The organism is Mesorhizobium sp. WSM1497 (assembly GCF_001672455.2).
GTDB classification, from domain to species: Bacteria; Pseudomonadota; Alphaproteobacteria; order Rhizobiales; family Rhizobiaceae; genus Mesorhizobium; species Mesorhizobium ciceri.
The window spans coordinates 4,985,722-5,040,687 of sequence record NZ_CP021070.1 but is presented as its reverse complement, the minus strand read 5'-3'; the positions used below and the strand labels follow the sequence as shown (position 1 = coordinate 5,040,687).

58 protein-coding genes and 1 tRNA gene (1 of these 59 only partly in view) are annotated in these 54,966 nt (G+C 63.1%); 37 read left to right on the top strand and 22 right to left on the bottom strand.

The genetic code is table 11. The annotated features are described in order from the left end of the window. Positions 1 to 50: 50 nt before the first annotated feature. From A9K65_RS24765 to A9K65_RS24755, 3 genes are all read right to left on the bottom strand, one after another. Positions 51 to 698, bottom strand: coding sequence for a dihydrofolate reductase family protein (locus A9K65_RS24765; protein ID WP_064995450.1), 648 nt, complete (start codon positions 696 to 698; stop codon positions 51 to 53). Between the two features lie 217 nt (positions 699 to 915). Next, the gene (gene hemB, locus A9K65_RS24760) at positions 916 to 1,947 is read right to left on the bottom strand and encodes a porphobilinogen synthase (protein WP_064995449.1); all 1,032 of its coding nucleotides are present in this window, start codon (positions 1,945 to 1,947) and stop codon (positions 916 to 918) included. Positions 1,948 to 2,035: 88 nt separating this feature from the next. Continuing rightward, complete coding sequence (locus A9K65_RS24755; protein ID WP_064995448.1) at positions 2,036 to 2,863, bottom strand: DUF2066 domain-containing protein; 828 nt, start codon at positions 2,861 to 2,863, stop codon at positions 2,036 to 2,038. Between the two features lie 194 nt (positions 2,864 to 3,057). Between A9K65_RS24755 and A9K65_RS24750 the strand changes: the two genes are divergently transcribed. From A9K65_RS24750 to A9K65_RS24680, 15 genes are all read left to right on the top strand, one after another. Next, entirely contained in the window at positions 3,058 to 4,101 is a 1,044-nt protein-coding gene (locus A9K65_RS24750; protein ID WP_013532256.1) for an enoyl-CoA hydratase/isomerase family protein, read from the top strand. Beyond that, positions 4,098 to 4,520 carry a DUF6163 family protein gene (locus tag A9K65_RS24745; protein WP_013532255.1) on the top strand — a complete coding sequence of 141 codons (423 nt, stop codon included), beginning with the start codon at positions 4,098 to 4,100 and terminating at the stop codon, positions 4,518 to 4,520. The genes A9K65_RS24750 and A9K65_RS24745 overlap by 4 nt, the downstream gene beginning before the upstream one ends. 237 nt (positions 4,521 to 4,757) lie before the next feature. Further along, positions 4,758 to 5,273, top strand: a complete 516-nt coding sequence (locus A9K65_RS24740; protein ID WP_008875359.1) for a winged helix DNA-binding protein — start codon at positions 4,758 to 4,760, stop codon at positions 5,271 to 5,273. Between the two features lie 421 nt (positions 5,274 to 5,694). Then, positions 5,695 to 6,948 (top strand): L,D-transpeptidase family protein, encoded by a 1,254-nt coding sequence (locus tag A9K65_RS24735; RefSeq protein WP_013532254.1) that lies wholly within the window; start codon positions 5,695 to 5,697, stop codon positions 6,946 to 6,948. A gap of 142 nt (positions 6,949 to 7,090) precedes the next feature. Further along, on the top strand, positions 7,091 to 8,737 hold the full coding sequence (locus A9K65_RS24730; RefSeq protein ID WP_064995495.1) for a Na+/H+ antiporter: 1,647 nt from the start codon (positions 7,091 to 7,093) through the stop codon (positions 8,735 to 8,737). Positions 8,738 to 8,910: 173 nt separating this feature from the next. Next, positions 8,911 to 10,224, top strand: a complete 1,314-nt coding sequence (gene glyA, locus A9K65_RS24725) for a serine hydroxymethyltransferase (RefSeq protein WP_013532252.1) — start codon at positions 8,911 to 8,913, stop codon at positions 10,222 to 10,224. Positions 10,225 to 10,300: 76 nt separating this feature from the next. Next, entirely contained in the window at positions 10,301 to 10,963 is a 663-nt protein-coding gene (locus tag A9K65_RS24720; protein ID WP_064995447.1) for a hypothetical protein, read from the top strand. Between the two features lie 157 nt (positions 10,964 to 11,120). Further along, positions 11,121 to 11,600 carry a transcriptional regulator NrdR gene (gene nrdR / locus A9K65_RS24715; protein WP_013532250.1) on the top strand — a complete coding sequence of 160 codons (480 nt, stop codon included), beginning with the start codon at positions 11,121 to 11,123 and terminating at the stop codon, positions 11,598 to 11,600. Positions 11,601 to 11,602: 2 nt separating this feature from the next. Then, entirely contained in the window at positions 11,603 to 12,718 is a 1,116-nt protein-coding gene (ribD, locus tag A9K65_RS24710) for a bifunctional diaminohydroxyphosphoribosylaminopyrimidine deaminase/5-amino-6-(5-phosphoribosylamino)uracil reductase RibD (RefSeq protein WP_063167764.1), read from the top strand. 12 nt (positions 12,719 to 12,730) lie between these two features. Next, positions 12,731 to 13,348 (top strand): riboflavin synthase, encoded by a 618-nt coding sequence (locus A9K65_RS24705; RefSeq protein WP_064995446.1) that lies wholly within the window; start codon positions 12,731 to 12,733, stop codon positions 13,346 to 13,348. A gap of 63 nt (positions 13,349 to 13,411) precedes the next feature. Then, positions 13,412 to 13,672 carry a ribbon-helix-helix domain-containing protein gene (locus A9K65_RS24700; protein ID WP_013532247.1) on the top strand — a complete coding sequence of 87 codons (261 nt, stop codon included), beginning with the start codon at positions 13,412 to 13,414 and terminating at the stop codon, positions 13,670 to 13,672. After that, positions 13,672 to 13,947: a type II toxin-antitoxin system RelE/ParE family toxin gene (locus A9K65_RS24695; RefSeq protein ID WP_063171900.1), complete on the top strand. Its 276-nt coding sequence runs from the start codon at positions 13,672 to 13,674 to the stop codon at positions 13,945 to 13,947. Before A9K65_RS24700 ends, A9K65_RS24695 begins: the two co-directional genes overlap by 1 nt. Positions 13,948 to 14,028: 81 nt before the next feature. After that, on the top strand, positions 14,029 to 14,523 hold the full coding sequence (gene ribH / locus A9K65_RS24690) for a 6,7-dimethyl-8-ribityllumazine synthase (protein ID WP_013532245.1): 495 nt from the start codon (positions 14,029 to 14,031) through the stop codon (positions 14,521 to 14,523). Then, positions 14,520 to 15,020 carry a transcription antitermination factor NusB gene (gene nusB / locus A9K65_RS24685; protein ID WP_013532244.1) on the top strand — a complete coding sequence of 167 codons (501 nt, stop codon included), beginning with the start codon at positions 14,520 to 14,522 and terminating at the stop codon, positions 15,018 to 15,020. Before ribH ends, nusB begins: the two co-directional genes overlap by 4 nt. Further along, positions 15,017 to 16,228: an MFS transporter gene (locus A9K65_RS24680; RefSeq protein WP_064995445.1), complete on the top strand. Its 1,212-nt coding sequence runs from the start codon at positions 15,017 to 15,019 to the stop codon at positions 16,226 to 16,228. The genes nusB and A9K65_RS24680 overlap by 4 nt, the downstream gene beginning before the upstream one ends. Before the next feature lie 8 nt (positions 16,229 to 16,236). Here A9K65_RS24680 and A9K65_RS24675 read toward each other — a convergent pair whose 3' ends face one another. After that, entirely contained in the window at positions 16,237 to 16,809 is a 573-nt protein-coding gene (locus tag A9K65_RS24675; protein WP_013532242.1) for an NADPH-dependent FMN reductase, read from the bottom strand. 203 nt (positions 16,810 to 17,012) lie between these two features. Here A9K65_RS24675 and A9K65_RS24670 point away from each other — a divergent pair, with 203 nt between their 5' ends. From A9K65_RS24670 to A9K65_RS24650, 5 genes are all read left to right on the top strand, one after another. Continuing rightward, positions 17,013 to 17,924 carry an ABC transporter substrate-binding protein gene (locus A9K65_RS24670; RefSeq protein WP_013532241.1) on the top strand — a complete coding sequence of 304 codons (912 nt, stop codon included), beginning with the start codon at positions 17,013 to 17,015 and terminating at the stop codon, positions 17,922 to 17,924. A gap of 55 nt (positions 17,925 to 17,979) precedes the next feature. Beyond that, positions 17,980 to 19,143, top strand: a complete 1,164-nt coding sequence (locus tag A9K65_RS24665; protein WP_064995444.1) for an ABC transporter permease — start codon at positions 17,980 to 17,982, stop codon at positions 19,141 to 19,143. Beyond that, positions 19,140 to 20,078, top strand: coding sequence for an ABC transporter ATP-binding protein (locus A9K65_RS24660; protein WP_013532239.1), 939 nt, complete (start codon positions 19,140 to 19,142; stop codon positions 20,076 to 20,078). Before A9K65_RS24665 ends, A9K65_RS24660 begins: the two co-directional genes overlap by 4 nt. Further along, entirely contained in the window at positions 20,075 to 20,824 is a 750-nt protein-coding gene (locus A9K65_RS24655) for an ABC transporter permease (protein ID WP_013532238.1), read from the top strand. The genes A9K65_RS24660 and A9K65_RS24655 overlap by 4 nt, the downstream gene beginning before the upstream one ends. 239 nt (positions 20,825 to 21,063) lie before the next feature. Continuing rightward, positions 21,064 to 23,205, top strand: coding sequence for a sodium-translocating pyrophosphatase (locus A9K65_RS24650; protein ID WP_013532237.1), 2,142 nt, complete (start codon positions 21,064 to 21,066; stop codon positions 23,203 to 23,205). Positions 23,206 to 23,477: 272 nt separating this feature from the next. On the opposite strand, the gene A9K65_RS24645 is transcribed toward A9K65_RS24650, so the two are convergent. Next, positions 23,478 to 23,990 (bottom strand): outer membrane protein assembly factor BamE, encoded by a 513-nt coding sequence (locus tag A9K65_RS24645; RefSeq protein WP_013532236.1) that lies wholly within the window; start codon positions 23,988 to 23,990, stop codon positions 23,478 to 23,480. A 114-nt stretch (positions 23,991 to 24,104) separates the two neighbouring features. Here A9K65_RS24645 and A9K65_RS24640 point away from each other — a divergent pair, with 114 nt between their 5' ends. The 7 genes from A9K65_RS24640 (at position 24,105) to A9K65_RS24610 (ending at position 28,842) form a co-directional block, all read left to right on the top strand. Beyond that, entirely contained in the window at positions 24,105 to 24,653 is a 549-nt protein-coding gene (locus A9K65_RS24640; RefSeq protein ID WP_063167769.1) for a ubiquinol-cytochrome C chaperone family protein, read from the top strand. Continuing rightward, positions 24,650 to 25,198 (top strand): DUF177 domain-containing protein, encoded by a 549-nt coding sequence (locus tag A9K65_RS24635; protein ID WP_064995443.1) that lies wholly within the window; start codon positions 24,650 to 24,652, stop codon positions 25,196 to 25,198. Before A9K65_RS24640 ends, A9K65_RS24635 begins: the two co-directional genes overlap by 4 nt. A gap of 112 nt (positions 25,199 to 25,310) precedes the next feature. Beyond that, positions 25,311 to 26,381, top strand: coding sequence for a phosphate acyltransferase PlsX (gene plsX, locus A9K65_RS24630; protein ID WP_024504675.1), 1,071 nt, complete (start codon positions 25,311 to 25,313; stop codon positions 26,379 to 26,381). 9 nt (positions 26,382 to 26,390) lie between these two features. After that, the gene (locus tag A9K65_RS24625) at positions 26,391 to 27,362 is read left to right on the top strand and encodes a beta-ketoacyl-ACP synthase III (protein ID WP_024504674.1); all 972 of its coding nucleotides are present in this window, start codon (positions 26,391 to 26,393) and stop codon (positions 27,360 to 27,362) included. A gap of 103 nt (positions 27,363 to 27,465) precedes the next feature. After that, complete coding sequence (locus tag A9K65_RS24620; RefSeq protein ID WP_013532231.1) at positions 27,466 to 27,789, top strand: integration host factor subunit alpha; 324 nt, start codon at positions 27,466 to 27,468, stop codon at positions 27,787 to 27,789. Positions 27,790 to 27,914: 125 nt separating this feature from the next. Further along, entirely contained in the window at positions 27,915 to 28,454 is a 540-nt protein-coding gene (locus A9K65_RS24615; protein WP_063167770.1) for a MerR family transcriptional regulator, read from the top strand. Between the two features lie 85 nt (positions 28,455 to 28,539). Further along, entirely contained in the window at positions 28,540 to 28,842 is a 303-nt protein-coding gene (locus tag A9K65_RS24610) for a hypothetical protein (protein WP_064995442.1), read from the top strand. A 530-nt stretch (positions 28,843 to 29,372) separates the two neighbouring features. Here the strand turns inward: A9K65_RS24610 and A9K65_RS24605 are convergent. Beyond that, entirely contained in the window at positions 29,373 to 29,987 is a 615-nt protein-coding gene (locus A9K65_RS24605; protein WP_064995441.1) for a hypothetical protein, read from the bottom strand. Between A9K65_RS24605 and A9K65_RS36100 the strand changes: the two genes are divergently transcribed. Then, on the top strand, positions 29,968 to 30,552 hold the full coding sequence (locus A9K65_RS36100; protein ID WP_245321893.1) for a helix-turn-helix transcriptional regulator: 585 nt from the start codon (positions 29,968 to 29,970) through the stop codon (positions 30,550 to 30,552). The genes A9K65_RS24605 and A9K65_RS36100 overlap by 20 nt on opposite strands. A 187-nt stretch (positions 30,553 to 30,739) precedes the next feature. Further along, on the top strand, positions 30,740 to 31,201 hold the full coding sequence (locus A9K65_RS24595; protein WP_064995494.1) for a YbaK/EbsC family protein: 462 nt from the start codon (positions 30,740 to 30,742) through the stop codon (positions 31,199 to 31,201). 129 nt (positions 31,202 to 31,330) lie between these two features. On the opposite strand, the gene A9K65_RS24590 is transcribed toward A9K65_RS24595, so the two are convergent. The 6 genes from A9K65_RS24590 to A9K65_RS24565 form a co-directional block, all read right to left on the bottom strand. Then, a tRNA-Pro gene (locus tag A9K65_RS24590) sits at positions 31,331 to 31,407 on the bottom strand. 355 nt (positions 31,408 to 31,762) lie between these two features. Beyond that, positions 31,763 to 32,530: an outer membrane beta-barrel protein gene (locus tag A9K65_RS24585; RefSeq protein WP_064995440.1), complete on the bottom strand. Its 768-nt coding sequence runs from the start codon at positions 32,528 to 32,530 to the stop codon at positions 31,763 to 31,765. A gap of 306 nt (positions 32,531 to 32,836) precedes the next feature. Continuing rightward, the gene (locus tag A9K65_RS24580; RefSeq protein WP_064995439.1) at positions 32,837 to 34,093 is read right to left on the bottom strand and encodes an O-antigen ligase family protein; all 1,257 of its coding nucleotides are present in this window, start codon (positions 34,091 to 34,093) and stop codon (positions 32,837 to 32,839) included. Continuing rightward, positions 34,090 to 35,625, bottom strand: a complete 1,536-nt coding sequence (locus A9K65_RS24575) for an undecaprenyl-phosphate glucose phosphotransferase (RefSeq protein ID WP_013532222.1) — start codon at positions 35,623 to 35,625, stop codon at positions 34,090 to 34,092. The genes A9K65_RS24580 and A9K65_RS24575 overlap by 4 nt, the downstream gene beginning before the upstream one ends. 94 nt (positions 35,626 to 35,719) lie before the next feature. Next, positions 35,720 to 36,850: a glycosyltransferase family 4 protein gene (locus tag A9K65_RS24570; RefSeq protein ID WP_013532221.1), complete on the bottom strand. Its 1,131-nt coding sequence runs from the start codon at positions 36,848 to 36,850 to the stop codon at positions 35,720 to 35,722. A gap of 10 nt (positions 36,851 to 36,860) precedes the next feature. After that, entirely contained in the window at positions 36,861 to 37,424 is a 564-nt protein-coding gene (locus A9K65_RS24565; protein ID WP_013532220.1) for a polysaccharide biosynthesis/export family protein, read from the bottom strand. A 260-nt stretch (positions 37,425 to 37,684) separates the two neighbouring features. On the opposite strand from A9K65_RS24565, the gene A9K65_RS24560 reads away from it, so the two are divergent. Continuing rightward, complete coding sequence (locus A9K65_RS24560) at positions 37,685 to 39,955, top strand: exopolysaccharide transport family protein (RefSeq protein WP_064995438.1); 2,271 nt, start codon at positions 37,685 to 37,687, stop codon at positions 39,953 to 39,955. A 46-nt stretch (positions 39,956 to 40,001) separates the two neighbouring features. Here the strand turns inward: A9K65_RS24560 and A9K65_RS24555 are convergent, their stop codons facing one another. Both A9K65_RS24555 and A9K65_RS24550 read right to left on the bottom strand, forming a co-directional pair. Beyond that, entirely contained in the window at positions 40,002 to 40,838 is an 837-nt protein-coding gene (locus A9K65_RS24555; RefSeq protein ID WP_064995437.1) for a GNAT family N-acetyltransferase, read from the bottom strand. Between the two features lie 4 nt (positions 40,839 to 40,842). Next, a complete protein-coding gene (locus A9K65_RS24550) occupies positions 40,843 to 42,066 on the bottom strand; it encodes a GNAT family N-acetyltransferase (RefSeq protein ID WP_064995436.1) in 1,224 nt (407 codons plus the stop codon). Between the two features lie 91 nt (positions 42,067 to 42,157). Between A9K65_RS24550 and A9K65_RS24545 the strand changes: the two genes are divergently transcribed. Beyond that, positions 42,158 to 43,216, top strand: coding sequence for a polysaccharide deacetylase family protein (locus A9K65_RS24545; protein WP_064995435.1), 1,059 nt, complete (start codon positions 42,158 to 42,160; stop codon positions 43,214 to 43,216). Between the two features lie 15 nt (positions 43,217 to 43,231). Here the strand turns inward: A9K65_RS24545 and A9K65_RS24540 are convergent, their stop codons facing one another. Further along, the gene (locus tag A9K65_RS24540; protein WP_013532215.1) at positions 43,232 to 43,447 is read right to left on the bottom strand and encodes a DUF2842 domain-containing protein; all 216 of its coding nucleotides are present in this window, start codon (positions 43,445 to 43,447) and stop codon (positions 43,232 to 43,234) included. Between the two features lie 198 nt (positions 43,448 to 43,645). On the opposite strand from A9K65_RS24540, the gene A9K65_RS24535 reads away from it, so the two are divergent. After that, positions 43,646 to 44,737, top strand: a complete 1,092-nt coding sequence (locus tag A9K65_RS24535; RefSeq protein WP_082826667.1) for a COX15/CtaA family protein — start codon at positions 43,646 to 43,648, stop codon at positions 44,735 to 44,737. Positions 44,738 to 44,762: 25 nt separating this feature from the next. On the opposite strand, the gene A9K65_RS24530 is transcribed toward A9K65_RS24535, so the two are convergent. The 3 genes from A9K65_RS24530 to speB are packed head-to-tail and all read right to left on the bottom strand — an operon-like array spanning position 44,763 to position 47,566. Then, positions 44,763 to 45,605, bottom strand: a complete 843-nt coding sequence (locus tag A9K65_RS24530; protein WP_198327658.1) for an aminoglycoside phosphotransferase family protein — start codon at positions 45,603 to 45,605, stop codon at positions 44,763 to 44,765. Beyond that, positions 45,602 to 46,528, bottom strand: a complete 927-nt coding sequence (argC, locus tag A9K65_RS24525; RefSeq protein ID WP_013532212.1) for an N-acetyl-gamma-glutamyl-phosphate reductase — start codon at positions 46,526 to 46,528, stop codon at positions 45,602 to 45,604. The genes A9K65_RS24530 and argC overlap by 4 nt, the downstream gene beginning before the upstream one ends. 24 nt (positions 46,529 to 46,552) lie before the next feature. Then, positions 46,553 to 47,566, bottom strand: coding sequence for an agmatinase (speB, locus tag A9K65_RS24520; protein ID WP_064995433.1), 1,014 nt, complete (start codon positions 47,564 to 47,566; stop codon positions 46,553 to 46,555). 123 nt (positions 47,567 to 47,689) lie between these two features. Between speB and A9K65_RS24515 the strand changes: the two genes are divergently transcribed. Both A9K65_RS24515 and A9K65_RS24510 read left to right on the top strand, forming a co-directional pair. Next, complete coding sequence (locus A9K65_RS24515) at positions 47,690 to 48,898, top strand: acyltransferase (RefSeq protein ID WP_064995432.1); 1,209 nt, start codon at positions 47,690 to 47,692, stop codon at positions 48,896 to 48,898. 96 nt (positions 48,899 to 48,994) lie between these two features. Then, positions 48,995 to 50,053, top strand: coding sequence for a glycerophosphodiester phosphodiesterase family protein (locus A9K65_RS24510; RefSeq protein WP_064995431.1), 1,059 nt, complete (start codon positions 48,995 to 48,997; stop codon positions 50,051 to 50,053). A gap of 51 nt (positions 50,054 to 50,104) precedes the next feature. Here the strand turns inward: A9K65_RS24510 and A9K65_RS24505 are convergent, their stop codons facing one another. Then, positions 50,105 to 50,992, bottom strand: coding sequence for an aldo/keto reductase family oxidoreductase (locus A9K65_RS24505; RefSeq protein ID WP_064995430.1), 888 nt, complete (start codon positions 50,990 to 50,992; stop codon positions 50,105 to 50,107). Between the two features lie 91 nt (positions 50,993 to 51,083). Here A9K65_RS24505 and A9K65_RS24500 point away from each other — a divergent pair, with 91 nt between their 5' ends. Next, positions 51,084 to 51,983, top strand: coding sequence for a LysR family transcriptional regulator (locus A9K65_RS24500; RefSeq protein WP_013532207.1), 900 nt, complete (start codon positions 51,084 to 51,086; stop codon positions 51,981 to 51,983). 192 nt (positions 51,984 to 52,175) lie between these two features. Here the strand turns inward: A9K65_RS24500 and rpsI are convergent, their stop codons facing one another. The 3 genes from rpsI to A9K65_RS24485 form a co-directional block, all read right to left on the bottom strand. Then, the gene (rpsI, locus tag A9K65_RS24495) at positions 52,176 to 52,658 is read right to left on the bottom strand and encodes a 30S ribosomal protein S9 (protein ID WP_023810272.1); all 483 of its coding nucleotides are present in this window, start codon (positions 52,656 to 52,658) and stop codon (positions 52,176 to 52,178) included. Between the two features lies 1 nt (position 52,659). Beyond that, entirely contained in the window at positions 52,660 to 53,124 is a 465-nt protein-coding gene (rplM, locus tag A9K65_RS24490; RefSeq protein WP_013532205.1) for a 50S ribosomal protein L13, read from the bottom strand. 215 nt (positions 53,125 to 53,339) lie between these two features. Beyond that, positions 53,340 to 53,804, bottom strand: coding sequence for a PaaI family thioesterase (locus A9K65_RS24485; RefSeq protein WP_024504604.1), 465 nt, complete (start codon positions 53,802 to 53,804; stop codon positions 53,340 to 53,342). 154 nt (positions 53,805 to 53,958) lie between these two features. On the opposite strand from A9K65_RS24485, the gene A9K65_RS24480 reads away from it, so the two are divergent. Together A9K65_RS24480 and A9K65_RS24475 are read left to right on the top strand one after the other, a co-directional pair. After that, on the top strand, positions 53,959 to 54,780 hold the full coding sequence (locus A9K65_RS24480; RefSeq protein WP_064995429.1) for an enoyl-CoA hydratase: 822 nt from the start codon (positions 53,959 to 53,961) through the stop codon (positions 54,778 to 54,780). Positions 54,781 to 54,790: 10 nt separating this feature from the next. Beyond that, positions 54,791 to 54,966 carry the start of a VOC family protein gene (locus tag A9K65_RS24475; protein ID WP_027162400.1) on the top strand. Its footprint extends 247 nt past the window's final position, so the window shows 176 of its 423 coding nt (coding positions 1-176); the start codon lies at positions 54,791 to 54,793; its stop codon lies beyond the right edge, outside the window.

Genomic DNA, 54,966 nt, shown 5'->3' with positions numbered 1-54,966 from the left:
GCAGACGAAGCTGCGATCTCCCCCACGAGGGGGGAGATTGGCTCTCCACCTTACGCCCGCTTGATGGTGACGTGCGTTGCGAGCGGGGTCGCCACCTGCTCGCTGCAGACATAGCCGAGCTTGAGCATGTCCAGGCCGGCAAAAAGGTTCTCGCCCGTGCCCAGCAGCACCGGCGCGATCGCCAGATGCATCTCGTCGATCAGTTTTTCCTGCAGATATTGCCGTATGGTGGCGACGCCGCCGCCGACCCGCACATCCTTGCCGCCAGCGGCAGCCTTGGCCCGTTCAAGAGCTGAATGGATGCCGTCGACGACGAAGTGGAAAGTGGTGCCGCCCTCCATCGTGATCGGTTCCCGCTTGTGATGGGTCAGCACGAAAACCGGCACATGATAGGGCGGGTTGTCGCCCCACCAGCCTTTCCAGCTGTCGTCAGGCCATTCGCCGCGGATCGGTCCGAACATGTTGCGGCCGAGGATCCAGGCGCCGACATTTTCGAAGCTGCGCGCCGCGAACGCCTCGTTGACGTCGGTGGTGCCGCCATCTTGTCCGAGCACCATCTCGCGGAAGGTGCGGGTGTCGACAAACCACTTGTGCAAGGATTCCCCACCGACGCCGAGCGGATTTTGCAGATCCTGATCGGGACCGGCGCCATAGCCGTCGAGCGATAGGGTGAAAGCGTTGACGCGAAGTTTGGACATGCGAGCCTCCTCGATAACCGATTGTGTTTTGCAAGCAGTTTTTTGTAACAAACCGATTGTGAATTGCAAGCGGTATTTTCAAGCTCAAACGAAGCCCACGCAACGGTCAAGTGGCCCTCGCTATGGATTCCCCGGCCAAGAGCCGGAAATTGGTATGGATGTCGAAGCGGATTGGCCGACATTGCTCGCCGCGACCGGCCGTCGTCGCGAAGAGAAATTACCCCTTCAGCATCTCCGCCACTTCGGGTGCGAAATAGGTCAGGATGCCGTCGCAGCCGGCGCGCTTGAAGGCGAGCAGCGATTCCAGCATTGCCTTCTCGCCGTCGATCCAGCCATTGGCGCCTGCCGCCTTGATCATCGAATATTCGCCCGACACCTGGTAGGCGAAGGTCGGCATCTGGAACTCGTCCTTCAGCCGCCGGATGATGTCGAGATAGGGCAGGCCGGGCTTGACCATCAGCATGTCGGCGCCCTCGGCGATGTCCTGTTCGGCCTCTCTCACCGCCTCGTCCGAATTGGCATGGTCGATGTAATAGGTCTTCTTGTCGCCCTTGAGCAGACCGGCGGTGCCCACCGCCTCGCGATAGGGTCCGTAGAAGGCCGAGGCGAATTTGGTCGCATAGGACATGATCGCCACGTCCTGAAAACCATTGGCATCGAGCGCGTCGCGGATGGCGCCGATGCGGCCGTCCATCATGTCGGACGGTGCGATGATGTCGGCGCCGGCGGCCGCCTGGATGACTGCGGCGGCGGTCACCTGTTCCACTGTCTCGTCGTTGACGATGATGCCGTCGCGCAGGATGCCGTCATGGCCGTGGCTGGTGAATGGGTCGAGCGCTGCGTCGGTGATGATGCCGATCTGCGGTACCGCATCCTTGATCGCACGGGTGGCGCGGTTGATCACATTGTCGGGATCGAGGATGTGCGAGCCGGTCTGGTCGCGCAGCGAGATGTCCACATTGGGGAAGGTGGCGAGGGCGGGAATGCCGAGTTTTGCCGCGCGCTCTGCCTCCTTGACGGCGAGATCGATCGACAGGCGGAAGACGCCGGGCATGGCGCCGATAGGCTCGCGGATACCCTTGCCCTCGACGACGAAGATCGGCCAGATCAAATCGTCGACCGTGAGCCGGTTCTCCTGCACCAGACGGCGCGACCAGTCGGCCTTGCGCATGCGGCGCAGACGGCGGCTGCCGGTGATCTCGTCGACGCCGCGCGCGCCGGCGGGCTTTGCGGGGGTGAATTTGTTCATCGCCAGTACTCTCGTTCGGGCAGGCTTTTACCACGAGCTCCCGCCGCTGACCAATGCGGCACGATTGTGCCAGCGACCGGGTCGAGGCCTATTCGGGTTGCCCATTGCCTGACAGAATCTGTGCCGCGCCCCTGATGGCGACACGGAAAGCCTCGTCGAAGCCGACACCGCGCACCTGCCAGACGTAGGTCTTGCCGGCCATGGCCAGCCGCCAGTCGGCGATCCAGCCCAGTTCCTTGTCGCTCCAGACGAGACTGCCGTAAAGCGCCTGGTCGGCGCCGGCTTTCTCCGCAAGGGTGTCGAGCTTCGTCATCTCGGCATTGCGAAGCGCCTGATCGTCCAATCCGGCCTGCGACAGCTGCGCCACCGCGGGAAAAGTCACCTGCATGGCCAGCGGTACGGCGGCATTGCCGAACGATTCGCGCATCAGCATGCCACGGTCGTCCTCGGCATCGAGCGCGTAATGCGTTGTTCCGCGCTCGGTCGCCAAAAACACCGCCAGCCGTGGCCGCTCGGTCAGCCACGGCCTGCTGCCGAGCGAAGCCAGCACCGGGTCGATGTCAGCAGGCTTGTACTGGCAGTAGAGATTATGAGGCCGATCGTACGTGCCCTGGTCGTCATGGTTGGGAATGCCTTCCATGCGGTCGCGATAGTGGAAACTGGCGACGAAGGTGCCGGCTTTGTCGCGCAATGCCGTCATTTCAGGTTTCGCCGGCAGGCGCTGATCGCCGGAAACCCGCACCAGAACCGCGTCGAGGCAGCGCTTGAAGCCGGACTGGCGGTTCTTCTCGTACTTGCCGTTGACGATGGTCTGCGAGCTGTAGAGGTCTTGCAAAGTCCCCGCCATGACCGGGTGAACAGCCAAGCAGAGGCTCAGCCCGATTGCCACCGGCGCAAGGTGCGAAAATCGAGTCATAAACAATCGTCCCGTTCGAAGACCCACGAGGTACGCTGCAATAAACTCTACCCAGTTTTCCGTATTGCAGCTCCATTTTTAGCACCGGCTCCTGGTCCGGGCCAGAGCTTGCACCGGTGTCCTCGCCATTGACGCACCCATGCGCCACGCTTTAGCACTTCAGTCCCGGCGGCCGGGAGAGGGATTCTTTCACGATGGATTTTGGCGGAGGCGACGAGATCCGCTTCGAACATCTGGGCCGGGCCGGCGTCGTCACCTTGACGCGGCCGCAGGCGCTCAATGCCTTGACGCACCGCATGATCGGGGCGCTCGACGCCGCTCTTTCCGCCTGGGAGGCCGACCAGGGCATCGACGTCATCGTCGTCAAGGCAGAGGGCAGGGCCTTTTCGGCCGGCGGCGATATCCTGCATGTCTATGAGACAGGCCGGGCGGGAAAACCGCCGGTCGAGTTCTTCGCCGACGAATACCGGCTCAACGCCCGCATCAACAGCTACAAGAAGCCCTATGTCGCCCTGATCGACGGTATCGTCATGGGTGGCGGCGTCGGCATCTCCTTCCACGGCTCGCACCGGGTGATGACCGAGAATGCCCAGTTTGCCATGCCGGAAGTCGGCATCGGCTTCTTTCCGGATGTTGGCGCCAGCCACCTGCTGCCCGATCTCGGCGGCTCCTTCGGCATGTATCTGGCGCTGACCGGCAATCGCATTCGATATGGCGATGCGCTGTGGTCTGGGCTGGCCACCCATACCATCAAGGCCGAGGACCAGGCTGGCTTCCTCGACCGGCTGGCGTTGACCGGCGATCCGGAATCGGTGCTGCGCGGCTTCTTCGTGCAGGCAAGGCGAGAAACCGACAGGCCGACGCTGGAGGCGATTGTCCGTCATTTTTCGCAACCGTCCCTGAACCGCGTCATCGACAGCCTCGAGCGTGCGGCCGCCGCCGATGAGTTCGCGGCAAAGACGCTGGCGACGATCCGCACCCGCTCGCCGACCAGCCTGCGCGTCGCCTGGCGGCAGATCAGCGCCGGACTGACGCTGTCCATGGAAGCCTGCATGAAGATGGAGTTCCGCATCCTCAACCGGATGCTCGCCGGCCATGATTTCTACGAAGGCATCCGCGCTGCCATCATCGACAAGGGCTCGAAGCCGCAATGGCGGCCGGCAAGCCTCGCTGCGGTCAGCGAAGCGGATGTCGATGCCTATTTCGCTCCGCTCGGCGAACGGGAACTCCTGATATGAGCGAGGTGACCTCAAGGCGCATCGTTCTGCAGCCCTCCGGGGTGGAGGTGATCTTCGCCTGGTTCCAGCGCGTCATATCGGGCTACTGCCTGCTGTTCGGCATTCTCTACTGGATCAAGCTGATCGGCTTTTATCCGGGCACACTGTGGCGTTTCGACCTGATGCCCGTGCACTGGCAGGTCGCGGCGGTGGTGCTCGCCGTGTTCTTTCCCTTTGCCGCTGCCGGCCTGTGGATGCTGGCGTCCTGGGGCCCGGTGATATGGTTCATTTGCGCGGTGACCGAGACGGTCATGTACGCCGGCTTTCCCGAGTTGTTCGGCCACCGCTTGCTGATTGTCGTCTCGCATGCGGCGGTGGCGGTGCTCTATATCGTCTTTCGCGTCGTCATCTACCTGCAGAAGCGCCCGGTCCGCCACTAAGCCGTGAACCCATTGGCGGCCCGGCTGTCGCCTCGAATGAGCCCTGCAATCGTTGCCGAAATCTTTAGGTTAATTATCCTTGCTCGGGTGACCGTTCGTTAAGCCTCTTCCGAAACCCCTTACCGGTAAGCTCTTGTTAGCCCTAGCGTTTAAGTCGAATTTTATGAGTATTCGATAGTGTCGCGATCAAGGTGAAAAACAAAAAATCACCAGGGCGACAAACGAGAGGCAAAGACAATGATCAATTCGCGTCCGGCGGCGAAGACCGCCAACGTATCCGACGATCGCCGTGAGGCTATCCGTTCCCTGTACATGGAATCGCTGCAGCTTGTTGAACGGCTGCACCGCCGCCTGCTTGATGTGATCAAGGACGAATTCGACCGCAACGGCCGTTCCGACATCAATGCCATCCAGGCACTGCTGCTGTTCAACATCGGCAATTCCGAACTGACCGCCGGCGAGCTGCGCTCGCGTGGCTACTATCTCGGCTCGAACGTCTCATACAATCTGAAGAAGCTGGTCGATCTCGGCTTCATCAACCATCAGCGCTCGCGCATCGACCGCCGTTCGGTCCGTGTCTCGCTGACGCCCAAGGGCAATGAGGTGGCGGAGGTCGTCGCCGGCCTCTATGAGCGTCATGTCGGCTCGATCGAACAGGTCGGCGGCATCAACACCGACGAGTTCAAGCAGATGAACCGCGCTCTGCAGCGGCTCGACCGCTTCTGGAACGACACCATCGCTTACCGGATGTAAGACATCCGCCGCATCGGATCCGGCCCGCGCCACAGAAGCGCGGCCGAAATATCGACCTTCAGTCAGGGCCGGTGCTGAGAGGCATCGGCCTTTCTTTGATTTGGCTGGTCGTTATACTGGGCGGCCGATCACCGATCGATACCCAAAAAGCACGGTCCGTTCTTTTCGGAATACTGGCCGGTCGGATTTGGCCGCTAGGCCACGTTGCCGCCATATTCCAATGGAACCGAGAGTGGCAGTGATGCTGTGGTGAAGACCATGCGTTCACCCGCAGCCCGTATCGCGCCTGTGCATTGTCACACCAAGCTGATACGGACCATGGTTGGCTAATTGTTAAGATTGCCAATTTTAGAGTGCGGGCGAGATCGCCCGGTGATCAACGCAGCAAGTGATCGAACTGCTACCAATGTCTGGAACGTCCATGAAAACCAGCCGTCGTTTTTTCCTGTCCGGAGCCTCCGCGCTCGCAGCCGCGGTGGTCGCTGGCGGCGCCAATGCGCAGGATGTGATCGGTGATATCCTGAAATCCTCGGCGCGCGGCAATTGGGACGACCAGTTCGACGCCCGCGCCAGCGAGGGTGGCAAGGTGGCCTCGACGCTGCCGATCTTCAGCCCGCAGACCGTTGCCTTCACGGAACAGGCGGTCGGGCAGTACCAGAACATTGTCGGGCAGGGTGGCTGGGTCGAGGTTCCCGCGACCAAGAAGCTGCAGCTTGGCGTCGATGATCCCGATGTGGTGCCGTTGCGCAAGCGGCTGATGGTTTCCGGCGACCTGTCGCAGAGCGCCGGCATTTCGACGGCTTTCGATTCCTATGTCGACTCGGCAGTCAAGCGCTTCCAACTGCGTCACGGCCTGCCGGCTGATGGCTCGATGGGCAAATACACCTATGCGGCGATGAACGTTTCGGCGCAGATCCGGCTTGGCCAGTTGCAGACCAATCTGCAGCGGCTGCGCGAGAAGGCCGGCACGCTGGGCAGCCGCTACGTGCTGGTCGACATTCCGGCAGCCCAGGTCGAAGCGGTCGAGAACGACCGCGTCGTGCTTCGCCACACCGCGATCGTCGGCAAGATCGATCGCCAGACGCCGATCGTCAATTCCAAGATCACCGAGATCATCGTCAACCCATACTGGAACGCGCCGGTCTCGATCGTGCGTAAGGACATCATTCCGCTGATGCGGAAAAATCCCGATTATCTCAAGAACAGCCACATCCGCCTGTTCGCGCCCGATGGCAGCGAAGTCGATCCGATGAATGTCGACTGGTCGACCGACGACGCCGCCAAGTACCGGTTCCGCCAGGATCCCGGCTCGGAAAACGCCATGGCTTCCGTGAAGATCAATTTCCCGAGCCCTGACGGCGTCTACATGCACGATACGCCGCAGCAGAGCCTGTTCGGCAAGATGTTGCGTTTCGATTCCTCGGGCTGCGTGCGCGTGCAGAATGTGCGCGACCTCGTCACCTGGATCCTGCGCGACACGCCCGGCTGGGACCGCCAGCATTTCGAGGCGGCGATCAAGACCGGTGAAAACACGCCGATCCAGGTCACCAATCCGGTGCCGGTCCACTTCCTCTATCTCTCGGCATGGTCGACCGGTCCGGGCGTGGTGCAGTTCCGCGACGACGTCTACGCGCTTGATGGCAACAACGAGCTGCAGATCACGTCCGCGCTGTAAGTATTTGATTTCTATTTAAAAAGGCCGCCTCTCAGGGCGGCCTTTTTTCATTGATTGGGTGCCGCGGCGTTTTTCACGGGAGGGCGGCTGGACGGATCGGCCGGCTTTGCGCATGGTCGGCGGGAAAGCCTGGAACCGGACCATGGAAGTCGCCGTCTTCATTCTGGTCGTGCTCGTCTTCGTGGCGCTTTCCGGCGCGCTGGTTCGCCTGGTGCGGGTGCCGTTGCCGGTGCTGCAGATTGCGATCGGTGCCGCGCTCGCCTGGCCGGTGCGCGGCATCCATGTCGAGATCAATCCGGAGCTGTTCCTGCTGGTGTTCATTCCGCCGCTGCTGTTCGGCGATGCCTATGGCGCACCGAAGCGTGAACTGATGGCGCTGCGCGGACCGATCCTGGATCTGGCCATAGGGCTGGTCTTCTTCACCATCGTCGGCTTCGGCTACGCCTTGCATTGGCTAGTGCCGAGCATCCCTCTGGTGGTCGCTTTTGCGCTTGCCGCGGTGCTGTCGCCGACCGACGCGGTGGCTGTGTCCTCGATCGTCGACAGGAATGTTGTCCCGGCGCGGCTGATGCACATTCTCGAAGGCGAGTCGCTGCTCAACTACGCTTCAGGCCTCGTCATGTTCCGCTTCGCCGTCGCAGCAGTGCTGACCGGCAGCTTTTCCCTTGCCGCGGCTTCGTTCAGTTTTCTCTATGCCGTGGCGATCGGCATCCTGATCGGCGTCGCGGCGCTGTTCGTTGCCGCCAAGCTGCTGCAATTGCTCAACCGGATCGGCGGCATGCCGGCCGAAGCGCAGGTGCTGGTGATGGTTCTGCTGCCCTTCATCGCCTATCTCGGCGCCGAGCATGTCGGAGCGTCCGGTATTCTGGCGGCTGTTACCGCCGGCCTGCTCACCGGCGGCTCCGGCGTGTTTCGCTTCCTCGGCGTCTCGGCCCGCATGCAGACGATGTCGCTGTGGACGACGCTTTCCTTCGTTTTCAACGGTGCTCTCTTCATCGTGCTCGGCCTGCAGCTTCCCGACATCATCCGCCATGTGCCGCCGGAACTCATGAGCCTGCACCCGATCATCCAGCCGATCGCGACCGTCGTGGCGCTGACGCTGTGCCTGATCGCGTTGCGCTTCCTGTGGATATGGGTAGGCGATCTCGCAGCCGGCATCGCCGCACGTCTGGGCAAGCGCAAGGTGGAGCCGTTCGGGTTGCGCGTGCGGCTCGCCGGTTCGGTGGCCGGCGTGCGCGGCGCCATCACGCTGGCCGGCATATTGTCGCTGCCGCTCGCCATGCCGGACGGCTCGCCGTTCCCGGCACGCGATCTGGTCATTTTCCTGGCCGCCGGCGTCATCATCTGTTCGCTGGTCTTCGCCAGTCTCGCTCTGCCGACGATCGCCAGGGGGCTGGTCGAGCCGGGTGAGGATGCCGGCGCCGCCGAGGAGCGGCTGGCGCGTGTCGGCGCCGCCAAGGCGGCAATCGCGCGCATCGAGAGCATCGCCGGAGCCGCAGATGATGAGGGAGGCGAGGTGCCCGGCGCCAGGCTTGCCGCCGCCGATAGCATCGTCGCCGGCTACCGGCGCCGCATCGCCGCCTCGGACGAAGCCGATGAGGCCCGCGCCGAGGCGCGTGAAGCCGGAAGGCTGGAGCTCGAATTGAGATTTGCGGGCATCGAAGCCGAGCGCGAAGCCGTGCGCGCCATGTTTCGCAGCGGCGAGATCAACGACCATACGTCGCAGGCGCTGTTTACCGAGATCACGCTCACCGAGGCATTGCTGAGGGGCCGGAAGGCGAGGAAATAACGACGCGCGGGCCTGGCTGGCGCAATCCGGCCAGCAAATTTCGCGTGGCAAACGTGGCGGGGCGAAAACAACTGTGTTAATGGCGCCGCGTGCAGGTTGCCCAAAAGTGTACAGCGGTTTGGGCAACGACATGCGTAAACAAAATTGCCCCCGAACCCCGAGGATTTCAGGCTATGGCAACAGCAGCGGCAGTGTCGAACAAATTCGAATCCTTCTTCGAAACCACGCTGGCCGACGCCGATCCGGAGATTTTCGGCGCCATCCGCAACGAACTCGGCCGCCAGCGCCACGAGATCGAGCTGATCGCCTCGGAAAACATTGTTTCCCGCGCGGTGCTTGAGGCGCAGGGCTCGATCATGACCAACAAATATGCCGAGGGCTATCCGGGCAAGCGCTACTACGGCGGCTGCCAGTTTGTCGACGTGGCCGAGGAACTGGCCATCGAGCGCGCCAAGAAGCTGTTCGGCTGCAACTTCGCCAATGTCCAGCCGAATTCCGGCAGCCAGATGAACCAGGCCGTCTTCCTGGCGCTCTTGCAGCCGGGCGACACGTTCATGGGCCTCGACCTCAATTCCGGCGGCCATCTGACCCACGGTTCGCCGGTCAACATGAGCGGTAAATGGTTCAAGGTCGTCTCCTATGGCGTGCGCCAGGACGACCATCTGCTCGACATGGATGCCATCGAGAAGACCGCGCATGAAACCAAGCCGAAGCTGATCCTGGCCGGCGGCACCGCCTATTCCCGCGTCTGGGACTGGAAGCGTTTTCGCGAGATCGCCGACGCGGTCGGCGCCTATCTGATGGTCGACATGGCGCACATCGCCGGGCTGGTCGCCGGCGGCGTGCATCCGTCGCCGCTGCCGCATGCCCACGTCGTGACGACCACGACGCACAAGTCGCTGCGCGGCCCGCGCGGCGGCATGATCCTGTGCAATGACGAGGACATCGCCAAGAAGATGAATTCGGCGGTGTTCCCCGGCCTGCAGGGCGGCCCGCTTATGCATGTCATCGCCGCCAAGGCGGTTGCCTTCGGCGAAGCGCTGAAGCCAAGCTTCAAGGTCTATGCCGAGAGCGTTGCCGCCAACGCCAAGGCGCTCGCCTCCAGCCTCAAGGAAACCGGTCTCGACATCGTCTCCGGCGGCACAGACAACCATCTGATGCTGGTCGATTTGCGTCCGAAGAACGCCACCGGCAAGCGCGCCGAGGCGGCGCTGGGCCGCGCCAACATCACGTGCAACAAGAACGGTATTCCGTTCGACCCGGAAAAGCCTTTTGTCACCTCGGGCGTGCGTCTCGGCACCCCGGCCGGCACCACGCGCGGCTTCGGCCAGGCCGAATTCCGGGAGATCGGCAAGCTGATCGCCGAAGTGCTGGATGGTCTCAAGGTCGCCAATTCCGACGAGGGCAATGCCGCCGTCGAAGCAGCGGTCAAGGCCAAGGTCGTGGCGCTGACCGATCGCTTCCCGCTCTATCCCTATCTCGGCTGACCCGATAGGAAGTTTTACCGCCTGCTGCAACGACAAGCGTCGTTTCAGCAGGCCGGGGCGACCGACAGGAGCCTTGATGATGCGACCATTTCGTTTCGCCGACCTCGGCGCCGTTGGCGCTCTGGCTGCTTTGATCGCCGGGCTCCCCGGCAACGCCTTGGCGCAAACCGCCCCTGCTCAAGCCGCGCCCGCGCAACCCGCTCATGCGCAACCCGCACCTCAGCCCGAGCCCGCGGCGCCCGCCCAGACGGCACCCAAGCTCGAAACCTTTGGCAGATGGTCGACCCTGGTCGACGAGGCCGACACCGGTGAGGATCTGCGCAAGACCTGCGCGGCCTCGACCGCCTTTATCGGCGCTGGCGGCGAGAGCGGCGTTCTGACGCTCATCATCACGAACGGTGATGCACTGCCGCCGGATGCCTACCCGTCCGTAACGATCGCCGTCGACAACAAGGCCTTGCCGGCCGGCAAGTCGGTTGCCGCCACTTTCGGCGACGACAAGGGCCGCGTCACTGCCAAGCTCCATTCCGATGGCGCCGTCAACGGCCGGCTCAGTTGGACCGTCGACAACCAGTCCAAGACCAGCCTGGCGCTCCTGCGCGCCATGCGCCGGGCATCGGTGCTTGACGTCTCCTTCGGCGATGCGCCGGTTGGAAGCATATCCATGGACGGCTTCACCAAGGCCTATCGTAGTCTCGGCGCATCGTGCGGGTTTCCGACCGCCGACGTTGCTCCCTGAAGACATCGGTACGATGTGCGGCTGCTGGCGAGGCTGGCAATCCTGCTTGCGCCTCGCTATCTCTGAAGGGCGAGGGAGCTGTTGGCGACACTTTGCCATCGCTGCAAAAACCTCTAAGCCTTTCGCTTCACCAGATTCGCCAACCAAAGGCTTCTCCATGCGCTGTCCCTATTGCCAGTCGGAAGATACGCAGGTGAAGGATTCGCGCCCCGCCGAGGATGGCGCGGCGATCCGCAGGCGGCGCGTCTGCCCCGATTGCGGCGGCCGTTTCACCACCTTCGAACGCGTGCAGTTGCGCGACCTCGTCGTGGTCAAGAAATCGGGCCGCAAAGTGCCCTTCGACCGCGACAAGCTGTTGCGCTCGGTGGAGATCGCCGTGCGCAAGCGCAATGTCGATCCCGAACGCATCGACCGCGCGGTGACAGGCATCGTGCGCCAGCTCGAAAGTTCCGGCGAGACAGAGGTTGCTTCGGGAGAAGTCGGCCGCCTGGTCATGGAAGCGCTGAAGTCGCTCGACGATGTCGCCTATGTCCGTTTCGCCTCGGTCTACCGCAATTTTCGCGAGGCCAAGGATTTCCACGAATTGCTGGGCGAGCTCAAGGGCGACGAAGTCAAGGGTGAAGAGGAAGCCAGCTGAGCATGACTGCAAGCGAACAGGCCGCCCTTGATCGCCGCTTCATGGCAGCGGCACTCAGACTGTCGCGAAAAAATGCCGGGCGCACCGCGACCAACCCGTCTGTCGGGACGCTGATCGTGCGCGATGACGGCAATGGTCCGATGATCGTCGGCACCGGCGTCACCGCTGTCGGCGGCCGTCCGCATGCCGAGACCGAGGCCCTGGCCGAGGCCGGCGACCTCGCGCGCGGCGCCACCGCCTACGTCACGCTGGAACCTTGCGCCCACCACGGCCGCACGCCGCCTTGCGCCAATGCGCTGGTCAATGCCGGCGTTGCGCGGGTCGTCGGTGCCGCCAGCGATCCCGATTCGCGCGTGTCCGGCAAGGGTTATGCGATCCTGCGCGCGGCCGGTGTCGAGGTGGTCGAGAAGGTGCTGGCGGCGGAAGCCGCCGAGCAGATGGCCGGCTATTTGATTCGATCGTTGAGAAAACGCCCGGAAGTGATTCTCAAGCTTGCGCTTTCCAGCGACGGCAAGATCGGCAGGGAAGGTGACGGGCAGGTGTCGATCACCGGCGATATCGCGCGCCGAGAAGTGTATCTGATGCGGGCTGAGGCGGACGCCATACTGGTTGGTATCGGCACCGCCCTTGAGGATGATCCGGCCCTGACGGTGCGTTTGCCGGGGCTTGAGAACCGTTCGCCTGCCCGCATCGTGCTCGACCGCCAGCTCAGGTTGCCGGAGGCCTCGAAGCTGGTTTCGGGCGTCGACCGGGTACCGCTCTATATCGCCGCCTGCCTGGAGGCCGATCCGCTGCGGCGGGCAGCACTCGAACGCGCCGGCGTGCGCTTCATCGGCACCGAGACGCACGAGGGCGGCGTAGCCTTGCCGGAACTACTCGAGGATCTGGCCGCGCTCGGCATGGCCAGCGTGCTGGTCGAGGGCGGCGCCAGGGTGGCGAGCGCTTTCCTGGCCGACGGGCTGGTCGACCGCATCGTGCTGTTCCAGGGACCGGATGCAATCGGCGACGACGGCATTGCATCGCCGATCGACGCCGACCATATCCCGGCAGGATTTCGCAAATTGCGCGACATGCGTTTCGGCGAAGACAGCTACGCCGAGTGGACAAGAGACCTCTAGGGATCAACACCGATGTTTACCGGAATTGTCACCGATGTCGGCACTGTCGCGTCCGTCAAGCCGCTCAGGGAAGGGGCGGGGCTGCGCATCGACACAGCCTATGACCCGCAGACCATCGCCATCGGCGCCTCGATCTCCTGCGGCGGCGTCTGCCTGACAGTCACGGCCTTGCCCGACAGCGCCTCGAATGCACGCTGGTTCGAGGTTGAAGCATGGGAGGAAGCCTTGCGGCTGACCACGGCCTCGGGCTGGAAATCCGGCACCAAGGTCAACCTGGAGCGGGCGCTGAAGATCGGTGACGAACTCGGCGGCCACATCGTTTCGGGCCATGTCGACGGCATGGCCGAAATCGTCGAGCGCAAGGATGAGGGCGATGCCGTGCGCTTCACGCTGGAAGCGCCGCGCGACCTGGCGAAGTTCATCGCGCCCAAGGGCTCGGTCGCGCTCGACGGCACCTCGCTCACCGTCAACAAGGTCGAAGGCACGCGCTTCGACGTGCTTTTGATCCACCATTCGCTGACCGTGACCACCTGGGGTGAGCGCAAGGTCGGCGACCGCGTTAATCTCGAGATCGACACCATGGCGCGTTATGCGGCGCGGCTGGTCGAGGCGACGAAAGAGGGGCTTTAAGTGCTGCTGCACTCGACTTAATCAGTTTTAATCGCTATGATTAAATCTGATTGTGAGGCTCTGATGGATACAAAAGTAATCACCGCTCACGTTCCGCTGCCGCTGGCTGAAAAGGTAGATCAACTGGCTGCCCGCCTTGAGCGCCCACGCGGCTGGATCGTCAAACAAGCTCTTTCCGCGTGGGTGGATTTGGAGGAGGAGCGCCGACGGCTCACGCTTGAAGCAATGGCCGATGTCGACGCAGGACGGGTCATCGATCACCAGGCCGTGCAGGCGTGGGCTGAGAGTCTTGGTACCGACAAGCCACTGCCGGTGCCTCGTTGATGGAGTTGAAATGGACCAACAAGGCTTTGTCCGACTTGGTCCGGCTACATGATTTTCTCGTGCTAGAAAATGGCCCGGCGGCCGCACGTGCCGTGCAGTCGCTTACTGCCGCGCCGGCACGGTTGGTCGAATATCCGCGCATCGGTGAGAGACTGGAAGAGTTCGAACCACGAGAAGTGCGTCGCATTTTGGTAGGCAGCTACGAAATTCGTTACGAGATACAGAACACGACAATTTCTGTGTTGCGCCTGTGGCATACGCGAGAGGATCGATAGGACAGGAGTCCATCCAGCAATCTTCCGCTTGCGATGAACCCGGCTTCGGCCTAAGTCACCGGCAACTCCCCGGAGACTTTTATGGCTGGTACATCCCAACACGGCAAAGCCTTCATTCGTCCGAAGGCGAAGGCGCATCTGCTCATTGTCGAAGCGCGCTTTCATGACGACCTTGCCGATGCGCTGCTCGACGGCGCGACAAGCGCGCTCGATGAAGCGGGCGCGACTTACGACGTCGTCACCGTTCCAGGTTCGCTGGAGATCCCCGCGGTGATCACCTTTGCACTGGACGGCGCGACGGAAGGCGGCACACATTATGATGGCTTTGTCGCGCTGGGCACCGTCGTCCGCGGCGACACTTACCATTTCGACATTGTCGCCAATGAATCCAGCCGCGCGCTCATGGATTTGAGCGTGCAGGACTCGGTCTGCATCGGCAACGGCATTCTCACCACCGAGAATGACGCCCAGGCCTGGACTCGCGCCAAGCGCTCGGAAGGCGACAAGGGCGGCTTTGCCGCGCGTGCGGCGCTGACCATGATTGCCCTCAAGGAACAATTGGGAGCGCGATCGTGAGCGAACCCGCTTCGCCCGGGCAGCCTGCGATGCGCCACGCCAACAAGCGCGGCGCTGCCCGTCTGGCCGCCGTGCAGGCGCTCTATCAGATGGATGTCGCCGGCAGCGGTGTCTTCGAGATCACCGCCGAGTACGAGGCGTTTCGCCTTGGCAAGGAAGTCGACGGCGCGCTCTATCGCGAGGCCGATGCGCAATGGTTTCGCGCTATCCTGGCGGGTGTCGTCGAGAACCAGAAGACCATCGATCCGATCATCCGCCAGGCGCTGACCGAGGACTGGCCGCTGTCGCGGCTCGATTCGACGCTGCGCGCCATCCTGCGCGCCGGCGTCTACGAACTGATGAAGCGCGAGGATGTCCCGGTCGCCGTCATCGTCTCCGAATATGTCGACATCGCCAAGGCCTTCTACGAGGAAGACGAGCCGAAGCTGGTCAATGCCGTGCTCGACCGTGTGTCACGCCGGGTGCGTGGCGAGGGGCGCGGCAAGGACGCATCATGACGGCAATCGCCGTCGAGGCAGGCAGCGAGGCGCGCCGCACGGCGCTGATCCTGGCCGCATCGCAGGCGATCATCGGCTCGGCGGCCCCCATCGCCATCTCCGTGGGGGCGCTGGCCGGGCAATATCTGCTTGGCCCCGACAAATCATTGGCGACAGCGCCGATCACCGGCTTCAACATCGGCGTGGCGCTCGGCGCGCTGCCTGCAGCGGCCATCATCCGCAGAATGGGCCAGCGCGGCGGCTTCATGACCGGAACGATCGTCACGGCGCTTGGCGGCCTGATCGCCACGCTTGCGCTTTTTCAAGGGAGCTTCTGGCTGTTTGCCTTTGGCTTGCTCACGATCGGTGTCGGCGGCGCCTTCGTCCAGCAGTTCCGCTTCGCCGCCGCCGACAACGCACCGCCGGAATTCAAGGCGCGCGCCATCTCCTTCGTGCTGGCCGGCGGCATCGTCACCGCTATCCTCGGGCCGCAGATTGTCATCTTCACCCGCGAATCGCTGGCGCCGGTCATGTTTGCCGGTTCGTTCGTGTCCATCCTGCCGCTGGCCGCCGTCGGCGCCATCATCCTGTCCTTCCTGCGGCTGCCGGCGAAAGCATCCGGCAAGGTGGAGATCGCCGACAGCGACGCCAGACCACTGGCTGAAATCGTCACGCAGCCGCGTTTCGTCGCCGCGCTTTTCTGTGCGGTCGGCAGCTACGCGCTGATGAGCTTCGTCATGACGGGCGCACCGCTGGCCATGGTCGGCTGCGGACTGTCGGAGACCGACGCGACGCTCGGCATCTCCTGGCACGTCATGGCGATGTTTGCGCCAAGCTTCTTCACCGGCTCGCTGATCCATCGCTTCGGCGCCGAACGCATTGTGACCACCGGCCTGATCCTGCTCATCGGCTGCGCCATTGTCGCTCTGTCGGGCCTGGCGCTGTGGCAGTTCTGGACGTCGCTGATCCTGCTGGGCCTTGGTTGGAACTTCGGCTTCATTGGCGCGACCGCAATGGTGGCCTCCACCTACCGGCCGTCGGAAAAGGGCAAGGTGCAAGGCTTCCACGACTTCGTCCTGTTCGGCTCCGTCGCCTGCGCCTCACTGATGTCGGGCATGGTCTACAACGCCTGGGGCTGGGAGATGCTGAACTGGATAGTCTTTCCGGTCACCGTCCTGTGCTTCGTGGCGCTGGGCGCGCTGAAGCTGACGAGCGCGCGCCCGGCTTGACGCCAAACCTATGCGTCCGGCGGCAACACCTGAAGCACCCGCGCTATGAACATATGGAACTCAGCCATGTAGTTGCGCAGGAAGTCCTCGGTGGATTCGACCGTCACTTCGCCGTCGTCCGTTATCAGTCCCGGCGTGAACTGGATATAGGCTTCCGGCGCATTCATCTGGGGTGAGTTGCAGAAGCTCAGAACGCTGCGCAGGCTTTGTTGGGCGACAGCGGTTGCGATGGCGCCCGGCGATGTTCCGATGACGGCGGACGGTTTGCGCGCGAATGAATTCTTTCCATAGGGGCGGCTCGCCCAGTCGATCGCGTTCTTTAATCCGCCAGGGATCGAGCGGTTGTACTCCGGGGTAACGAACAGGACGGCCTGAACGGACGCGATCGCCTTTTTGAAATCCCGGGCGACCGGCGGGAAATCCGCATCATAATCGTAGCTGTAAAGAGGCAGATCCCTGAAGGCGATTTCCGTCATTTCAAGTTCCGGAGGAGCCAGTTGAACGAGCGCCTTCGCGAGCTTGCGGTTGATGGATTCCCGGGCAAGACTTCCGATGAGGTAGCCGACTTTGTGTATGGCCATGACACGCTCTCCGTGTTTGCCACCCGCACTCTATGGCATTATCCGCCAGATGGCAGCAGATCGCCAGCGTCGCCTCAAAATCGGCCTTCCGAACAAAAATATTGCGCTGATCCCCCTTGTTATGAAACCGTGTGCCCCGACTGGCCGTTGAAGCCATGCTCATATGCGGTCATCGCGTTTCGGTTCATAGCAAGGGGTTTCACATGTTTTCAGTCAAGTTTCTGGCCGGCGCGGCATTGGCGCTCGGCATCACGGTGGCTTCCGCCAATGCCCAGGTGGTTGTCTCTTCGAAGATTGACACCGAGGGCGGCGTGCTCGGCAACATCATCCAGCTCGTCCTCAACGCCAACAACATCAAGACATCGGACCGCATCCAGCTCGGCGGCACGCCGGTGGTGCGCAAGGCGATCACCGCTGGCGAGATCGACATCTATCCCGAATACACCGGCAACGCCGCCTTCTTCTTCGAGAAGGCCGACGACCCGGTCTGGAAGGATGCCGCCAAGGCCTATGAAACGGCCAAGAAGCTCGATTACGACGCCAACAAGATCGTCTGGCTGTCGCCGTCGCCCGCAAACAACACCTGGGCGATTGCGCTGCGCAAGGAAGTCGCCGAGACCAACAAGCTCGCCACGCTCACCGACTTCGGCAAATATGTCGCGGGCGGCGGTCAGGTGGTGCTGGCGGCTTCCGCCGAGTTCGTCAATTCGGCGGCTGCACTGCCGGCCTTCCAGACCACCTATGGCTTCACGCTGAAGCCGGACCAACTGATCACTCTCTCGGGCGGCGACACCGCGGCAACCATCGCCGCGGCCGCCAACCAGACCAACGGCGCCAATGCGGCCATGGTCTACGGCACCGATGGCGGCATCGCACCGTCCGGGCTCGTCGTGCTCGACGACGACAAGGGCGTGCAGCCGGTCTACCAGCCGGCGCCGATCATCCGCGAAGCGGTGCTGAAGCAACATCCCGAGATCGAGACGCTGCTGAAGCCGGTCTTCGCCAAGCTCGACCTCGTCACGCTGCAGGAGCTGAATGGTCGCGTGCAGGTCGGCGGCGAGCCGGTCAAGGGCGTCGCCGAGGACTTTTTGAAGAAGAACGGCTTCCTGAAGTAGGACGATTCCGGCGCGCCGCTTTCGTGGCGCGCCGGATCGACTGACGGGGGAGGGCGTGAACATCCGCTTCGACAAGCTCGGCGTGGTCATCGCCGCTATATCAGCCTACGCGGCTTTTGCCGCGCCCTTTGCCACGTTCCGTGCCAACCGCATCGTCCCCGGCCAGGCGCGCTCAATTCTTGAGGCGCTGCCGGCAATCACCGGGACGCTGCTGCTCGTCATCGTCGTCGCCGCAGCACTCATCGCGCTGTTCAAGACACTGCTTGCGCTGCGCCTTGCCGCCAGCGTGGTGGCGCTTGCCGCGCTCGCGCTGCTGATCGGCGTCGCCGGAACATTTCTCACGCCGGAGGGCAACACCTTTGCGAGAGTTTCGCCAGCCTCCGGTTTCTGGATTCTGATCTTTGCCTTCACGCTTTTGCTTGCCGATGTGCTGACACGGCTGAACCTGTCGCCATTGGCACGAGTTGGCGTGCTTGCGGTCTCGGCTTTGGCGATAGGGCTGCTGTTGATTTCGGGAAGCTGGGACAATCTGTCGATCCTGAAGGAATATTTCAACCGCGCCGACAGTTTCTGGGCGGAGGGCTCCAAGCATGTGACGCTGGCGCTAGGGTCGCTGCTTGCGGCAGTGGTCGTCGGCCTGCCGGTCGGTATTCTCTGCCATCGCGTCGAGAATCTGCGCGCCGGCGTTCTCAACGTGCTCAACATCATCCAGACCATTCCCTCGATCGCGCTGTTCGGCCTGCTGATCGCGCCGCTCGGCTGGGTGGCCACGCATGTGCCGGGGGCTGCCGCGCTCGGCATTCGCGGCATCGGCACAGCCCCCGCCTTCGTCGCGCTGTTCCTTTATTCGCTGCTGCCGGTGGTGGCTAACACCGTGGTCGGTCTCGCTGGCGTGCCGCGCACCGCCAACGACGCGGCACGCGGCATGGGCATGACCGAACGCCAGCGCCTGTTCGGCGTCGAGTTCCCACTGGCCTTTCCAGTGATCCTGACCGGCATCCGCATCGTCTTGGTGCAGAACATCGGCCTCGCCACCATTGCCGCGCTGATCGGCGGCGGCGGTTTCGGCGTATTCGTCTTCCAGGGTGTGGGCCAGACGGCGATGGACCTTGTGCTGCTCGGCGCGGTGCCAACGGTCGCGCTCGCCTTTGCCGCCGCCATCATCCTCGATGCGGTGATCGAAATGACCGCCACCAGGCGCAGGGTTGAAACGGCATGATCGAGATCGAAGGCATTACCAAGCGCTATGACGCGACGACCGTGGTCGATGACGTGTCGATGGTCATCGAGCCGCGCACCATAGCCGTCATTGTCGGCACGTCCGGTTCCGGCAAGACGACGCTGCTGCGCATGATCAACCGGCTGGTCGAACCGACCTCGGGCATCATCAAGCTCGACGGCGCCGACAATCGTTCGCTGCCCGGCTATGAGCTGCGCCGCAGCATCGGCTACGCCATCCAGGGCCACGGCCTGTTCCCGCATCGCACGGTGGCGCAGAACATTGCCACCGTGCCGGTGCTGCTCGGTTGGGACAAGGACCGCATCAAGGCCCGGGTCGACGAACTGATGACGCTCTATCAGCTTGACCCCGAAGCCTTCGGGCCGCGCTACCCGCACGAACTGTCCGGCGGCCAGCAACAGCGCGTCGGCGTTGCCCGCGCGCTCGCCGCCGAGCCCAACGTGCTGTTGATGGACGAACCGTTCGGCGCCCTCGACCCGATCATCCGCAACAAGGCGCAGGAGGATCTGCTGGCGATCCAGAAGCGCTTCGGCACCACCATCATCCTGGTCACCCACGACATGGAAGAGGCCGTGCATATGGGCGACAAGATCGCGGTCATGGATGCCGGCAAGCTGGTGCAATACGCCAAGCCCGCCGAGATCCTGGCAAAGCCGGCAAGCGCCTTCGTCGAGACCCTGGTCGGCGCCAGCGAAAGGCCGTTCCGGCTGCTGTCGCTCGGTCGGGTCCGCGATGCCGTGGAGAAGGGCTCCGCCGAAGGCGAGGCGATCCCTGGCGACGCCAGCCAGCGTGACGCGCTGGCCGAATTGTTGTGGACGGGCCGGCCGGCGCTGCCGGTCAAAGGCGCCGATGGCAAGCCGCTTGGCCGCGTCACCGTCGACGGGCTGGTGAAGCGCGCGGCGAGGCCGGCATGAAGGCCTGGCTTCCATCGTTGCTCAGACTTGCCCTGGTGATGCTGCTCGTTGCCTTCGTCACCAATCCCGGCTGGTTCGTGCCGCTGCTGAAGCCGCTGACCGAAAACAATGCGCCGGTGATCTACAACCAGGGCAGCCTGCTGACGCTGACATTGCTGCATTTGCGCACGGTTCTGATCGCCACCGTGGCAGCAACCATCGTTGCGGTGGCGCTTGCCATCCTGGTCACCAGGCCGGCCGGCGCCGAATTCCTGCCGCTGTCGCGCAGCCTGGTCAACATCGGCCAGACCTTTCCGCCCGTGGCGGTGCTGGCACTCGCTGTGCCGGCCGTCGGCTTCGGCGAGAAGCCGACACTGATCGCGCTGTTTCTCTATGGCCTGCTGCCGATCTTCGAGAACGCGCTGACCGGCCTGACGACGCTACCTGCCAATGTCGTCGAGGCGGCGCGCGGCGCCGGCATGACCGGTTGGCAAAGGCTCACCAAGGTCGAGCTGCCGCTCAGCGCCCCGATCATTCTCGGCGGCATCAGGCTGTCGGTGGTGATCAGCCTTGCCACGGCGACCATCGGTTCGACCGTGGCAGCCAAAACGCTGGGCGAAGTGATCATCGCCGGGTTGTTGTCCAACAATCTCGCCTTCATCCTGCAGGGCGGCCTGATCGTGGCAGCCCTTGCCGTGCTGATCTATGACGGCCTGTCGGCCATAGAGCGCTACACGGCGCGCCGGATGGGCCGGGAGGCAGAGTAGCCACGCCCTGCGTCAGGGCTAATTTCAATCGATCTAATCGCAGGGTGCTGACGGCAGCCGCCGCCTGGTCCCAACCATTTGGGCGAAAGCCGGGCAAAAACCGAACAATATCTTGACGTTCGCAGCCCTGTTTCGCATACACCGCTGCGAAGAGGCGGATTCCGTGCTCGGAATCCGGTCTTTGTCTCAACGGCCCAGGGAGGGGTTCTTTTGGGCCATCAATCGAGGAAAATCCGGCAATGACAATTATTTCCGCCGTCATCGCCTGCGGCCTGCTTTCAATCCTTTACGCCATCTGGGCGACACGTTCGGTCCTTGCGGCCGATCAGGGCAATGCACGCATGCAGGAAATCTCCGCGGCTATCCGCGAGGGCGCACAAGCCTATCTGGCGCGTCAGTACACCACCATCGCCATCGTTGGCGTCGTCGTCCTCGTGCTCGCCTGGTGGTTGCTGTCCATCACCGCCGCGATCGGCTTCCTGATCGGAGCGGTGCTTTCAGGCGCCGCCGGCTTCATCGGCATGCATGTCTCCGTTCGCGCCAACGTTCGCACGGCGCAGGCCGCATCGAACAGTCTCGCTGCCGGCCTCGACATCGCGTTCAAATCGGGCGCCATCACCGGCATGCTGGTTGCTGGCCTCGCCTTGCTCGGCGTGTCGATCTACTACCTCATCCTGACCCACTTCATGGGCCTCCAGCCCAATGACCGCATCGTCATCGACTCGCTGGTCTCGCTCGGCTTCGGCGCATCGCTGATCTCGATCTTCGCTCGTCTCGGCGGCGGCATCTTCACCAAAGGCGCCGACGTCGGCGGCGATCTCGTCGGCAAGGTCGAAGCCGGTATTCCCGAAGACGATCCGCGCAACCCGGCCACGATCGCCGACAATGTCGGCGACAATGTCGGCGACTGCGCCGGCATGGCCGCTGACCTGTTCGAAACCTATGCGGTGACTGTCGTCGCCACCATGGTTCTGGCTGCCATCTTCTTTGGCGGCACCGCCGTGTTGGGTGCGGCCATGCTTTATCCACTCGCCATCTGCGGCGCCTGCATCCTGACCTCGATCGTCGGCACCTTCTTCGTCAAGCTCGGTTCCAACGGCTCGATCATGGGCGCACTCTACAAGGGCCTGATCGTCACTGGCCTGCTGTCCATCGTCGGCCTCGGCGTCGCCACCCAGGTGACGCTCGGCTGGGGTGAGGTCGGCACGGTCGCCGGCATGGTCATCACCGGCAAGAACCTGTTCATCTGCGGCCTGATCGGCCTCGTGGTGACCGGTCTCATCGTGGTCATCACCGAATACTACACCGGCACCAACAAGCGCCCGGTCAATTCCATCGCCCAGGCGTCGGTCACCGGTCACGGCACCAATGTCATCCAGGGCCTCGCGGTCTCGCTGGAATCGACGGCGCTGCCGGCGATCGTCATCGTCGGCGGCATCATCTCGACCTATCAGCTTGCCGGCCTCTTCGGTACGGCGATCGCGGTCACGACTATGCTCGGCCTTGCCGGCATGATCGTTGCGCTCGATGCCTTCGGCCCGGTCACCGACAATGCCGGCGGCATCGCCGAAATGGCCGGCCTGCCCAAGGAAGTGCGCCACTCCACCGACGCGCTCGACGCGGTCGGCAACACCACCAAGGCGGTGACCAAGGGCTACGCCATCGGCTCCGCCGGTCTCGGCGCATTGGTGCTGTTTGCCGCGTACTCGAACGACCTGAAGTTCTTCGCCGCCAATGGCGACAAATATCCCTACTTCCAGGGCATGGGCGAGATCTCCTTCGATCTCTCCAACCCATACGTCGTCGCCGGCCTGATCTTCGGCGGGCTGATCCCGTATCTGTTCGGCGGCATCGCCATGACGGCCGTCGGCCGTGCGGCGGGCGCCATCGTCGAGGAGGTGCGCAAGCAGTTCCGCGAGGATCCGGGCATCATGGCCGGCACCTCGAAGCCGAACTACGCCCGCGCGGTCGACCTTCTGACCAAGGCGGCAATCAGGGAAATGATCATCCCGTCGCTGCTGCCGGTGCTGGCGCCGCTCGTCGTCTATTTCGGCGTGCTGCTCATCTCGGGCTCGAAGGCGTCTGCCTTTGCAGCGCTGGGTGCCTCGCTGCTCGGCGTCATCGTCAACGGCCTGTTCGTCGCCATCTCGATGACCTCTGGCGGCGGTGCCTGGGACAACGCCAAGAAGTCCTTCGAAGACGGCTTTGTCGACAAGGACGGCGTCAAGCATCTCAAGGGTTCCGAGGCGCACAAGGCTTCGGTGACCGGCGACACGGTCGGCGATCCCTACAAGGACACCGCTGGTCCGGCCGTCAACCCGGCGATCAAGATCACCAACATCGTCGCGCTCTTGCTGCTGGCCGTGCTCGCGCACGGCTGATCTAGACTTCAGCCCGAAACAACCCGCGGGAGCGATCCCGCGGGTTTTTTATTGAGCAATGCCATGTCGACGCGTCAACAGGCCGATCTCTTGCATGCGGTAAATGCGCCGGTATCTCATCTACCGGCTTGGGTTTCGACGGCTTAAGCATCGCCGGCAAACATACGGGGATCTTGCCCTGATCGAGGCCACAACAAAAACCCGCAGGATCGCTCCCGCGGGTTTTTGGTCGCCTGAGATGATGAGGCTCCCGGAATGGAAGCCGAAAGGAATTAGGCGCCGCCGCCCGGAATGCTGGGTGCCAGCTTGCTGGCACCGTTGATGATCTGGCTGAGGAAGTTCTGGTCCTTGCCGCCGGTCGGTGTGGTGCGTGAGATGAAGTCGAACATCTTGCCGTCCTTCATCCCGTAATTGGCGATCTGGGTGACGCGGCCATCGGCGCCGAAATAGACCGCCAGCACATGCTGATCAATGAGCCGTGGCTTGTCGAAGGCGACGTAGCGCTTGCGCGTCTGCGAAATGTAATAGAAGGCCTCGTTGTCGAACGTCGCGGTCGTCGACGGCGTGCCGAGCGCCAGAAGCACCTGCTCGCGGCTCGAACCGACCGGCACCAGGTCGATTGCCTGCTGGTCTATGACGTAACCTTGCGTCAGCGTCTCACTCGGGCTGAGGTCGCCGATCATCTTGGAGGTGTGGCAGGCCGATAATGCCGAAACGATCATCAGCAGCGAGATCGCGCCGGCGGGCCTGGACGAGAAGGTCGACTTGAAATTCAGCGCGCGCAACAACAACTCCATTAGCTGGCCGCAACTTGCGCTGGGCCGCGAAACCGGTAAACCAGCTTGCTTGCCGATGCAACAAGCCCACTTCAACAAACGGTCCCCAGGAGACCATCCCCAATGTTCCAGCGCTTTTTTGGCCGCGAACGCTACGCCAACCGCGCTATCACCGAGGCGCTTTACGCACAAATCGTGGCGGCGGCGCGGCAGACGGTGTTTTATTCCCACTGGAATGTGCCAGACACGCCGCTTGGCCGTTTCGAGATGCTGTCGCTGCACATGTTCCTGTTCCAGCATAGGTTGCGCGGTGAGAGCGGTGCGGCGCAAGAGGTCGCCCAGGTGCTGATCGACGAGTTCTTCCTCGACGTCGACCATTCGTTGCGGGAATTGGGCATTGGCGACGTTGGCGTGCCCAAACGCATGAAAAAGCTGGCAAAGATGTTTTATGGCCGAACCGCTGCCTATGACGATGCCCTGGAAAGAAACGACCATGAAGCGCTGACCGCGGCTCTTGCCCGCAATGTCCGGCCCGACGCGGGCGCCTGGCTGGAAGCATCGCTGCTGGCCAACTATGTTACCGACGCGCGCAATCATCTGGCCGCGCAGACATCCGAATCGATTGTCTCCGGCACGCTGACCTTTCCCGCCGCCAAGGAGGTTGAACAATGAAGCATGTGGACCCGCAAAGCCCGGTCTCCTTCCGTGCAAACATCACGCGCCTGCCGCAAAAGGGCCTGCCGCTGGTTGTCGAAGCCGATGCCGCACAGCGTGCGGCACTGGCCGAGGAGCACGGGTTGATTTCGGTCGAATCCTATCGCGCCGAGCTTCTGGTCGCGTCGTGGAAGCGCAATGGCGTGAAGATAAGCGGTCGTGTCGAAGCCGACATCACCCAGGCCTGCATCGTCACGCTCGAGCCTGTCGAAGCGCATATCGACGAACCGGTCGAAGCGCTGCTGCTGCCCGAGGATTCCAAGCTTGGACGGCAGGGTTTCGATGGTGGCGGCGAGATCCTGCTCGACGCGGAAGGCCCTGACAGTCCAGAGACATTTTCCGGTGACACGATCGATGTCGGGGCACTCGCCGAACAGTATTTCGGGCTCGCCATCGACCCCTATCCGCGTAAGCAGGGCGCAGCGCTCAACGCCGGCAGCGAGACCGAACCGGCGGAGAATGAATTTCAGCAAAAACTGCTATCCTTGCTGGGAAAATCCTGAAAAGCTCGCCCGCGACGGAAAAGTCGGTTGTGTGGCAGCCCAAAACCGTTATTTTCGCCGAACCTTCGCGGTCGCTAAACGACCTGCCGCCTAACCGTGAGACAAATACCGCGTGATCAGGATTTCCATCGATGCCATGGGCGGCGATCACGGACCAGCCGTGGTCATTCCAGCGCTCATGACGGTCGCGACCCGTCGTCCCGACATCCGCTTCGTCATCTTCGGGCGTGAGGAGGTCGTGCGCCCGGAGCTCGCCAAATTTCCCAAGCTTGCCGAGATCAGCGAATTCTTCCATTGCGAAATTGCGGTCAGGATGGACGACAAGCCGAGCCAGGCGCTGCGCCACGGCCGCTGGAAGTCATCGATGTGGAAGGCCGTCGAAGCGGTCAAGGCCGGCACGGCCGACGCCTGCATTTCCGCGGGCAACACCGGTGCGCTGATGGCGATGTCGAAATTCTGCCTGCGCACCATGGCCACCATCGATCGCCCGGCGATCGCAGCCCTTTGGCCGACATTGCGCGGCGAAAGCGTGGTGCTGGATGTCGGCGCGACCATCGGGGCCGATGCGCAACAGCTCATCGATTTTGCCATTCTCGGCACCGGCATGGCGCGCTCGGTCTTCGGCATAGCCCGGCCCAGCGTCGGCCTGCTCAATGTCGGCGTCGAGGAGATCAAAGGCCAGGAAGAGGTTAAGGAGGCGGGGCGCATGCTGCGCGAAGCCAACATGGCCTCGATGAACTATCACGGTTTCGTCGAGGGCGACGATATCGGCAAGGGCACGGTCGACGTTGTGGTGACCGAGGGCTTCGCCGGCAACATCGCTCTGAAGACCGCGGAAGGCACGGCGCGCCAGATAGCGGGTTATCTGCGCGCCGCGATGAGCCGCACCCTGATGGCCAGGATCGGCTACGTCTTCGCTAAGGGCGCCTTCAACCGCTTGCGCGAAAAGATGGATGTCGGCCGCTCCAATGGCGGCGTTTTCCTGGGGCTGAGCGGGATCGTCGTCAAAAGCCATGGCGGTGCTGATTCTGACGGGTTCGCCGCCGCGATCGAACTCGGCTATGACATGGTCCGCAACAACCTCCTCGACCGTATCGAGGCCGATCTGGACCTGTTTCATGCGCGCAACCCGCGCGCCCTGTCATCTAGGAAATCCGACGTCGTCACCGACGCAAAGGAATAGGAAAGAACTTTGATCAGATCAGTCGTGCGCGGCACGGGCGCCGCGCTGCCCCGCCGAATCATGAAGAATGCCGATTTCGAAGGCATGGTCGAGACCTCCGACGAGTGGATCGCCCAGCGCACCGGCATTCGCCAGCGCCACATCGCGGGCGATGACGAGACGACCGCTTCGCTGGGGGAAGCGGCGGCACGTGCCGCACTTGCCAATGCGGGCCTCACGCCCGCCGACATCGATCTGATCGTGCTGGCGACCTCGACGCCCAACAACACGTTTCCGGCCACCGCCGTCGAGATCCAGAACCGGCTCGGTATGCATCACGGCTTTGCCTTCGACATGCAGGCGGTCTGTTCGGGTTTCGTCTATGCCGTGACCACCGCCGATCTCTACATCCGCGGCGGCCTGGCCAAGCGTGTCCTGGTGATCGGGTCCGAAACATTCTCGCGCATTCTCGACTGGAGCGACCGGTCGACCTGTGTGCTGTTCGGAGACGGCGCCGGTGCCATGATCCTGGAAGCGGGCGAGGGCGCGGGCACGATCGCCGACCATGGCGTTCTGGCGGCCAGCCTGCGCTCCGACGGCACGCACAAGGACAAGCTTTTTGTCGATGGCGGGCCGTCGACGACGGGTACGGTCGGCCATCTCCGGATGGAGGGCCGCGAAGTCTTCAAGCACGCGGTCGGCATGATCACCGACGTCATCGAGGCGACGTTTGCGCAAGCCGGTATCTCAGCCGAGGATCTCGACTGGTTCGTGCCGCACCAGGCCAATAAACGAATTATTGACGCTTCCGCCAAGAAGCTCGGGATAGCTGAGCAAAAGGTGGTGGTTACGGTCGATTTGCACGGTAACACCTCGGCTGCTTCCGTGCCGTTGGCGCTGTCGGTGGCCGTTGCCGACGGCCGCATCAAGAAGGGCGATCTCGTCCTCCTGGAAGCGATGGGTGGCGGCTTCACCTGGGGCGCTGTCCTGGTTCGCTGGTAAGTGCCGAACGGTCCAGTTTCGGTCCTTGACCTTGACGGATCAATTACTTAGGCTCTGCCGTTGTTGTGCCGAATTTTATGTTTTGAGCTGATGGGACGGTCGCATGGGGGGAAAGACACTTACGCGCGCCGACCTTGCCGAGGCAGTTTACCGGAAGGTCGGCCTGTCGCGCACTGAATCGGCCGAACTCGTCGAAGCGGTGCTGGATGAAATCTGCGAAGCCATCGTGCGCGGCGAAACGGTGAAGCTGTCGTCCTTCGCGACATTCCACGTCCGCTCCAAGAACGAGCGTATCGGCCGCAATCCCAAGACCGGCGAGGAAGTGCCGATCCTGCCGCGTCGGGTGATGACCTTCAAGTCGTCCAACGTGCTGAAGAGCCGTATCTTGCGCTCCCATCAGAGCGGCAAGGCCAAAAGCGGCAAGTAATCCTACTGCGCGGTTGAAAACCGCCGCCGCCATGACGCCGGGCTTGAATATTGCTTCATAAACCGCTGAAATAAGCCCCGATTCGGCAGCTAGGCCGGATCATCGTCCAGCGTGAGGATTCGCCCATGGACAAGAGCCCCGACGCCTTTCGTACCATCAGCGAGGTCGCCGAAGATCTCGATTTGCCGCAGCATGTGCTGCGCTTCTGGGAAACGCGTTTCAACCAGATCAAGCCGATGAAGCGCGGCGGCGGCCGTCGTTACTACCGGCCGCAGGATGTCGAGCTGATCAAGGGCATCCGCCATATGCTCTACGACCAGGGCTACACCATCAAGGGCGTGCAGAAGCTGTTGCGCGAGAACGGCAACCATTTCCTGGTTGCCATCGGCAATGGCGACATGGCCGCCGTCGAGGCGATCTCGCAGCGAAGGCAGGCTGACCAGGTGCCGCTGACGCCGGCGGCCCAGCCGCGCAGCATGGACGACGAACTGGTCGGCCAGCCGCGCGTCAAACCCAGCCGTCGCTTTTTCGGCCTGGGCAAGAGCGACGAGGACGGTCCGGTGCAGCCGGATGCATCGAAACTCTCGCGCGACAACAGGGCCTTGCTGCAGGAGGCGCTGTTCGACCTCCTGGAATGCAAGCGCCTGCTTGATCAGGTGCGCTGACCGCAGCCCGACGTGATAGTTCGAAACCGGAACCCGTCTTCCGGTGAGGCGTTACGTTTCCTTCTGCAAGTGAAGGAAACACATCATGGCATTATTTTCGACCCTCTCGGACATCGATCTCGACAGGCAGGTCGCGGCTCTCACCAAAGAACTGGCCAGCTTGAAGAGGGCTGTGGCAAGGCGAGGCGGCGCCTACTACGAGGACGGTCGCGATGCAGCCTTCGATACCTATTCCGATCTTGCGGGGCGTCTGCGCGACGCCATGCCGGCACTGCGCAAACAGGGCAGGGTGATCGAGAGGTCGGCCCGCGACCATCCGGCGGCTGCCGCCGCTGTCGGCCTTGTGGTGCTCGGTCTTGTCGCCAGTTTGCTGTTCAGCCGGCGCTGAGGCGGTGCTTCTGATGGTGGAGATAGCTGGCGCCGTCATTCGAGCCCAACTCGTGTCGAGCTAACGCGCCGCAATGCCAAGGGAAGACCGGCCTTGGACAGGAAGCCAAGGCCGGTCTTCTCGGTGGCAGTTTGCGGTGCTTAGGCCTTGTTTCCGATCACATGGTGGTGGTGGCGGTGATGATGGTGATGGCGGACATGGTGGCGATGATGATGGTGGTGACGATGATGCTTTGCCATCGGCGCCGCATCCGCACTCGTCGCGCCGATGACGGGCACCGTGAAAGCCAATGCAACTGCAAGCCCGAGGGCCGAGAGGAGGGACTTCTTCATGGATCGTTTCCTTTTGTTTCGCGGGCGCATGTGGATCGGGGCGATAGCCCGGCCGCCGCGAATGGAATTACGCGCCTGAATTTTTTCGTCAGTATTTCCCGATTGTAGAATTTTGTTTCTGGACTGTTTCTGCCCAATCCAGCCTCCCGCCACCATGCACGGCAAGATCGAGAGGCGGCCCATTGGCCGCCTGTCCGACTACATCGGCGGCACGACGCCGTTGGTTCCGACCACGACGCGGCTGGCGCTGAGTGCGCCGTCACTGCCCCGCTCAGCGGTGACAAAGACCGTCGCACCCGGCTTGAGGTCGCTCGGCGTCGCCGGCGCGAAGGTGACGACAGGGGTGGTGTCGGGAATCGAAATCTTCTTGGTCTGGCCATTGTCATAGGTCAGCGTGACGAATCGCCCGCTTATATCGGTAACGTCGGCGACGGTGCCGTTGGTCATCCGGCTGTTTGGCTGCAGGTCCCAGGGGCGGTCACCCTCGCCGGTGCCTTTCAGCGCGGCCGGGAAGACCACCACCTCCAGGGCGCCGCTGCCGCCATCCGCTTTCGATACGGAGGCAATGCCGAGGAAATCGCCCTGCTTGATGTCCGTTGCCGAGGCGTTGGCGACGCCCGAGATCTTCCAGCCGGCCTTGAGCTTGATCGCGTCGGTATCGCCCTGGCGGGTTTTCACGGTGAGCAGCGTGGGCTTAAAACTGACCACCGTGCCGCGCACACGAAGCGCGCCTGCGGCTTGGGCGGTGCCCGCGCCGGCGACGGAAAGGCTGGAAATCGTGCCGAGCACGACCATGACTGTCTTCAAGTTCATTGCAAATAATCCTTCCGGGAACGAACTGGCTGGAACCGGATGGTTTCACGCCAGCGACCCGGAGATAACGAAAGGCCGCGGCGAAACTGCCGGCAAACGGCCGATCAGGCCTTCAAAACAACTTGATCGCGACGTGTGCGCCAGAGGCCGCGCCAGGCACCTGGTTCACGATCCCGTGACGGCCCTTTTGGCTCTTGGCAAATCACCAGTGAGAGGGCATCTTCCCGACCGTCTCAGGCAACACTCCTCATTTGATCAAACTCTTTCAGTCATGGAGTTGCCAATGCCCCATAATGCGAAAAGCGAACCCCACTCCGAACCGGCAACCAACGGGAGCGGGCCAGATTACAACACCCTCAGAGCGATGCGGGAGACTCGCGGTTACAGCGTGGAAGAGCTCTCCCTGACATGCGGCCTGGCGGTGGACGAGATTGAGGATATCGAAAGCGGCAGAGTGACCGATCCGTCGAAGCTGCGTCGTATTGTGTCCGCGCTTCACCTTCCCCAGGAAGCTCTGATCACCCCGGCTGCGCCGCCGGCGGCGCAAGGTCGATCGCTGGCGTAGACCCGCACCAGGCATTCCAGAGAACCCGCCAAGGCCCTCTTGGCGGGTTTCTTTGTACCTGCCGCAGCGTCTGCTTCAGCCTGGCGCTTGCCGATTTGTATGCCGCGCGTGCTTATATGCGCGGCGGCCCCGGCTGCTGGACAGCAATCCGCCGTCCTTCAAGTTTTTGAACCATGGGTTTTTCGATATGAGCCTGGACTCCGTTCGTGCGTTCTTCGCCGCCCACGCGCCTGACATCGACGTCATCGTCACGGAGGCGAGCTCGGCGACGGTGACCCTGGCGGCCGAGGCGCATGGCGTGCTGCCGGCGCAGATCGCCAAGACGATCTGCCTGCGCGTCGGCGAGCGCACCATGCTGGTGGTGACCAGCGGCATCGCCAGGCTGGACAACCGCAAGTTCAAGGACCAGTTCGGCGGCAAGCCGCGCATGCTCGACGCGGCGGAAGTTGTCGAAGCGACGAGCCACCCGGTCGGCGGCGTCTGCCCGTTCGGCCTGCCGGCGCCACTGCCGGTCTATTGCGACGTATCGCTGCGCGAATTCGACGAGGTGGTGCCCGCCGCCGGGTCCACCAATGCGGCGGTGCGGATCAGCCCGCAGAGGATGGTTGAGCTGATTGGGGCTGAGTGGGTGGATGTGTGCCAGGGGTAGGGGGCCCAACCGAAGTTCGAGCAAGGCGATTGAGAATACATTCCGGGATTTTGTCCCGATCCGAGATTTGGCCAGACTGACCGGGCATCTGGAAAGGCGGACTTTTGGGGGCAAGTCCTGCTTCTAAAATGGTCGGAGTGGCCGGATTCGAACCGACGACCCCTTGACCCCCAGTCAAGTGCGCTACCGGGCTGCGCTACACTCCGGACCGCGGAAAGCCCTATATTCTCAAGGGTTCAGAAGCAAGAGGCGAATTCGCTGAAATTGGTGAAATGGGAACAGACGGTGTCCCGGTGTGCCTTTGGTGACCGAAAGTCACACCGACAAATCATACCGCAAGTGCTGCTTAGGTTCCGGTCACCGAGGGCGGACACACTACGTGCTTTGTCTTGCCCTGGAAGGGCATAGCCTGCACCGCTCTAGGGCTGCAATTGCCCAAAGAAGTCCAAGACTTCGTTCAATCGCCAGAATGTTCGAAGGAATATGTAGGCTACGAGGAAAGGGGAGCGCTGACGAGCTCCCCTGACGCTAGATCTGATCCGCGAAAATGATGTCGATGCACTACTGACCCATTCCAAACTTGTAGGTTAGCCGGGCCATCACGGCATCGACCTTTGCCTCTGTGCGATAGGTCTCGGGATTGTCGCCGAGAGTGCCATCATCGAACACGTTGTCGCCCGTGCTCGTCTTATGGCCGAGGTCAACGTGGGTGTAGTCCACGCCAAGCGAGAGGTTGTTCGTGAGGGCATAGTCGATGCCAGCGCCGAGCGCATAGCCGTTCTGCCACTCATTCTTTTCGTAGGTTACCAGGGCGTCGTTGTCTCGGGCGCGGAAATCCACCTTGCCGCCGGCATAACCAGCCTTGGCATAGATCAGCACGCGATCGAAGGCGTAGCCGACGCGGCCGACGACCGTGGCATAATTCGAGATTTTGGCGGTCTCGGTGTCGCTGTCCGGGAAATAGGGGCTGGTGATGGTCTTGCGGATGCCCGTTGCCGTCCAGGTCGCTTCGCCGCCCAGAATGAACTGTCCCCACTGCCATTGCGCGCCTGCATGGATACCGCCGGCTACGCCGGCTTTGTTGAAGTCAAATCCTTCTGTTCCCGCCGGAACGAGGTCGGTGAAGAACCCACCGTTTGGCTCGGTCATATCCGTTGCCGTGATGTCACCATTGGCAACGCCGAGATGGCCGCCGACATAGAGGCCGCTCCAGTCATAGGCCGACCCCGCAACCGGGGCCAACATGTCTGCTGCTGACGCGGTGCTTGCCGACAGGGCGGCAACCGCGAGAATTGCTAAGAATCTATTCACGTATTTCTCCCAACCCAAGTAATTCCCTCGGGAACAACAATAGCCGGGAGCGAAATGAAATTATGTGATGTTTTTGCCACAACCGCATATTTTTGCCATGGACCAACCGTCCGTCGAGCACTCGATCTACACTGGCCTGACGCTTCAAAACGCAAATGAAGCCGAGTAAAGCGCATGTAGAGCGCCTAGTCAGGAAATCCATCAGAAACTTCGTATTCGGGTAGCAATTCCATTCGGGAAGCTCTCGAAGCTGTCTCGTCGTGATGTAGAGCGGGCCGGATCTCCACCGAAGGCCAACGTGAAGCCCTCTCACTCCCGCGACTTTTATGCCGGTGCCGGCGAGCCCTGAAAGGCAGGCCGCAACAACCGCTGGTGCCTGTATTCCAGAGCGATGGCGCCCCAGATCAGGCCGAGCAGCAGGTACACGTGGCGCCAGTGGTCGATGTCGATGAAGGTGCCGAGCCCGATATTGCCGATGAAGGCGACATAGGCGCACAGCAGATAGGGCTGCCAAGCACGGTCGCGCAGCAGGATGCGGAAGCCGGCTGCTATCGTCCATAGAACGAGCGCGAGGAACGACACGAAGCCGAGCCAGCCATAATCCATCAGCATCTTCAGCCAGATGTCATGGGTGTCTTCACCGAAGATCGTGCCGAAGACCAGCGGGCCGATGCCGAACGGATGCTCCATCGCCATCTGGAAGCCGATGCCGTAGCGGGCGAAGCGGCCGAGGCGGGCGGTGTCGTAGCTCTGTTCGAGATGGGCACGGTTGGAGAACATCTCCGACACGCCGGGCAGCTGCAGGATGACGATCATGGCGACGACCAGCAGCGCCAGTGCTGCAATCGTCATCACCACCACGCGCAGCCGGAACATGCCGCTGGCGCTTTGCAGGAACAGGCAGCCGGTGAGCAGGACGGCCGAGACGGCGAACATGCCCCAGGCGCCGCGCGAGAAGGAGAAGAAGATGCCGGCGGTGATGATCAGCAGCGGCACCGCCAAAAGCGGCATGCGCGTCACCGGTCCGGTCAAAAGCAGATAGAGCAGATAGATGCCGGGCAGCACCAGGAACGGGCCGAACACGTTCGGGTCCTGGAAGGCGCCGGCGGCACGATCGTATTTGGTGAACATCTCGGCGCCCGGAAAGGCGTGGAAGTAGCCTGCAATGCCAAGCAGCGAGGTCGCCACGGCCGAAACCACATAGGCAATGAAGATCAGCCGGTAGAGGCTCGGCTGTACGGCGGTGATCGATGCGAAGAACACCGCGCTGAAGGCGAGAAACAGCGATACGGCGAGATAGAGCGGTGTGTTGGCGAGGTCCGCCATCTGCGTCATGGAGATCATGCCGCCAATGTTCATCGTCACCAGCAGCACCAGCAAGGGCGTGGCCGCGCGGGAAATCCTCAAGCCGAAAAGCGCCCAGATGGCGATCAGCCCGGCCATGTAGAGCTCATAGGGCGCCGGCTCGCTGATGACGAAGCCGGACAGCAGAATGCCGAGGAAGACCGCGCCCGAGGAAATCAGCGCGATCAGCTTGGCGTTGACCGCCGCGCGCGGCAAATCATGGGCGATCGCGCTCAATAGGCGTTTTCCGTATTGAGCAGCCGGAGCGGCGTCAGGAACAGGATCCGCAAGTCGAACAGCAACGACCAGTTCTCGATATAGTAGAGGTCATACTCCGTGCGCATGCGGATCTTCTCGTTGGTGTCCATCTCGCCGCGCCAGCCATTGATCTGCGCCCAGCCGGTGACGCCGGGCTTGACCTTGTGGCGGGCGAAATAGCCGTCGACGACCTCGTTGTAGAGCAGGTTATGCGACTGCGCGGCGATGGCGTGCGGACGCGGGCCGACCAGCGATAGCGAACCCAGAAGCGAATTGAAGAACTGCGGCAGCTCGTCGATCGAGGTCTTGCGGATGAAGCGGCCGACGCGGGTGACGCGAGGATCGTTCTTGGTCACCGTCTGCTTGGCGGTCGGGTCGGCCTTGTCGGTATACATCGAACGGAACTTATAGACCTCGATGATCTCGTTGTTGAAACCGTGCCGCTTCTGATGGAACAGCACCGGACCCTTGCTGTCGAGCTTGATGGCGATGGCGGTCGCCAGCATCACCGGCGAGAACACGACGATGCCGATCAGGCTGAAGACGATGTCGAAGGCGCGTTTGGCCACCGAATCCCAGTCGTTGATCGGCTTGTCGAAGATGTCGAGCATCGGCACCGCGCCGATGTAGGAATAGGCACGCGGGCGAAACTGCAGTGCGTTGGAATGCGCCGACAGCCGGATGTCGACCGGCAGCACCCACAGCTTCTTCAGCAACTGCAGAACGCGGGATTCGGCGGTCAGCGGCAGCGACACGATCAGCATGTCGATGCGGGCGATGCGGGCGAATTCAATCAGTTCCGAAATGGTGCCGAGCTTGGGGTAGCCGGCGACGATGGGCGGCGAGCGCTTATCGCCGCGATCGTCGAAGATGCCGCAGATGCGGATATCGTTGTAGGGCTGCTTTTCGACCGAGCGGATCAGGATTTCCGCCGCCTTGCCGCCGCCGACGATGACGGCGCGCCGCTCCATGCGGCCATCGCGCGCCCAGGCCCGGATCAGCTTCGACATTACCAGCCTGAGGCCGAAGATGAGAACGAAGCCGATGACGAACCAGCTGCCCAACAAAAGACGCGAATAGTTTTCCGACATCTTCATGACGAACGCCGTCAGCGCCATGAGGGCGAAAGTGCCGGCCCAGACCAGCAGCACGCGGCCGAAATTGGCGATCGGCCGCATCAGGGCGACGATCTGGTAGCAGTCGGTGACGTCGAGCAGCACCACGGCAAGGAACGACGCGGCGGCGATCGTTACCGGATACTGCCAGGCGAGATAATTGAAGAACCCGACATAATGGAAATAGACGGCGAGCCCGGACAGGAACAGCAAGCCGAATTCGACCATGCGCAGGACGCCGCTGACCATGATCGGCGACATCGTATCGCGCCGGTACTGCGAGGCGACCTGGCGCGCGACATCGTTCATGCCGCTTGGCGTGTCGCCATCGGCCGGGCCGTCGAATTTACGCACCGCCTCTGCTGAAAAGCGGCGCGCGGGGTCGATCTCGTTCATGAGGGCTTTCCGCAAGCTTCCCCCCGGTCATAGCAAAAGAGAGCTAAGAAACCCTTGAAACAACATACGGCTTTGGAACGGCTTGGTCCTGCGCCTACCTGTCGAGCGCGGCGAAATAGGCGTTCTCGATGTCGGCGGCCATCACATCGGCGCCGAAGCGTGCCTTGAGGTCGGCCCCATCCGGCATCAGATCGCGATAGGCGGCCGGGTCGGCCAGCGCCTGGCTCATCCTTTCGGCGAGCTCGATCGGGTCAGGTCGGATCAGGGCAGGGGAACCGGTGTCGAATATCTCCGGAATGCCGCCGACCGCGGTTGCAATCATCGGCTTTCCTGCGGCAAGCGTTTCCAGGACGATATAGGGCATGGCTTCGGCGCGCGAGGGAACGATGATAAGCGCGGCAAGGGCAAAGGCCTCCCTGGCCGGCATCGGCGGCAGGAAGCGGACATGGCGCTCGAGCCCGAGGCGTTTCACTTGCCCGTGGTAACGCGGTAGGTCGTCGCCGTCGCCGACCATCACCGCGGTCAGCGCGCGGCCGAACCGTGGGCCGGCGAGCGCCAATGCGTCGATGAAGATATCCGGCCCCTTCAGGTCGCGCATCATGCCGATATAAAGCAGGTCGGCTGCGTCCGGCGCGGTGATCACCGGCTCGAATTCAGTGGCGCGCAGGCCGTTATAGACAAGGGTGTTGGGAATGGGCGGCTCGCCGACCTTGTGGCGATAGGTCCGCCGCTCATAGTCCGAGACAAACAGCAGATAGTCGGTGAAGCGAGCCATGAAGCGCTCGAGCGCGAAGAACAGCTTTCCGGTGGTCGTGTTCTCGTCATAGTGGAGGGAGCCGCCATGCGGCGAATAAAGGCGGGCTACGCGAGACCTTGATACCCGCAACAACGAGCCGAACAGACGGGCATAGGCGCCACCCTTGGCGCCGTGTCCGTGCAGTACGTCCGGCCGCAATTCCTTGATGATCCTGTACGTGCGCCAGGCCGAGGCAAGGTCGCCGGGACCGACGTGGCGCTGCATCGGCGTGCGATGAATGCCGAGCGCCAGCATGTTCTTCATCTGCTCGAACAGATGTTCCTCGAACGCGCCGCCCGTCGTCGAATCGCAGACGATGCCGACGGAATGCCCGGCGGCGACCTGCGCCTCGGTCAGGTCGCGCACATGCCGGAAAATTCCTCCGACGGGTGAGCGAAAGCAATGGACGATCCTGAGCCTGTCCGCCACTTGGTATCTGTCAGAACAGGCGTTCGCGGACGTAGACCGTATCGCCCGGCAGCAGCGGGTCGGAGGTGACCACGCGGCCGGTCATCACCTTGCCGTTGATGTCGCGGGTGATGTCGACGCTTTCCTGGTTGGCGCGCGGCGTGAAGCCGCCGGCAATGGCGATTGCCTTCTGCACCGTCAGGCCGGGGACGTAAGAGTATTGGCCGGCGGCACCCACTTCGCCCATGACGAAGATCGGCCGGTAGCGGTCGATCTCGACCGAAACGTCGGGATCGCGCAGATAGCCTTGCCGCAATTTGTCGGCGATCTCCTTTTCCATCTGCTGCGCGGTGTGGCCGCGCGCCGGTATGGCGCCGACAAGCGGGAAGGAGAGATAGCCGGATTGATCGACGCTGTAGGTGTTGGTCAGCCCGTCCTGCTCGAACACGGTGACGCGGACGCGATCGCCGGCGCCAAGACGGTAGGGCTGATCGAGCACCTCATGGAAGGCGGCCGGCGTCGGCCGGTAGCTGGAACAGCCAGCCAGCATCGATACGGCAAGCAGCGCGCGAAACAGGGAAGCAGTGCTTTTCATGACCGGACAAGTACCTTCGACTGGGCCGCTGCGGCGTCGCAGCAAACATCAGGGATCGAGGCCCGTTATCATCCTGTTAGGGTTAATGGCCGGTAAAGGGAGCGGCCGACACGTGGCGCATCGGCAAGAGTTTTTGCGATTTCTGGCGGTTTTGTTTGTCGCCCGCCAGTAAACCCTAACGAAAACTTACCGCGATCTTAACGGCTGAGTTACCATAGTTGTTTACGGTGCGTGCTGACCCAGTATCGGAGTAGGGATGCATGTCCGTTCAGTCCGCGGCCGCAGATGTCGATGTCGATCTCAGGCAGCTCTTCGCCAGCCTGGCGAGGAATTGGCTGCGTATAGGCCTCGTCGTCCTGTTGGCGACCGGGCTGGCCTTTGCTTTCGCCTCGCTGGCAACCCGGCACTACAAGGCCGAGACGCAGGTGGAGATCGCGCCGCGCGAATCCATCTACACGCGGCCGGCCAGCAACAACAACGACACCGACAAGCCTATTCTCGACGAGCAGGGCGTCGCCACCCAGGTCCAGATCATTTCCTCCAACGAAATCCTCAAGCAGGTCTCGCAAACGCTTGGGCTGGAAAAACTGCCCGAGTTCAATGAAGCGCTCGACATGTCGGCGCTGAGCCGCGCTCTGGTCCTGGTCGGCCTGAAAAGCGACCCGATGGAAATTCCGACGGAAGAGCGCGTGCTCAAGAAAATGCACGAGAAGCTCAACGTCTACGGCGTCGAGAAGACCCGCATCATTGCCGTCGAGTTCTCATCGGAAGATCCCAAGCTCGCGGCCGCCATACCGGACGCCATCGCTGCCGCCTATATAGCGGGGCAAGGGGCGGCAAAGCTCGAATCGAACAGCGCCGCGGCAGACTTCCTGGCGCCCGAGATCGCCGACCTGCAGCGGCAGGTCAAGGATGCGGAGGCGAAGGTCGCCGCCTATCGCGCCCAGTCCGATCTTCTGATGGGTGGCAACAATTCGGTGCTGGCCACCCAGCAGCTTTCGGAACTGTCGAGCGAACTGTCGAAAGTGCGCGCCAACCGTGCTGCGGCCGAAGCGACCGCCGACGGTGTGCGCAGGGCGCTGCAGAATGGCGGTTCGCTGGACGCCGTGCCGGAGGTTCTGTCGTCAGACCTGATCCAGCGCTTGCGTGAGCGACAGGTCGAATTGCGCTCCAACATCGCCGATCTGTCGACGACGCTGCTTGGCAATCATCCGCGCATTCGCGCGCTGAAATCGCAACTGTCCGATCTCGACGCGCAGATCCGCAGCGAGGCCCAGAAGATCATGAAAGGCCTGTTGATGCAGGCCGAGACGGCAAAGGCCCGCGAGAACCAGCTCGTCGCCGACGTCAATACATTGAAAGCCGCTTCGGCGCAGGCCGGCGAACAACAGGTCGACCTCGACGCACTGCAGCGCGACGCGACCGCCAAGCGGCAGCAACTCGAACTCTACCTGACCAACTACCGCGAAGCCGCTTCGCGCCAGGACCGCAACTATCTGCCGGTCGACGCCCGGATCGCCTCGAAGGCGTCGGTTCCCTCCGAGGCCTATTTCCCGAAGGTGGGGCCGATCGTCGGCGCGGCTTTCGCCGCATCGCTGCTGATCATGGCCATCGTGACGCTTCTGCGGGAGCTGTTCTCAGGCCGCGCGATGCGGCCGGCGAGCGGTTCCCGTTTCGAACGGATCGATGAGGTGGCGATGCCCCATGTGGCGCAGACGCCGGCCGCCAAGCCATTTGTCCGCCCCGAGACTGCCGTCTTCCAGGAAGCCGTCATTCACCAGGAACTGCCTGAACCTGCGCATGAAGCCGATGCGGAGCCTTTTGCCGCTGCGATGCCGGCCATGGCCGAGGCGCCGGATGTGGTCGCAATGCCCGCTACGGCGGCGACAGAGCAAACGGTTGTCGAGCCCGAACCGGCGCGTTCCACCCTGGGCGAGATCGATATCGAAAGGGCTGCCGAAAAGCTGATCGCCAGCGGTGCGGCGCGCGCCATATTCGTCTCGCCGGAAGGCGACGAGGCGGCTGCATCGGCGATCCTGGTGGCGCGCGAAGTCGCCGACGCCGGGCTGCGCGTGCTGTTGCTGGACCTCACCGCGTCGGGGGCCGCCTCGCGGCCGATGCTGGACAGCGGACTTTTTCCCGGCATCACCAACCTGCTCGCTTCGGAAGCGCAGTTCAGTGACGTCATCCATGCCGATCTCTACTCGGACTGTCACGTCATTCCGGTCGGAACCGCCGATCCGGTCCGCGCCATGCGCGCCGCCGACCGGCTGCCGATCATCATGCAATCGCTGACAACGGCTTATGATCTGGTCGTGGTCGAATGCGGACCAGCCGACGCGCAGGGCATCGGCCGTCTGACCGGCGACGCCACCGAGGTTTTTCTCTCCATGCTGGAGGCCGACGACGAGGTGACGCAAGCTGCCGTCAAACTGATCGAGAACGGCTATCCCGACCTGACGCTGGTGACGCCGCTCGGCCACGAACCGCCCGGCAATCCGGTGCCGGGACGGCGCACTGCCGCCGCCTGAGAGAGCCGCGGATCGCCTGGCGGAGCCGTTCAGCGGTTCGCCCGATCTAGCCCAGTTCCAGGGTCGTTACGCCGAACACCCTTTGCAGGTCCAGTTCCGGGGCAGGCCCCTTGTACATGCGCGTGGTGGTGAAGGTCGGCGCAAAGCCGGCCGCATCGAGCGCAGTTATGAAACCGGTGTTATCGGCGGGGACGTCGATATGCAGCTCGCCGCCCTCACAGGCACCGGCCAGTCCCTCCAGGAGTTGCAAAGCGATTTCCATGTCGTCGGCAAACAGCGGGCCGATCTTGAAGCCGGATCGACACCGGCGCGCCACGCCAAAGCCGGTCACGCCGCGCGAACCGATTGCCGCCAACCCATGATGCGGTTCCTGCAGCCATCGCTGCAGGAAGGCCCGCCGCGGCGCCGGAAAACAATGGGCGTCATAGGCGACGACATCGGATAGGAGTTGCGTTGTAATCGTCCGCAACCCATCGGCCCTGGCCGTCGGGCCTGCCTTGCGCCCGGTGAAGCGGATGGTCTCGTAGGCCGGCGCGAAGCCCTTGCGCCGGTAATTGGCCTGCTGCTCGGCGACGCCGTCAAGGCCGACGGTCCGGCCTGCAAGCCTTTTCATGCCGGCGTCCCACACCGTCTTGCCGTAGCCCATGCCGCGCATGTCAGGCCGGGAGATGTAGAGGCCGATGAAGCCGAATTCGCTGCCATAGGCCACGGCCGAAATTGCCGCGACCATGTCGTCGCCGACAAAGGCGCCGATGAAGCCTTCGGGGTCCGCCGCCTGGAGCATCGCCGGGTCGTCAAGACCTGGGTTCCAGCCTTCCGCGGCCGCCCAGTCGACGAGAAGCGCCAGTTCCTGCAGGGACAGTGTGCGGATGATCGGCGTCATTGCGTTAGCTATCTTCTTCCGAGGGCGCCGCCTGGCCGGCGGCTTTGCGGCGCAGTACCTTGGTCAGCTTCCAGATCGTCGGGCTGTTCTTGACGAAGGCTTTCAGCCGCGCGCCTTGCCGAAGCGTCAGCGCCAGCATGCGGCCCTTCACGGTCAAGGGGACCAGCACTTCGAAATGCCGCGTTTCGATATCGCACCACAGCCGCTTGTAAGGCTCATCTCCTACCGAAAAGTCATAGACCTCGAAACCGGTCTCGCAGGCTTCCTGGATGTTGTCGAAGAACAGGAAGTCGCCGGGGCTGGCGTGCCCGAGATCGTCCTCGGCGATCGCTCCGAATTCGCAGATCAGGCGTTTGCCCGAGCGGCTTGAACCGGTAATGGCGCGCAGCTTGCCGGCAACCTCGAGCCCGTGCAGCACGAAGGAAGGCTTGTCCTCGCTAAGTGCTTGCGAAAACAGCGCGCGGAAGAAGCCGCGCACCTGCGCGTCGCCGAAGACGTTGGCGATGCCCATCTTGCGGAAGCGGAGTTCCTTCATCTCGAAGAAGGCGTCGAGCAGCCTGTCGACCTCGTCCGGGGTGCCGGCCTCGATGCGCCGGTGGCTGCCGACGGTCTCGAATTTCCGGATCTGCGACCGGTGCTTCTTGCGTTTGCGTTTGCCGCTGGCGCGAGAAAGCAGCGCATCGAAGCCGCCGGCGAGATCGACGGCCAGCGACAGATTCGGGCTGGAAAAATGGTCAAGCGATGCGAGCGGATTGGCGACGCCGTCGAGATCGGGCAGCAACCGCTCGAGCGCGACCAGATCGATGTCCGGGCGTGCCTCGGCGATGGCCGCCAGCACCGATCGGAGGGCCGGCATATCCACCTTGGCCAGCCAGTTCGGGTCCGCGGCGACGAAGTTGCCGTTGGCGTGGCGCCCACCCATGAAGCGGGCGATCCGGAACGGCCCCTTCGAGGCAATCTCCAGCGCCAGCGAAAAAACCGGTTTGCCCTCGGCACTCAGCGTCGCGACGAGCAGGTCCGGTCGTGTCTCGGCCGCCCAGTTCAGGATCCAGGCAGCACCCTGCGCCGGACCAAACAGAGCCGAGCGGCAGAACTCGGCATAGGCCGCCAGTCCGTCCGTGGACGCCACCGAGATCGACAGGCCGGCACGGTCCCGTGGCAAGGCGCGCGACGATGCCTCGGTCGCCGCAAGCCGATTGCCGTCAAATGACGCAGTTGCGTCAACCATACCTCAATCCTTAGGGCGTATTGGTCGCGATTTGGGGGTTCGCATAGGCGCATTCCGTGCTTGGATCAGCCTAGGCGCAAAAGGTGAATGAATGATCGACGGCGGGGAGGCAATCCGGAAACTGGCGCTGAACGTCGCCCGCTATACCGGCCTTGCACCGCTGGCCAAGCCGTTCATCGGCGGCATTGGCGCCATCCTGATGCTGCACCGTGTTACCGCGACGCCGGAAAAGCCGGACGGCGTCAACCGGCATCTGAATATCGCGCCCGGGTTCCTCGATGCCATGATCGCCGACATGAAGGCGCATGGCTATGCCTTCGTCTCCATGGACGAAGCCGTCGAGCGCATCAAGGCGGGCGGCAAAGGCGGTCAGTTTGCCACGATCACCGCCGACGATGCCTATCGCGACAATATGGTCGAGGCGCTGCCGGTGCTGGAGAAGCACGGCGCGCCGATCACCATCTATGTCGCGCCCGGGCTGATCAACGGCACAGCCGACCTGTGGTGGGACGTTGTCGAGGACATCGTCAACGCGCGCGATACCTTGACGCTGACGCGGCCGAAGGGTCCGCTGACGATCGATTGCTCGACCCCCGCGAAGAAGCTGCAGGCCAATGCACGCCTGCACGCCTATCTCACCTCCGAAATCCGCGAGAAGGACCTGCAGGCGGTGTTGCGCGATCTGGCTCGCGCAAATGGCATCGACGCCGACGGTCCGCGCCTGCGCACATTGATGAACTGGGACGAAATCCGCCGCATCGCCGCGCATCCGCTGGTGACGATCGGCGCCCATACGATCAACCACAGCAATCTGAAGCGGCTCTCCGAAGCCGATGCCCGGCACGAGATCGGCGCCGTGCGCGCCATGTTGCTGGCCGAACTGGGCGAAGAGCCCCGCCATTTCGCTTACCCCTATGGCTATGCGAGTGCCGTAGGCTGTCGCGAAGTCGGCTTTGCCCGTGACGCAGGCTACACCTCTGCCGTGACGACGCGCCACGGCGTGCTGCGCGCCGAACATGCCGGGTTCCTGCATGCTTTGCCGCGGATTTCCGTCAACGGCCGCTATCAGAGCCTCGCCCATATTCGCACCATGCTGTCGGGCGTGACGACGCCGCTCGCCAATGCCGGCAAGATGGTCGTCACCATCTGACGCTGGCGGTTTCGCCTAGCGCTTGGCCCTCGGCTCCAGCATCAGCCATTTGATGATGCCCATTGCCGGCAGCACCCAGAGCAGGCCGCTGAGCAGGAAGAACAGGAAATGCACCCACGGACCCGACTCCGACAGCCGGGCGACCGCGAAGATCGATGCGACCAGCGCATAGATGATGACCAGCGCCACCAGCAGAAACATTCCGATCAGCTTTTTCAGGCGCAGGGGCATGGTTGGTCTCCTGATCGAGCATGCCGGAATTTGCACAGGCGGCCTGGCAGGCTCAAGGGGTAACGGCCTCGCATAGGCCTTGAGGCGAGACTGCGCAACCGGTGAGACGCGGCGCGACGGCGTGCCGCGCCGGATGGTCTTGCCAGCACGGGTGCGATGGTCCACCAATCCGCCAAATCAACCTGCCGGGACAAGATCATGGCTGCCATATCAGCTGCCGCGCCATACGTCGCCCGCGACCGCGACCTGCATAACCGGGCGCTGCTGCGCGCCTGGCTCTATGTGGTGCTTCTGGTGCTGTTTGCGCTGGTGCTGGTCGGCGGCGCCACCAGGCTCACCGATTCCGGCCTGTCGATTACGCAGTGGAAGCCGATCCATGGCGTGATCCCGCCGCTCAACGATGCCGAGTGGCAAGAGGAATTCCAGCTCTACCAGCAGATCCCGCAATATGCCGAGCTCAACAAGGGCATGGGCATCGAAGCGTTCAAATCGATCTTCTGGTGGGAATGGGCGCATCGCATCCTGGCGCGCAGCGTCGGCCTGGTCTTCGCCTTGCCGCTGCTGTTCTTCTGGGCGACGCGCCGCATCGAGCGCGGCCTGGGTCGGAAACTCGTGGGCATTCTGCTGCTTGGCGGCCTGCAAGGCGCCATCGGCTGGTGGATGGTGGCCTCTGGCCTGGTCGACCGGGTCTCCGTCAGCCAGTACCGGCTGGCGACCCACCTGACCCTTGCCGCACTGATCTTCACCGCCACCATGGTGGTCGCGCGCGGGTTGGCGCCGCATTCCGAGCCTGCCGCCGATAGGTCGACGCAGAGGCTGGCCGGCTTCATCGTGCTGCTGGCGCTGATCCAGATCTATCTCGGCGGCCTGGTCGCCGGGCTCGATGCGGGCCTGAGCTACAACACCTGGCCGCTGATGGACGGCAAGATCATTCCCGGCGATCTGCTGATCCTCGAGCCGGCATGGCGCAACTTCTTCGAGAGCCCGAAGACGGTGCAGTTCGTCCATCGGCTTGGCGCTTACACGGTATTCGTCGTGGCCTTGTGGCACATGATCGCCACGCGCCGGCGGCTGCCAGGCTCGACGCATGCGCGCCGCGCGACGCTGCTGTTTCTACTGGTGCTGGTGCAGGCCTCGATCGGCGTCGGCACGCTGCTCATGCATGTGCCGTTGCATATGGCGCTGACCCATCAGGGATTTGCGCTGATCGTGCTGGGCTTTGCAGCAGCCCATTGGCGCGGCACCAAGGGCGCCTATCCCTTGCCGACGGGAATAGCGCTCAGGGGCTGATCCCGAGCCGATCTACTGGGTCGGATCAGAAGCTTGCCCGCACCGCCCGGATCGCCTTGACGATCGACATTTCGCGATTCTCCTCGACCGCATTGTCGTCCTCGTGATGCCAGGACGCCGACAGGCATCCATAGGCAATGGCATGATCGAGGATAGCGGTCGGTGTCTGGCTCAGTGTTCTGGCAAAGATCTCGGCCATATCAGCGATCCGCTTCGGATCGAGGCAGAGATCGTCCCGGTCGAGCGGGTTGTAGAACATGTTCGCCGCGTCGAAGCCGGGATCGCCGAGCACGCCCTTCGGATCGATCGCCAGCCAGCCGCGCGGCCCGTGCAGGATGTTTTCGTGATGCAGATCGCCATGCAGGGGCCTGATGTCGTGCGGATCGGCCAGCAGCCGCTCGGCGATGACGGCTGCCTCGACATAGAGGCTGTCAAGGCCGGCGTCGCGATCGGTATTCGCCTTGTCGAACAGGCTGGCGAAGCGTTCCCGGAGCGGCTGAAGCTCGGGCGGGTAGGGGGCTTTCCCCCGTGAAAACAGTTTTGCCATCAGCTCCGCCGCGATTGCGGTCGCGGCAAAGTCGCCCTGTTCGTCGAGAACCTGCTGCAGCAGGGTTTCACCGGCATATTCGAGCAGCATGCTGTGGCCGTCGCGGCCGAGCAGACGCACCGCGCCTTCGCCGCGCCGCCAGGCGAGATAGTGCTCTCCGCGCAACTCGTCGGCGACGTCATCGAAAGGCTTCAGCGCCTTGACGATCGCCGGCGATCCGTCTTCGCGCAAAACCTTCCAGATGCGGCTCGAAAAGGTCTCGGCAATGAGTTCGGGCGCGCTGACTTTCCAGCGCGCCGGAAAGGCTGGCGTGTCCATCAGAGGCCGAGCATCAGATCCATGTTCTGGACGGCGGCACCCGAGGCGCCCTTGCCGAGATTGTCGTAGACCGCCAGCAGCAGGGCCTGCGCCCGTTTGTCGTTGGCGAAGACATAGACCTTCATCCGGTTGGTGCCGTTGTAGATCTCCGGATCGATCTCCGGCATGCGCTCCGAATGCGCATAGGGCGCCACCTCGACCACACCGCCCTTGATGGCGGCGAAATGGTCGGCAATCGCCGCATGCAGCTCCGCACCGGTCGGCACATGGTCGAGGCCGCCGAGTTGCAATGGCACCACGGTGATCATGCCTTGCGCGAAATTGCCGACCGCCGGCTGCATGATCGGATCATGCGACAGCCTTGCATAGGCCCTCAATTCCGGCACGTGCTTGTGCTGCAGGGTGAGGCCGTAAGGCAGGAATTCCGAGGCGTCCTCGCCCTTGGCGACGTAGTCCTCGATCATCGGCCGTCCGCCGCCCGAATAGCCCGAAATGCCGTTGACGGTGATCGGAAAATCCGCCGGCAGCAGGCCTGCTGTGACCAGCGGCCGCAGCGTCGCGATCGGTCCCTGCGGCCAGCAGCCTGGGTTGGCGACGCGCTTTGCCGAGGCAATCGCCTTTGCCTGGTCCTTGTCCATCTCGGCGAAACCATACGCCCAGCCCTCCGCCACGCGATGCGCGGTCGACGCATCGATGACCCTGGTGGTGTCGTTGGCGATCAGCGAGACGCTTTCCTTCGCCGCGTCGTCGGGCAGGCACAGGATAGCGACATCGGCGGCATTGAGGAACTCGGCACGTGCCGCCGTTTCCTTGCGACGCTCGGTGGGGATGGAAATGATCTCCAGATCACCGCGCTCGGCAAGCAGCGCCCTGATCTGCAGGCCGGTGGTGCCGTGTTCGCCGTCGATGAAGATTTTCGGTTTCATGGGTTGTTCAAATTCCCTGAGTTTTCAAGACTGTATGCCCTGGCCTTGAATCACTGCGGCACCATTGTGATTGCCGTTGTTCAGCTCTTCAAGCCGGGCTTTCCGTTCAGCAAGCAGACCGAGATACTGCATGGCCACCATCGAGCCGGCGATTGCCGTTATATCGGCGTGATCATAGGCCGGCGCAACCTCTACGACATCGGCGCCGACAATATCGATCTGGTTGAGCTGGCGCAGCGTCGACAGGATCTTGGCCGAGGACGGCCCGCCGGCAACCGGCGTGCCTGTGCCGGGCGCATAGGCCGGATCGAGGCAGTCGATGTCGAAGGTGAGATAGGTCTTCTTGCCGCCGGTGCGGTCGACAATGGCGTAGGCAATGTCGGACGCCCGCATCTCCTCGATTTCATGACCATGGAGGATCTTAATGCCGAACGTGTCGGGCGCATGGGTGCGGATGCCGATCTGGATCGACCGGTCGGGATCGATGATGCCTTCCTTGACGGCGCGACCGACGAAGGAGCCGTGGTCGATGCGCTTGCCGTCGTCCGGCCAGGTGTCCTGGTGGGCGTCGAACTGCACCAAAGCGAGCGGACCATGGATGGCGGCATGCGCCTTGAGCAGTGGCCAGGTGACGAAATGATCGCCGCCGAGCGTCAACAGGAAGGCGCCTGATTTGAGGATCTTCGCCGCTTCGCGCTCGATCGTGCCGGGCGTCTTCTGATGGTTGCCCGAATCGAGCAGGCAATCGCCGTAATCGACGACCGCCAGATGCTCGAACAGATCGCGTGAAAAGGGATATTGCGGGTCGTTGTCGAGGATCGCCGAGGCACGGCGGATCGCCTGCGGCCCGAAGCGGGCGCCAGGCCGGTTGGTGACGGCGGCATCGAAGGGAATACCCCACACCACCGCATCCGCGCCCTTCACGTCCTTGGTGTATTTGCGCCGCATGAACGACAGCGCGCCGGAATAGGTCGGCTCGAACGCGGCGCCCGTTTTGGAACGGGCGGTGAAGGCGTTGTCGATGGTGTGGTTCGCCATTACGGATCCTCGTTTTTCATCGGGTTGCAACAACTACAGAACCGGCACGGAAGATGCCAGTCATAGCTTGGCGAGACGGAATGGCGCTGCCCGAGTGCCACGGCAAGACAGGATTGTATCATCATGACGCAGACCGCGTTTCTCAACCCCACCCGTGCCGCGGCGTCGACCCACACCGGCACGGTCGCCGGCGAACGCTTCCTGGTCCTCGATTCGTGGCGCGGCATCTGCGCGCTTCTGGTGGCGCTGTTTCACTTTCCTACCGGTTCGACGATTTCGCAAAGCGCCTTCATCGGTTCGTCTTACCTGTTCGTCGATTTCTTCTTCGTCCTTTCCGGCTTCGTCATCGCCAGCAGCTACGGCGATCGGCTCAACCAACCGGGACAGGTCGCGCGTTTCGCCCTGGTCCGTTTCGGCCGCATCTACCCGCTGCATCTGCTCATGCTTGCCGCCTTCGCCGGTTTCGAGCTGCTGCGGCTGATGCTGCCGCAATTGCACGGCACGGGGGCTGCCCCCTTCACCGGCGGCTTCGACCTCAACAGCCTGCTTGCCAATCTCCTTCTGCTGCAGGGTGTCGGCTTCGAGGATCAATTGACCTGGAATGCGCCGAGCTGGAGCATTTCAGCCGAGTTCTTCGCCTATCTCCTGTTTGCCGGCGTGGTCTTCGTCGCCGGCGCGCGCGCCTGGATATGGTTCGTCGCGGCCGCCGTCACCGCGCCGCTGTTCCTGCTCGGCTTCTCGACCCATCATATGGATGTGTCCTTCGATTTCGGCTTCATCCGTTGCCTGTACGGCTTCTCGCTCGGCGCCTTGCTGGCCTGGTTTCAGCATGATTCCATTGCAGGGGCGCGACAGACTCTCGCCAGGGGCGGCCCGCGCATGGACTGGACCCTTGCCGAAATCGTCATGGTGGCCGTCATCGTGCTTTTCGTTTCGCTGGCGGGCGACAATGACTTCGGCATCGCGGCACCCCTGGTGTTCGCGCTGGCGCTGTTTCTGTTCGCCCATGAGGGTGGCTGGATCAGCGCCTTGCTCAGAGCCCCGTTCATGCTGACGCTCGGCGCGCTGTCCTATTCGATCTACATGGTCCACATCTTCGTCCAGGCGCGCCTGATCAACGTCGCGGGGCTCGTCGAGCGCAAGCTCGGCCTTGGCCTGATCGGCGACTTCATGCTGCGCGGCCAGCCTGCCACCGGCTTCGGTGCCGGCTGGACGGGGGCGGTGGCGATCGTCGTCATGCTCGCCGCTACCATTGCCGCCTCCTGGATCACCTGGCGTTTTGTCGAGATGCCGGCCATGGCGTGGTTCCGCAGGCTCTCGAAACGCATCTGACGCACCTGCTGCGAGTATTCCGCTAGCCGGCTTCGTTCACCCAGATGTCACGGGCGTCGCCTATCCGGGTGTCGATCCGGCAAGGAGCGATTCTCGATGCGGACCATCTGGCTGAGTTTTCTGCTTTACACGGCCGTGGCAGCCGCCTCTGGCCAGGCCTTGGCCGGCGAGACCCGCGCCAGACAGATGCTCGACCGCTTCGAGCATGCCAACCAATGGCGCGATCACGTCATGGTGGCTGCGCATCGCGCCGGCAGCATGCAGGCCGGCAAGACGCTCTACGCGGAAAATTCGATTGCCGCCGTGGAGGGCTCGATCGCCATGGGCGCCGAAATCGTCGAGGTCGACATCAGGCGCTCGAAGGACGGCGAGTTCGTGGTCATGCATGACAGCTGGCTCGACCGCACCACGACCTGCAAGGGCGAGGTGGTCAAATACACGCTGGCCGAACTGAAGACATGCCGGCTGGTGGTCGAAGGCACCGGTGCGGCGAGAGGTGAAACAGTCTCGACGCTGCGCGAGATGCTGATGGCGACCAGAGACCGGATCCTCATCAACCTCGACAACAAGCTCGACGTCGGCGCCCTCCCGGGCATGATTGCGGTCGCTCGCGATCTCGGCATGGCCGAACAGGTCATCGTCAAGGAGAACCTGTGGAATTCACAACGGATTTCCACGGTCAAGGCCGCCATGGAGACCATTGGCGGCGGCTTCCAGTTCATGCCGATCATCGCCGATGACGCGGTGCATGACGCCGGTTTCGCCGGGACGGTCGACCGCGCCTTCTCGCCGCGCGCGATCGAGTTGATCAACTGGCGGGCAGGCGCCGAGACGCTGACCGAGACGGGCGGGCCGCTGTTCAGCACGCGCATGCGCGCGGCCGCTGTGAGGGGCAACTGGCACATCTGGGCCGACACCTACGCCATCGCCAACAAACCGGGCGGCTTCCTCGCCGGCGGCCGCGGCGACGAACTGGCGGTGCAGGCCAGCCTGCCGCGCGAAAGCTGGGGTTTCTGGGCCGATCGCGGCGCCACCATCATCCAGACCGACGAGCCGAAGGCGGCAATCGACTGGCTGGCCGCGAATGGTTTTCGCGTGCCTTATGCCGACGAGGCGCGGCCGGTTGAGCCGGCGAATACGGCTAGCATCAATTAAGCGGCGGCTGACGCTGCCAATCTCCCTCACGAGGGGGGAGATTGGTTAGCTTCAAGCCGCTAGCGCCACGCCGTCCAGTTCGCTGAGCGCATCCTGTGGCAATTCCAGTTCAGCCGCAGCGAGGTTCTCCCTGAGATGCCCGACCGACGATGTGCCGGGGATCAGCAGGATGTTGGGCGCGCGGCGCAGCAGCCAGGCGAGCGCGACCTGCATTGGCGTGGCGCCGAGGCGCGCCGCGATTTCCGACAGGGTGGAGGATTGCAGCGGGTTGAAGCCGCCGAGCGGGAAGAACGGCACATAGGCGATGCCATCGCGGGCAAGATCGTCGATCAGGGCATCGTCGCCGCGATGCGCCAGATTGTACTGGTTCTGCACGCAGATGATCTCGGCGATCCCCCGTCCTTGCGCGATCTGCGCCGGCGTCACGTTGCTCAGCCCGATGTGCCTGACCAGACCCTGTTGTTGGAGCTCGGCCAGCACGGTGAGCGGCGCTTCGATCGATCCCTCGGCGGGGCCATGGGTATCGAACATGATGCGTAGGTTGACGACATCGAGCACCTCGAGCCCGAGATTGCTGAGATTGTCGTGTACCGCCTGGGTGAGCTCTTCCGCGGAAAAGGCCGGCAGCCACGATCCATCCGCGCCGCGCCGGGCACCGATCTTGGTGACGATGACGAGATCTTGGGGGTAGGGCGCCAGCGCCTCGCGGATCAGCCGGTTGGTGACGTGCGGACCGTAGAAGTCGCTGGTGTCGATATGGTCGACGCCTTGCGCAATCGCCTCGCGCAGCACGGCCAATGCCGCGTCATGATCCTTGGGCGGCCCGAACACGCCGGGTCCCGCGAGTTGCATGGCACCGTAGCCGAGCCGCTTCACGGTGCGGCTGCCAAGCTTGAAGGCGGCGGGGGCGAAGGTGCCGGATTGTTGGATGTTGTACATGATTGATCTCCTATGAGGAGGCAGAGATAGGCGCTGCCCAACCTCGTGATAATCCGGTACAATCCACACAGGCCGTGCGGAATGGCGAACAATGATGGACCTCAGCGATCTGAATGCTTTCGTGGCGGTGGCGCGCGCCGGCGGCTTTCGCGACGGCGCGCGTGCGAGCGGCGGCAGCGCCTCCGGCCTGAGTGAGGCGGTGCGTCGCCTGGAAGTGCAGCTCGGTGTCAGGTTGTTCAACCGCACGACGCGCAGCGTTGTCCCGACCGAGGCGGGCCTCAGCCTGCTGGAGCGGCTCGGCCCTGCGCTGTCGGAGGTGGAGGCGGCGCTGGACGTGGTGAACGGCTTTCGCGACAGGCCGGCTGGCTCGTTGCGTCTCAACGTGCCGGTCAGTGCTGCGCGGCTGATATTGCCCGATATCGTGCCGGGTTTCCTCGCCGCCTATCCCGGTATCCGGCTGGAGGTGATCGCCGACGAGAACTTCGTCGACGTGCTGGCGGCCGGCTGCGATGCCGGCATCCGCTATGACGAGCGGCTGGAGCAGGACATGATCGCGGTGCCGATCGGACCGCGCGTGCAGCGTTTCGCCACGGCCGCCAGCCCTGCCTATCTTGATCGCCATGGCCGCCCGCAACACCCGAGCGACCTGCTTGGCCACTCCTGCGTGCGTGGGCGCTTTGCCAGCGGTGCGATGCTGCCGTGGGAATTCGAGCGAGACGGCGAGGTGGTGCGGGTCGATCCGACAGGCCCCTTGATCGTGCGGATCGGCGGGGCGACGGATCTTGCCGTCGACGCGGCTATTGCCGGCACCGGCATCATCGGCCTGTTCGAGGGCTGGCTGCGCCCTTACTTCGACAGCGGCGCTCTTGAGCCCGTGCTCGAACCGTGGTGGCAGAGTTTTCCCGGACCGTTTCTCTATTATCCCGGCCGGCGCCTGGTTCCGGCCCCGCTGCGGGCGTTCATCGACTATATCAAGGGCGGCAAGGCCTGACCTGTTTCCGGCGCCATCACCCCACCCGGCGCTTCGCGCCGACCTCCCCATTGGGGGAGGTAGGGCGCCGCGCTCTTCTAGCTCCCCTCGATGGGAAGGTCGCGCCGTAGGCGTGGGTGGGGTGACTGCCGAGCCGCAAACAAAAAGGCCGCCCGGAGGCGGCCTTTTCGATTGTCTGAAGCTGCGAAGTGCTTAGCGCTTGGAAAACTGGAAGCTACGACGGGCCTTGGCCTTGCCGTACTTCTTGCGCTCGACGACGCGGCTGTCGCGGGTCAGGAAGCCGCCCTTCTTGAGCACGGCGCGCAGCGTCGGCTCGTAGTAGGTCAGCGCCTTGGAGATGCCGTGGCGCACGGCGCCAGCCTGGCCGGAGAGACCGCCGCCGACGACTGTCGCGACGATGTCGTACTGGCCGGCGCGGTTGGAGGCGATGATCGGCTGGTTGAGGATCATCTGCAGGACCGGACGCGCGAAATAGGTCGCGAATTCCTTGTCGTTGACGATGATCTTGCCGGAACCCGGCTTCACCCAGACGCGCGCAATGGCGTTCTTGCGCTTGCCGGTGGCATAGGCGCGGCCCGACTTGTCGAGCTTCTGGACGTGGACGGGCGCTGCCGGCTGGGTATTGGTGTTGCCGGTGGCGGCGCCCAGTTCTGCGAGCGAGGAAAGCTCAGCCATCTTATGCGACCTTCTTGTTCTTGGCGTTCAGCTTGGCCACGTCGAGCACGACGGGCTGCTGGGCGACATGCGGATGCTCGGCACCTGCATAGACGCGCAGGTTCTTCATCTGGCGACGGCCGAGCGGGCCACGCGGGACCATGCGCTCAACGGCCTTCTCGACGACACGCTCGGGGAAACGACCCTCGAGCAGCTGGCGCGCGGTGCGCTCCTTGATGCCGCCTGGGTGGCCGGTGTGCCAGTAATAGACCTTGTCGGTGAATTTCTTGCCGGTGAACACCACCTTGTCAGCATTGATGACGATGACGTTGTCGCCGTCGTCGACGTGCGGGGTGAAGGTCGGCTTGTGCTTGCCGCGGAGATGATTGGCGATGACAGTGGCCAGACGACCGACGACGAGACCTTCGGCGTCGATCAGGATCCACTTCTTCACCACATCCGCAGGCTTCTGCGAAAAGGTTGTCATGTTTTCTGCTCTCGGTTCTGACCTTCATAAGAGAAGGCGTTTCTTGTTGCTTGGATTGGCGAAAGGCGCTTGCCCGCCGCCAATAACAAAACGGCGGCCTTTGCGGGCCGCTGCTTCGTGGAGGCTTATAGGCGAGGGTGGTGACCGCGTCAAGGCGATCGAAAAGGTAGATATCAGGTAAAATGTAGCAAAAACAATAACTTGAACAAAAGGTATTATTTTACCACATCACCATTCCGCTTCGGCGGGATCGAATAGGTGCCGGTGGCATGCGCCACCGTGTGTCCGTCTGGGCCGGCAACGATGTCGATGTCGAACACCATCAGGCTCTTTCCCAGCTTCAGGATGCGGCAATGGCCGTCGATCGGTCCTGCCTCGGCCTTGCGCACGAAATTGATGTCGAGGTTGACGGTGACCGAAAGCGCATCCGGCCCGGCATGGCTGAGCACGCAGACGTAGCCGCCAATGTCGGCCAGCGTGAACAGCGAGGGGCCGGACACCGTGCCGCCGGGACGCAAATGCCGTTCGCCGGCGTTGAGCCGCACGGTGCAGCCGCCCGGGAACACGTCGATCGCCTCGAAATATTTGAATTGCTCATTGAGCTGCGGATAGACGGTTTCCATCAGTGCATTAACTTGGCCGGCGGTCAGCACCGGTTTGACGTTGGTCTGGGCGGGCATGTCTTGGTCTCTCGCTTTGCGCCAGGCCTGTATGAGCGCAGCGCGGCATTTCTGACAACCTTCGTCCCCTGGCGCAAGCGATCGGTGTTGGACGAAACCTGATCCGGTATTAGATAGTCTGGCAGCCCCAGCGGAATCGCGGAGAACCTTATCCATGGCCGAAATCCTTGCCATCAAGCCTGCCGCCGTTGAGGGTCCGGTGGTTGCACAACTGGACAAGGGCGTGCTGCGCCTCACACTCGCCAATCCGCCTGCCAACGCGCTGTCGCTGGCGGTGATGGCGGCGCTGACGGCCGAACTCGAGCGCGCCAGGGCCGACAAGGCCGTTCGCGTCATCGTCTTGTCGGCTGCCGGCAAGGTGTTCTGCGCCGGCCACGATCTCAAGGAGATGACCGCGCGCCGCACTGACCCCGATCATGGCAAGGCCTTTTTCGCAGAGACGTTTGCAGCTTGTGCGACGCTGATGCAGGCGATCGTGTGTCATCCAGTGCCTGTCATCGCCGAGGTTGACGGCCTGGCCACCGCCGCCGGGCTGCAACTGGTCGCCAGCTGCGACCTGGCGATCGCTTCGCATGAGGCGACCTTCTGTACGCCGGGTGTCAACATCGGCCTGTTCTGCTCGACGCCGATGGTGGCGCTGTCGCGCAACGTCTCGCGCAAGCAGGCCATGGAGATGCTGTTGACCGGCGAGACAATCGATGCGGCAACCGCCAAGGAATTCGGCCTGGTCAACCGCGTCGTGCCGCGTGAATACCTGAATCAGATCGTCACCAAATACGCGCAAACCATTGCTTCCAAATCATCTTTGGTGGTCAAGACGGGCAAGGAGGCGTTTTACGCGCAGGCCGAAATGGGGCTGGCGGATGCTTACACCTATACCGGCCGGATCATGGTCGAAAACATGCTCGCGCGCGACGCCGAGGAAGGCATCGGCGCCTTCATCGGCAAGCGCAAGCCGGAATGGACGGACGAATAGGAGCAGCACCATGGAGCCGCGAATCTCTATCATTACCATCGCCACCGATGATCTGGACCGCGCGGTGCGCTTCTACGAGGCTATGGGCTTGAAGCGGCATGCCGGTATCACCGACGGTGTCGCCTTCTTCCAGATGGGCGGCGTCATTCTTGGTCTGTTCCCACGTGCCAGCGCAGAAGAGGATTC

Excerpts from the sequence above, each read along its gene's own strand:
- A9K65_RS24765 (WP_064995450.1), bottom strand. The coding sequence starts at position 698 with ATGTCCAAACTTCGCGTCAACGCTTTCACCCTATCGCTCGACGGCTAT.
- hemB (WP_064995449.1), bottom strand. The coding sequence starts at position 1,947 with ATGAACAAATTCACCCCCGCAAAGCCCGCCGGCGCGCGCGGCGTCGAC.
- A9K65_RS24755 (WP_064995448.1), bottom strand. The coding sequence starts at position 2,863 with ATGACTCGATTTTCGCACCTTGCGCCGGTGGCAATCGGGCTGAGCCTC.
- A9K65_RS24750 (WP_013532256.1), top strand. The coding sequence starts at position 3,058 with ATGGATTTTGGCGGAGGCGACGAGATCCGCTTCGAACATCTGGGCCGG.
- A9K65_RS24745 (WP_013532255.1), top strand. The coding sequence starts at position 4,098 with ATGAGCGAGGTGACCTCAAGGCGCATCGTTCTGCAGCCCTCCGGGGTG.
- A9K65_RS24740 (WP_008875359.1), top strand. The coding sequence starts at position 4,758 with ATGATCAATTCGCGTCCGGCGGCGAAGACCGCCAACGTATCCGACGAT.
- A9K65_RS24735 (WP_013532254.1), top strand. The coding sequence starts at position 5,695 with ATGAAAACCAGCCGTCGTTTTTTCCTGTCCGGAGCCTCCGCGCTCGCA.
- A9K65_RS24730 (WP_064995495.1), top strand. The coding sequence starts at position 7,091 with ATGGAAGTCGCCGTCTTCATTCTGGTCGTGCTCGTCTTCGTGGCGCTT.
- glyA (WP_013532252.1), top strand. The coding sequence starts at position 8,911 with ATGGCAACAGCAGCGGCAGTGTCGAACAAATTCGAATCCTTCTTCGAA.
- A9K65_RS24720 (WP_064995447.1), top strand. The coding sequence starts at position 10,301 with ATGATGCGACCATTTCGTTTCGCCGACCTCGGCGCCGTTGGCGCTCTG.
- nrdR (WP_013532250.1), top strand. The coding sequence starts at position 11,121 with ATGCGCTGTCCCTATTGCCAGTCGGAAGATACGCAGGTGAAGGATTCG.
- ribD (WP_063167764.1), top strand. The coding sequence starts at position 11,603 with ATGACTGCAAGCGAACAGGCCGCCCTTGATCGCCGCTTCATGGCAGCG.
- A9K65_RS24705 (WP_064995446.1), top strand. The coding sequence starts at position 12,731 with ATGTTTACCGGAATTGTCACCGATGTCGGCACTGTCGCGTCCGTCAAG.
- A9K65_RS24700 (WP_013532247.1), top strand. The coding sequence starts at position 13,412 with ATGGATACAAAAGTAATCACCGCTCACGTTCCGCTGCCGCTGGCTGAA.
- A9K65_RS24695 (WP_063171900.1), top strand. The coding sequence starts at position 13,672 with ATGGAGTTGAAATGGACCAACAAGGCTTTGTCCGACTTGGTCCGGCTA.
- ribH (WP_013532245.1), top strand. The coding sequence starts at position 14,029 with ATGGCTGGTACATCCCAACACGGCAAAGCCTTCATTCGTCCGAAGGCG.
- A9K65_RS24680 (WP_064995445.1), top strand. The coding sequence starts at position 15,017 with ATGACGGCAATCGCCGTCGAGGCAGGCAGCGAGGCGCGCCGCACGGCG.
- A9K65_RS24675 (WP_013532242.1), bottom strand. The coding sequence starts at position 16,809 with ATGGCCATACACAAAGTCGGCTACCTCATCGGAAGTCTTGCCCGGGAA.
- A9K65_RS24670 (WP_013532241.1), top strand. The coding sequence starts at position 17,013 with ATGTTTTCAGTCAAGTTTCTGGCCGGCGCGGCATTGGCGCTCGGCATC.
- A9K65_RS24660 (WP_013532239.1), top strand. The coding sequence starts at position 19,140 with ATGATCGAGATCGAAGGCATTACCAAGCGCTATGACGCGACGACCGTG.
- A9K65_RS24655 (WP_013532238.1), top strand. The coding sequence starts at position 20,075 with ATGAAGGCCTGGCTTCCATCGTTGCTCAGACTTGCCCTGGTGATGCTG.
- A9K65_RS24650 (WP_013532237.1), top strand. The coding sequence starts at position 21,064 with ATGACAATTATTTCCGCCGTCATCGCCTGCGGCCTGCTTTCAATCCTT.
- A9K65_RS24640 (WP_063167769.1), top strand. The coding sequence starts at position 24,105 with ATGTTCCAGCGCTTTTTTGGCCGCGAACGCTACGCCAACCGCGCTATC.
- A9K65_RS24635 (WP_064995443.1), top strand. The coding sequence starts at position 24,650 with ATGAAGCATGTGGACCCGCAAAGCCCGGTCTCCTTCCGTGCAAACATC.
- A9K65_RS24620 (WP_013532231.1), top strand. The coding sequence starts at position 27,466 with ATGGGGGGAAAGACACTTACGCGCGCCGACCTTGCCGAGGCAGTTTAC.
- A9K65_RS24615 (WP_063167770.1), top strand. The coding sequence starts at position 27,915 with ATGGACAAGAGCCCCGACGCCTTTCGTACCATCAGCGAGGTCGCCGAA.
- A9K65_RS24610 (WP_064995442.1), top strand. The coding sequence starts at position 28,540 with ATGGCATTATTTTCGACCCTCTCGGACATCGATCTCGACAGGCAGGTC.
- A9K65_RS36100 (WP_245321893.1), top strand. The coding sequence starts at position 29,968 with ATGACTGTCTTCAAGTTCATTGCAAATAATCCTTCCGGGAACGAACTG.
- A9K65_RS24605 (WP_064995441.1), bottom strand. The coding sequence starts at position 29,987 with ATGAACTTGAAGACAGTCATGGTCGTGCTCGGCACGATTTCCAGCCTT.
- A9K65_RS24595 (WP_064995494.1), top strand. The coding sequence starts at position 30,740 with ATGAGCCTGGACTCCGTTCGTGCGTTCTTCGCCGCCCACGCGCCTGAC.
- A9K65_RS24575 (WP_013532222.1), bottom strand. The coding sequence starts at position 35,625 with ATGAACGAGATCGACCCCGCGCGCCGCTTTTCAGCAGAGGCGGTGCGT.
- A9K65_RS24565 (WP_013532220.1), bottom strand. The coding sequence starts at position 37,424 with ATGAAAAGCACTGCTTCCCTGTTTCGCGCGCTGCTTGCCGTATCGATG.
- A9K65_RS24560 (WP_064995438.1), top strand. The coding sequence starts at position 37,685 with ATGTCCGTTCAGTCCGCGGCCGCAGATGTCGATGTCGATCTCAGGCAG.
- A9K65_RS24555 (WP_064995437.1), bottom strand. The coding sequence starts at position 40,838 with ATGACGCCGATCATCCGCACACTGTCCCTGCAGGAACTGGCGCTTCTC.
- A9K65_RS24550 (WP_064995436.1), bottom strand. The coding sequence starts at position 42,066 with ATGGTTGACGCAACTGCGTCATTTGACGGCAATCGGCTTGCGGCGACC.
- A9K65_RS24545 (WP_064995435.1), top strand. The coding sequence starts at position 42,158 with ATGATCGACGGCGGGGAGGCAATCCGGAAACTGGCGCTGAACGTCGCC.
- A9K65_RS24540 (WP_013532215.1), bottom strand. The coding sequence starts at position 43,447 with ATGCCCCTGCGCCTGAAAAAGCTGATCGGAATGTTTCTGCTGGTGGCG.
- A9K65_RS24535 (WP_082826667.1), top strand. The coding sequence starts at position 43,646 with ATGGCTGCCATATCAGCTGCCGCGCCATACGTCGCCCGCGACCGCGAC.
- argC (WP_013532212.1), bottom strand. The coding sequence starts at position 46,528 with ATGAAACCGAAAATCTTCATCGACGGCGAACACGGCACCACCGGCCTG.
- speB (WP_064995433.1), bottom strand. The coding sequence starts at position 47,566 with ATGGCGAACCACACCATCGACAACGCCTTCACCGCCCGTTCCAAAACG.
- A9K65_RS24515 (WP_064995432.1), top strand. The coding sequence starts at position 47,690 with ATGACGCAGACCGCGTTTCTCAACCCCACCCGTGCCGCGGCGTCGACC.
- A9K65_RS24510 (WP_064995431.1), top strand. The coding sequence starts at position 48,995 with ATGCGGACCATCTGGCTGAGTTTTCTGCTTTACACGGCCGTGGCAGCC.
- A9K65_RS24505 (WP_064995430.1), bottom strand. The coding sequence starts at position 50,992 with ATGTACAACATCCAACAATCCGGCACCTTCGCCCCCGCCGCCTTCAAG.
- A9K65_RS24500 (WP_013532207.1), top strand. The coding sequence starts at position 51,084 with ATGATGGACCTCAGCGATCTGAATGCTTTCGTGGCGGTGGCGCGCGCC.
- rpsI (WP_023810272.1), bottom strand. The coding sequence starts at position 52,658 with ATGGCTGAGCTTTCCTCGCTCGCAGAACTGGGCGCCGCCACCGGCAAC.
- rplM (WP_013532205.1), bottom strand. The coding sequence starts at position 53,124 with ATGACAACCTTTTCGCAGAAGCCTGCGGATGTGGTGAAGAAGTGGATC.
- A9K65_RS24485 (WP_024504604.1), bottom strand. The coding sequence starts at position 53,804 with ATGCCCGCCCAGACCAACGTCAAACCGGTGCTGACCGCCGGCCAAGTT.
- A9K65_RS24480 (WP_064995429.1), top strand. The coding sequence starts at position 53,959 with ATGGCCGAAATCCTTGCCATCAAGCCTGCCGCCGTTGAGGGTCCGGTG.